Genomic DNA, 46711 nt, shown 5'->3' on the forward strand with positions numbered 1-46711 from the left:
GACCAGCGTTTCCGCTGGTCAGGGCCCTGATTTTCGGTGCCCCCGGCAGGATTCGAACCTGCGCACACGGCTCCGGAGGCCGTTGCTCTATCCCCTGAGCTACGGGGGCGTGTCAGGCGCCTTGTTCGGCGGCGACGGGTAGAACCCTACCAGCTCTCCTAGGGAGATCATGAACGGGTTTTTGCGGGGCGGAGGGCGGGGTTGAGCTGGGGGAGGCCGCCCGCAGAGGGCGGAAGTGGGGAAAACCCGGACGCGGCGGTGGGCGCGGACCTACTCTCGAGTTGTGCCAGGCGCGTCCGGCCGGGTGCTTGTTGTGGACGACAACAAGGTCATCCGGCAGCTGATCAGGGTCAACCTCGAGCTGGAGGGCTTCGAGGTGGTGACCGCGGCCGATGGTGCCGAGTGCCTGGACATCGTCCATCAGGTGCGGCCCGACCTCATCACCCTCGACGTGGCCATGCCCCGACTGGACGGGCTCCGTACGGCCGCCCGGCTCCGCGGTGATCCCCGGACGCGACGCCTTCCGCTCGCCATCGTCAGTGCCTGTACGCAGTACGAGGCCGAGGCCGGGCTTGATGTCGGCGTCGACGCGTTCCTCGCCAAGCCCTTCGAGCCGACCGAACTCGTCGCCCTCGTACGGCAGTTGGTGGAGCGAGGGAATGCCGGCGGCAGCGAGGCCGTGCCGTACGGGATCGGAGCCGATGGCCCCACCCCCACCTCCACCCCCACCCCCACCCCCGCCGGCGCTCCGGCCGGCGGGACCGGCAGCGGGAGCGAGCACACCGAGCGCGCGGAGCGCGCCGGCCGAACCGGAAGCTGACCTCGGGCCCCGCACTCCGACGCTGTCTCGGCGCGGCGCGCGGGCGGGCCCCGCGCGCCGACGCTGCTTCGCCGTGCCTTCGGCCGCGGTCGTGCGGCGCGCGGATCCCCGCCGACCGGCCGTCCAGCCCGACGCCCGTCGACCCCCGCTCCGTCCACATCCCGGACCTCGAGGTAAACCGGCTCGCATACCCACCCCCCTCCTCCCATACGCTTGTCCCCGTGACCCCTGTCGAGCTCTCCCGCACCGTGCTGCGCGCGGTGCGTCGCGCTGTGGACGAGGGGGAGCTGAGCGTGGCGGTGCCCGCACGGGCCGTGGTCACTCCGCCGGGGCCCGGGGGGAGCGGGGACTACGCGACGAACATCGCGTTGCAGCTGGCCCGGTCCGCCGGCCGACCGCCGCTACAGGTCGCCGAGATACTGCGGCCCCACCTCAGCCGCACCGAGGGCGTTGCCGCCGTCGAGATCACTGGCCCCGGATTCCTCAACATCCACCTCGACCGGGCCGCCGTCACCGCCCTCGTACGCCGGATCGAAGGAGTCAAGGGCACCCGAGACGGGCAAGGCCCCGATCTCCTTCCGCTCCCGTACGGCCACAGCGACACCCTCGCCGGGCAGGTCGTCCGGCTGCGGATCCCGTACGACATCCGCGCCGAAGTCCTCGCCGACGCGCTCGTACGGATCGTCGCCAGCCAGGGCGGTCGCGTCGAGGTCGATCACATCCGGTCCCAGGCCGGAGGCGGGGCGAGCGCCGACAAGACCAACGACCCCGACAACCCTGGCGACCCCGGCCTGCCCCTTGGGCCCGGTGAGCCCGGCGACCCCGGTCGGCCCGGCGAGGTCACCGACCCCGGTCGGCCCGGTGGCCCGGACATGGCCGCCGACCCCGACGCGCCCATCGACCTCCGCCCCGTCCCCGCCCCGGAAGACCCCACCCCCCTCGGCCAGGACGCGCTCCGCTGGGCCCTTCTGCACCCGGCCGCCCACGACCGCCCCCGGATCACCGCGGACCTTCTCGTGCAGCGCGCCGGCAACCCCCTCTTCCGGGTCCGTTACGCCCACGCCCGAGCCCGCGCGCTCACCCGCAACGCTGCGGCCCTCGGCTTCACCGGCACCCCGGGCGACCTGGACACCCCTTTCGCCTCGAGCGACCTCGACAGCCCCGACACCCCCAGCACCCTGGGCACCCCCGGCACCCCCGGCACCCCCGGCACCCCCGGCACCCTGGGCACCCCCGGCACCCTGCACCCGACGGACAGCCTGGCCACCCCGGTCACCCCGAACCCGCCCCCCACACCCCCCACCACCCCCGACGTGACCACCCCCCTAGTCACCGCCCTCACCGAACATCCCTCCACCCTCGCCCGAGCGGCCACGCTCCGCGCTCCCGACCGTCTCGCCCGCCACCTGATCGTCCTCGCCGACGCCCTGCTCGCTTTTCAGCACACGGTGCTGCCGCGTGGCGACGAGAAACCCTCGGCCGCCCACCGGGCCCGGCTGGCGCTTGCCGAAGCCGCCGGGACGGTGCTGGCCGGCGGCCTGTCCCTGCTAGGCATCGACGCACCCGAATACCTCTGAGCGAGCCCGCGGAGCCCGAAGAGCAGACAGCGAAGAGCGGAAGCCGACAGCCGACAGTCGTCCAGCGGAAGCCCCGCAGCCCCGCAGTCCCGCAGCCCGGAAGCCCGAAGTCCCGCCCAAGCCCCAGCGCGCAGAGCCCAGAGAGATCAGAGAGAGCCGTACAGACATGAGCCGTTCCGCACACCCCGCCGGGCCCCGTCACGCCGACGTTCTTCCCGAGGGGCACTACGCCGCCCCGCCCGCAGACCTGAACACGCTGGACCCGAAGGTGTGGGCACAGACCGTCACCCGTACGGACGACGGAGTCGTCAGCGTCGGCGGGATCGATGTGAAGGCGCTCGCTGAGGAGTTCGGCACGCCGGCGTACTTCGTCGACGAGGCCGACTTCCGGGCCCGGGCGCGGGCCTGGCGTACGGCGTTCGGGCAGGACGCCGACGTGTTCTACGCGGGGAAGGCGTTCCTGTCCCGGGCCATCGTGCGCTGGCTGCACGAGGAGGGGCTCAACCTCGACGTCTGCTCCGGCGGCGAGCTCGCGACCGCCCTCTCCGTCGGTATGCCCGCCGACCGCATCGCCTTCCACGGCAACAACAAGTCCACCGACGAGATCCACCGCGCCGTCGAGGCCGGCGTCGGCCGTATCGTGCTCGACTCCTTCCAGGAGATCGTGCGGGTCGCCCACATCGCCCAGTCGCTCGGCAAGCGGCAGAAGGTGCAGATCCGCGTCACCGTCGGGGTCGAGGCGCATACGCACGAGTTCATCGCCACTGCTCATGAAGACCAGAAGTTCGGGATTCCGCTTGCCGGCGGGCAGGCCGCGGAGGCCGTGCGGCGGGCGCTCAAGCTCGACGGGCTCGAACTCATCGGGATTCACTCGCACATCGGGTCGCAGATCTTCGACACGTCCGGGTTCGAGGTCGCCGCCCACCGTGTCGTCGGGCTGCTCAAGGACATCCGTGACGAGCACGGAGTCGAGCTGCCCGAGATCGATCTCGGTGGCGGTCTCGGTATCGCCTACACCAGCGACGACGACCCCCGCGAGCCGCACGAGATCGCCAAGGCGCTGACCGAGATCGTCAACCGTGAGTGTGACGCCGCCAAGCTGCGCACCCCTCGTATCTCCGTCGAGCCGGGCCGTGCCATCGTCGGGCCCACCGCCTTCACGCTGTACGAGGTCGGCACCATCAAGCCGCTGGACGGGCTGCGGACGTACGTCTCCGTGGACGGGGGCATGTCCGACAACATCCGGACCGCGTTGTACGACGCCGAGTACAGCGTCGCGCTGGTGTCCCGGACCTCCGACGCCGAGCCGATGCTCGCGCGGGTGGTCGGCAAGCACTGCGAGAGCGGTGACATCGTGGTGAAGGACGCGTTCCTGCCGGCGGACCTGGCACCGGGTGACCTGATCGCCGTACCGGCCACCGGCGCGTACTGCCGTTCGATGGCGAGCAATTACAACCACGTACTGCGACCGCCGGTCGTCGCCGTCAATGATGGAGAGGCCCGTGTCATCGTCCGCCGGGAGACGGAGGAGGATCTTCTCCGGCTCGATGTCGGATGATCTGACGGTGCTCTGCGGGGCGATCCGTCGAGTCATCCGTCGAGTCATCCGTCGGGTGAGTCGTCGGGCGAGTCGTCGGGCGATCTGACGGGTGATCCACGCACAAAAGAAACACGGGCCGAAAGATCTCCGTCTTCCGGCCCTGAGGAAATGAAATTGATGTCTCACGATCCGGACGAGGGATAGAAACTCCCGTCCGGTGAGTGAGACTGGTTCCACCGTATTCGGTATGTCGGTATGTGAGGAAACGAGGTCGGATGATGCGTACGCGTCCGCTGAAGGTGGCGCTGCTGGGCTGTGGGGTCGTCGGCTCAGAGGTGGCGCGCATCATGACGACGCACGCCGACGACCTCGCCGCACGCATCGGTGCCCCGGTCGAGCTCGCGGGTGTGGCGGTCCGGCGGCCCTCCCGAGTGCGTGAGGGCATCGACCCCGCGCTCGTCACCACCGACGCGACCGCCCTGGTCAAACGGGGGGACATCGACGTCGTCGTCGAGGTCATCGGCGGCATCGAGCCCGCTCGCTCCCTCATCACCACCGCGTTCGAGCACGGCGCCTCCGTCGTCTCCGCCAACAAGGCCCTCCTCGCCCAGGACGGCGCCGCCCTGCACGCCGCGGCGAACGAGGCCGGCAAGGACCTCTACTACGAGGCCGCCGTCGCCGGTGCCATCCCGCTGATCCGGCCACTGCGCGAGTCCCTCGCCGGCGACAAGATCAACCGGGTGATGGGCATCGTCAACGGCACCACCAATTTCATCCTCGACAAGATGGACTCCACGGGCGCGGGTTATCAGGAGGCCCTCGACGAGGCCACCGCCCTGGGATATGCGGAAGCCGATCCGACCGCCGACGTCGAAGGGTTCGACGCCGCCGCCAAGGCCGCGATCCTCGCCGGCATCGCCTTCCACTCGCGCGTACGGCTCGACGACGTGTACCGCGAGGGCATGACCGAGGTGACTGCGGCCGACTTCGCCTCCGCCAGGAACATGGGCTGCACCATCAAGCTGCTCGCCATCTGCGAGCGGGCCGCGGACGGCGGTTCCGTCACCGCGCGCGTGCACCCCGCGATGATCCCGCTGACCCACCCACTCGCCTCCGTGCGCGGCGCCTACAACGCCGTGTTCGTGGAGTCGGACGCCGCCGGGCAGTTGATGTTCTACGGTCCTGGCGCGGGCGGTGCCCCCACCGCCTCCGCCGTGCTCGGCGACCTCGTGGCCGTGTGCCGCAACCGGCTCGCGGGCGCCACCGGGCCCGGCGAGTCCGCCTATGCCGCCCTGCCGGTCTCGCCCATGGGTGAGGTCGTCACGCGCTACCACATCAGCCTCGACGTCGCCGACAAACCGGGAGTTCTCGCCCAGGTGGCGACCGTGTTCGCGGAGCACGGTGTGTCGATCGATACGGTTCGCCAGCAGGGCAAGGACGGCGAGGCCTCTCTCGTCGTCGTCACCCATCGCGCCTCCGACGCCTCCCTCAGCGGGACCGTCGAGGCGCTGCGCAACCTCGACACCGTGCGGGGTGTCGCCAGCATCATGCGGGTTGAAGGAGAGTAACCAGCAATGACCCACCAGTGGCGCGGAATCATCGAGGAGTACCGGGACCGGCTGCCCGTCTCCGACAGCACACCGGTCGTGACGCTCCGCGAGGGCGGCACGCCTCTCGTACCCGCGCAGGTGCTCTCCGAGCGCACGGGCTGCGAGGTCCACCTCAAGGTGGAGGGCGCCAACCCGACCGGGTCCTTCAAGGACCGCGGTATGACCATGGCCATCACGCGGGCGAAGGAAGAGGGCGCGAAGGCCGTCATCTGTGCCTCCACGGGCAACACGTCTGCCTCCGCGGCCGCCTACGCCGTCCGCGCGGGCATGGTTTCGGCGGTGCTCGTCCCGCGCGGGAAGATCGCGCTGGGCAAGATGGGTCAGGCCCTGGTGCACGGCGCGAAGATCCTCCAGGTCGACGGCAACTTCGACGACTGCCTCACCCTCGCGCGTGAACTCAGTGACAACTATCCGGTGGCGCTGGTCAATTCGGTGAACCCGGTGCGCATCGAGGGCCAGAAGACCGCCGCGTTCGAGATCGTGGACATGCTCGGCGACGCGCCCGACGTCCACGTCCTGCCGGTGGGCAACGCGGGCAACATCACGGCGTACTGGAAGGGCTACAAGGAGTACGCCGCCGACGGCATCGCCGCCAAGACGCCCCGTATGTGGGGCTTCCAGGCCTCCGGCTCCGCGCCGATCGTGCGCGGCGAGGTCGTCAAGGACCCGTCGACGATCGCCACCGCGATCCGCATCGGCAACCCCGCGTCCTGGCAGTACGCGCTGGCGGCGAGGGACGAGTCGGGCGGCTTCATCGACGAGGTGACGGACCGTGAGATCCTGCGCGCCTACCGCCTGTTGGCCGCGCAGGAGGGCGTTTTCGTGGAGCCCGCCTCCGCCGCCTCCGTGGCCGGTCTGCTGAAGGCCGCGGAGAACGGCAAGGTCGACCCGGGCCAGATCATCGTCTGCACGGTCACCGGCAACGGCCTCAAGGACCCGGACTGGGCCGTCGCGGGCGCCCCGCAGCCCGTCACGGTCCCGGTGGACGCGGCGACGGCGGCCGAGCGCCTCGGCCTCGCGTAGCCTCTCGCCCAGCCGCTCGAAAAGGCCTGGGAGTCGCGCGTAGAGGCCGATTCCCGGGGGATAACCCTGACAGGACCCGACAGGGGGTGCACAGGGGGCTTACGACACGCATCGTGCGCCTCCTGTGCGCCCTATGTCGCCACAGAACCTTCCTTCGATAGGCTGTAGTGAACCCGCCCGCCGCATATGCCCCGCAGGGGTGTGGCGCCGCGCCGTCTCGAGCGGCCGCAGGGTCCTCACGTACGCATCGAACGTCATTCGACAATCGTCAATCTCGCAGCTCAAGGAGAGTCATCGAGCGATGGCCGGTCCAGCGTTCCGCGCCGCCGCCGTACGGGTGCGCGTCCCCGCCACCAGCGCCAATCTCGGTCCGGGCTTCGACGCCCTGGGCCTGTCGCTGGGGCTCTACGACGACGTGGTCGTCCGGGTGGCCGACTCCGGCCTGCACGTCGACATCGCCGGGGAGGGCAGCGAGACGCTCCCGCGTGACGAGCGGCATCTGCTCGTCCGCTCCCTGCGCACCGCCTTCGATCTGCTGGGCGGGCAGCCCCGGGGCCTCGAGATCGTGTGCGCCAACCGCATCCCGCACGGCCGCGGCCTCGGCTCCTCCTCCGCCGCCATCTGCGCCGGCATCGTCGCCGCTCGCGCCGTGACCATAGGCGGCGACAACCGGCTCGACGACGCCGCGCTGCTCGAACTGGCCACGGAGATCGAGGGCCACCCCGACAACGTCGCGGCCTGTCTCCTAGGCGGTTTCACGCTCTCCTGGATGGAGGGCGGCGCCGCACGGGCGATCAGGATGGATCCCGCGGATTCCATCGTTCCGGTGGTTTTCGTGCCCGGAAAGCCTGTTCTGACGGAGACGGCGCGCGGACTGCTCCCGCGCTCCGTCCCGCACGTCGACGCTGCGACCAACGCGGGCCGGGCGGCCCTCCTCGTGGAAGCCCTGACCAGGCGCCCCGAACTGCTACTGCCCGCCACCGAGGACCGGCTGCACCAGGAGTACCGGGCGCCCGCCATGCCGGAGAGCACGGCCCTGGTCGAGCGACTGCGGGCCGACGGCGTCCCGGCGGTCATCTCCGGCGCCGGACCCACGGTCCTGGCTCTGGCCGACCACGCCAGCGCCGACAAGGTGGCCGATCTCGCAGGTGCGGGCTGGGCCGCCAACCGGCTGGACCTCGACGCCCGAGGGGCGTGCGTCCTGCCGCTCACCACCACCGTCGCCGAACCCGGCGCCGGCACCGGCGACCAGTAGAGGCGTTCGGTTGCCGGATTTCGAGAGGGGGAATGTTTGTTGGATCCGGTAGTGTTAATCTCAAGTCTGCACCTGCCTCAGCCATGGCGAGGTGCTTATCGTCCCCGTCAGGGACAACCATTCTTCCGGGAGTCTCCCAAGCCGCACTGTGCTTCGTACGTCAAGCTGTACGCCGTACGCAGGCACTGAGCGGTCTGCCGAGCAGGCTCCGGAACCGGCGTGGCCGAGCCGCGTGACACAGACACTCAGTGCCACGGTTTGGAAAGCGCCGAATCACCAGAAATTTTCCTCCGCCGCCTTTGGCGGACCACCGCCCCGGCACGGTCCACCCGAACAGGGCCGAAGCCGGACAGCACAAACGGTCGCCGAGCCAGAAGGCCGACGTCCGCTCCAGGGAAGGACCCTTCGTGAGCGACACCACCGATCTGATGGGCGCACGTGTCGAGGACACCGCTGCCGCGCCCGCCACGGACGCCGCGCCTGCCGGCGGTGCCGGCTCCCGGCGGCGCCGCGGCACCGGCCTCGAGGGCATGGTGCTGGCCGAGTTGCAGCAGGTCGCATCCGGCCTCGGCATCAGGGGCACCGCGCGTATGCGCAAGAGCCAGCTGATCGAGGTCATCAAGGACGCGCAGGCGGGAGGGGGTGCCCCGGCGAAGGCCGAGGCAGCCACCGAGACCAAGCCGAAGCGCCGCGCCACCTCGAAGGCACGCACGGGCGACGACGCCGCCCCGGCCGAGAAGGCCGCCGCCAAGAAGGCCGAGGCGTCCGCCGAGAAGGCCGAGAAGGCCGTGGCCCAGCAGCAGATCGAGATCCCCGGCCAGCCGGCCGGTGGCGACGAGGCGCCCACCGAGCGCCGCCGCCGCCGTGCCACCGCCGACGCGGGCAGCCCCGAGACGGTGACCGCCGAGGCCAAGAGCGAGCCCCAGGCCGAGACGCCTGCCCAGGCCCAGGCCGCCCCCCAGGCCGACGCCGGTGACCAGGGCGGCGAGGGCCGTCAGGGCCGCCGTGACCGCGGCCGCGACCGCGGTGAGCGCACCGACCGTACCGACCGTACCGACCGCACCGACCGCACCGACCGTGGTGAGCGCGGTGAGCGCGGCCGTCGGGGCAAGGGCGACGAGCAGCAGGGCGGCGGTGGCCAGCAGCAGCGTGACCGCGGCCAGCAGCAGAGCCAGCAGCAGGGCGGCCGTCAGGACCGCCAGGACCGTCTGCGTGACAACGGCCCGCAGGACGACGACGACTTCGACGGCGGACGCCGTGGCCGTCGCGGCCGCTACCGCGACCGTCGTGGCCGTCGCGGCCGTGACGAGATCGGCACCCCGGAGCCGCAGCTCGCCGACGACGACGTCCTGATCCCCGTCGCGGGCATCCTGGACATCCTCGACAACTACGCGTTCATCCGTACGTCGGGCTACCTGCCGGGCCCGAACGACGTGTACGTGTCGCTCGCCCAGGTCCGCAAGAACGGCCTGCGCAAGGGCGACCACGTCACCGGCGCGGTCCGTCAGCCCAAGGACGGCGAGCGCCGCGAGAAGTTCAACGCGCTGGTCCGCCTCGACTCCGCCAACGGCATGGCCGCCGAATCAGGCCGTGGCCGCCCGGAGTTCAACAAGCTGACGCCGCTGTACCCGCAGGACCGGCTCCGTCTGGAGACCGACCCGGGCGTGCTGACCACCCGCATCATCGACCTCGTCGCGCCGATCGGTAAGGGCCAGCGCGGTCTGATCGTGGCCCCGCCGAAGACCGGCAAGACCATGATCATGCAGGCGATCGCCAACGCGATCACGCACAACAACCCCGAGTGCCACCTGATGGTCGTCCTTGTCGACGAGCGTCCGGAAGAGGTCACCGACATGCAGCGGTCGGTGAAGGGCGAGGTCATCTCCTCGACCTTCGACCGCCCGGCCGAGGACCACACGACGGTCGCCGAGCTCGCCATCGAGCGTGCCAAGCGTCTCGTCGAGCTGGGCCACGACGTGGTCGTGCTGCTCGACTCGATCACGCGTCTGGGCCGTGCGTACAACCTGGCGGCGCCGGCCTCCGGCCGCATCCTGTCCGGTGGTGTCGACTCGACCGCCCTGTACCCGCCGAAGCGCTTCTTCGGTGCGGCCCGCAACATCGAGGACGGCGGCTCGCTCACCATCCTCGCCACCGCACTGGTGGACACCGGGTCCCGCATGGACGAGGTCATCTTCGAGGAGTTCAAGGGCACGGGCAACGCCGAGCTGAAGCTCGACCGGAAGCTCGCGGACAAGCGGATCTTCCCCGCGGTGGACGTGGACGCGTCCGGTACGCGTAAGGAAGAGATCCTGCTCGCCCCCGACGAACTCGCCGTCGTCTGGAAGCTGCGCCGGGTGCTGCACGCCCTCGACCAGCAGCAGGCGGTCGAGCTGCTTCTCGACAAGATGAAGCAGACGAAGTCGAACGCCGAGTTCCTGATGCAGATCCAGAAGACGACGCCGGGCAACGGCGGCGACTAGTCGGCCAGTCCGCACAGCGGAGCGCTGGGGTCACCCTCTTTGTGAGGGTGGCCCCAGTTTTCTGTAGGGAACACGTGTACGATCACGGTCTTCATGCTCTGATCAACCATTGCACTCCCAGGGGGGAATTGAGTGGCTAGACCCTTGTCCGGAGCCATAGCCGCCGCGATAGCGGGGACGCTGTTGATGTCGTCCGCGAGCGGGGCCCACGCCGACACCACCTCGACACCTGACGAGCTGGATGTGCGGATCGCCAAGGCGATGGCGGCGGACGACACCGCCGGAGTGGCGACGAGGGAACCGTCGCCGAGCGAGAGTTCGGACGGTGGCCTGGAGCAGTCCGCCCAGATCATCGGCGGCTCGAAGACCACGATCGCCTCGGCGCCGTGGATGGCCCAGCTCTGGTATTACGACGACACCCAGGACCTCGGGTTCTTCTGCGGCGGCACGGTCGTCTCGCCGACGAAGATCCTCACCGCCGCGCACTGCGTCGACGAGGACTACTACGACTGGGCCAAGTACGGCGCCATCGTGACCGGCACCGACCAGTTGCCCACGGCCGTCCTCGACGACGAGGGCAACCAGGTGGGCCTGGACCTCCACGGCGGAACCCGCACCGAGGTCTCGCGCCAGTGGAACCACTCCTCGTGGAACGAGGACACGATCGACAACGACGTCGCCGTCCTGACGCTGGCGTCGCCGGTCAAGGCGACGCCGATCAAGATGACGACGTCGGGCGACACCACCTCGTACAAGACCGGCACCCAGGCCAAGGTCTACGGGTGGGGCCGTACCAGTTCCAAGACCGAGGACATCTCGCAGACACTGAAGACGGCCACGCTGCCGGTCGTCAGCGACACGACCTGCGGGAACACCTGGGGTAAATACTTCGTCAAGGGGCACATGGTCTGCGCGGGCAAGCCCGCCGGCGGCACCGACGCCACCACCACCGCCAGCTGCAACGGCGACTCGGGCGGACCGCTCGTCGTGAACAACAAGGTCGTCGGCGTCGTCTCGTGGGGCGTCGTGGACTGCGTGGAGAAGGGCGCCTACCCGGTCTTCGCCAAGGTCAGCAAGTACGTCGGCGCGACCTACCCGCGGATCGACGACAGCGACATCAGCCGGGACGGCAAGGCCGACGTCTTCCTGCGCAACAAGGAGACCGGCACGGGCTACGTCCGCGCCTCCACGGGGTCCAAGCTCGGCGACCGCCAGGCCCTGCCGTCCGAGGCGGGCAGCTGGACGGGGTACAACCTCGTCCAGCAGACCGACCTGAACCGGGACGGCCACCAGGACTACGTGCTGCGCCGCTCCTCCGACGGTGACGTCTTCTGGCGGCGGCGCGGGCCCTCGTCCAACACCTGGACGACCACGCAGCTCTTCGACAACTGGACGACCCGCACCCGGATCCTCACCCCCGGTGACGTCACCGGCGACGCCCTGCCCGACCTGCTCTCGGTCGACTCGGCGGGCGCCCTGTGGATCTACCCGGGCAAGGGCAACGGCACCTTCGGCACCCGCGTCAAGGTCGGCACGGGCTGGAACACGTACAACGCGGTGCTCGGTCACGGCGACTTCACCGGCGACGGCAAGGCCGACCTGATCGCGCGCACCAAGACCGGGTCGGACGTCTACCTCTACAAGGGCGCCGGCAAGTCCGGCACGGGCGCCTTCGCCACCCGGATCAAGGTCCGCTCGGACTGGAGCGCCTACAACACGCTCATCACGCCCGGTGACGTGAGCGGCGACGGCAGGGCGGACCTCCTGGCCCGTACGCCGGCCGGCACGCTGTACCTCTACAAGGGCACCGGCAAGGCAACGAGCGAGATCTTCAACACACGGGTCTCGGTCGGCACCAGCTACGCCCAGTACGACCTGCTCGGCTGAAACACCAGGTGAGCCCGGTCCCACCGGGCTCATCCGTCACACACGGTGCCCATCGCGCTTCACGCGATGGGCACCGTTCGTCGTGCAACCCTTTCCCGGATTATCCCGTCTGACCGGACGGAGTGACCATGGAGCGTCATGGCCGCATACCCGACAGGCCTGGGCCTGAGCGCAGGGGGTAACCGACCGGAGAGAGAACGAGGAGCAGATGCCCGCCGAGAGCAGGCCGGACCCCGGCATACCGGGGAAGACCGGCACCACCGGCCCGCGCCACCGCGCGGCCAAGACCCGCCGCCGCATGCCACGCGACGGGCACAGCAGGGCGGCGCTCGCCGTCGTCTGGACCGCCGCAGGCGTCCTGGTGTTCGGCGGCACCGGAATCGGCTACCTGTACTTCAAGCTCAACGGCAACATCAAGAGCGTCGACATCAACCAGGTCCTCGGCACCGACCGGCCCCTCGACGTCGACAACGGCTCGCAGGACATCCTCGTCCTCGGCTCCGACACCCGCTCGGGCAGCAACAAGAAGCTCGGCGGCGGCACGGACGACGGCAGCGCCCGCTCGGACACGGCGATGGTCGTCCACGTCTACGAGGGCCACCAGCGGGCCAGCGTGGTCTCCATACCCCGGGACACCCTGGTCGAGCGGCCCGAGTGCACCGACGCCAACGGCAAGACGCACCAGGCGGCCTCGTACGCGATGTTCAACTCCGCGTACTCCACGGGGGGCGCCGCATGTGCGGTGAAGACCGTCGAGTCCATGACCGGGATCCGCATGGACCACTACGTCGAGGTCGACTTCGCGGGCTTCGAGAAGCTGATCAACGTCCTCGGCGGCGTCGACATCACCACGACGAAGGACATCAAGGACCCCGACAGCCATCTGAACCTGCAGGCCGGGGAGCACACGCTCTCGGGCAAGCAGGCGCTCGGGCTCGTCCGCACCCGGCACGGGGTCGGCGACGGGTCCGACCTCGGGCGCATCCAGCTCCAGCAGGCGTTCATCAAGGCCCTCATCGAGCAGGTCAGGTCCGTCGGGATCCTCAGCAGCCCCAAGAAGCTCTACGACCTCGCCGACACCGCCACCGACGCCGTCACCACCGACTCCGAACTCGACTCCGTCAAGGACCTCGCGTCCTTCGCCAACGGACTCAAGGGCATCAGCTCCAAGAACATGACGATGGTCACGATGCCGGTCCAGTACGACCCCGCCGACCTCAACCGGGTGCTGGTGGACGAGGCGAAGTCCAAGCAGGTCTGGGCCGCCCTGAAGGCCGACAGGACCATCCCGAAGTCAGCGACGAAGGGCACGGCGACGGGCACGGCCGACGGGGTCGTGGCTTCTTCCTGAGGGTGCCCGCGGCTGCGGCTTCCAGGGGCGCGGGGAACTGCGTGACCAGCCACATACGGCCTGCAGCCGCGTACGGCGATCACGAGGCACCCCGTGGCGCGTGCCGGCCGGGGGCAGTGGCGCGGCCCGGCGCTCACGGGTTGCCGCTGCGCCCACCCGTGCCGCCCCCAGCGGCGCGACCGCCCGCAGCCAGGACGGGGGAGAGGCACGCCCTCGGTAGCTGGCACAGACAGCGGGAAGAGGCACGCACCCGGCGGCCGGGGCGGCGGTCGGGCCTCAGGGAATACCTGAGCGCACCCCCTGGTTTGGGGAGATGGCACCAGTGCTGGCAGACTGGTACGTCGGCTCCGGTTCACGCTCTCGCAGCCCGCGGCAGCGACCCGGCGCCCTCCCGAAACTAGGAGACACCTTGAAGCGCGACATTCACCCCGAGTACGTCGAGACGCAGGTCAGCTGCACCTGTGGCGCGTCGTTCACCACCCGTAGCACGATCGAGAGCGGCACCATCCGTGCCGAGGTCTGCTCCGAGTGCCACCCGTTCTACACGGGCAAGCAGAAGATCCTCGACACCGGTGGCCGCGTGGCCCGCTTCGAGGCCCGCTTCGGCAAGGCTGCCGCTGCCGCGAAGTAGCGAGCCCCCAGCGCCGGTCCGCGGTGCCCCTCCGGGGGCATCGGGACCGGCGCTTTGCGGTGCAGCGCACAGGCGCAGCCCATGGGCGCGGCCCACGGGTGCAGCCCACTCACAACGTCGTACAGGGAGCCGGAGAGATGTTCGAGGCGGTCGAGGAACTGGTCGGGGAACACGCCGACCTGGAGAAGAAGCTCGCCGACCCGTCGGTCCACGCGGACCAGGCCAACGCGCGCAAGCTGAACAAGCGCTACGCGGAGCTGACCCCGATCGTCGGCACGTACCGCTCCTGGAAGCAGACCGGCGACGACATCGACACGGCTCGCGAATTCGCCGCGGACGACCCGGACTTCATCGCCGAGGTCAAGGAGCTGGAGAAGCAGCGCGAGGAACTGACGGAGAAGCTGCGGCTGCTCCTCGTCCCGCGCGACCCCAGCGACGACAAGGACGTCATCCTGGAGATCAAGGCCGGTGCGGGCGGCGACGAGTCCGCGCTCTTCGCCGGTGACCTCCTGCGCATGTACCTCCGGTACGCCGAGCGCGTCGGCTGGAAGACCGAGATCATCGACTCCACCGAGTCCGAGCTGGGCGGCTACAAGGACGTCCAGGTCGCCGTGAAGACCAAGGGCGGCCAGGGCGCCACCGAGCCCGGCCAGGGCGTCTGGGCCCGGCTGAAGTACGAGGGCGGCGTGCACCGCGTGCAGCGTGTGCCGTCGACCGAGTCGCAGGGCCGTATCCACACCTCCGCGGCCGGTGTGCTCGTCACCCCCGAGGCCGAGGAGGTCGACGTCGAGATCCACGCGAACGACCTGCGGATCGACGTCTACCGCTCCTCCGGACCCGGCGGGCAGTCCGTCAACACCACCGACTCCGCGGTGCGCATCACGCACCTTCCCACCGGAGTCGTCGCCTCCTGCCAGAACGAGAAGAGCCAGCTGCAGAACAAGGAGCAGGCGATGCGTATCCTGCGCTCCAGGCTGCTCGCCGCGGCGCAGGAGGAGGCGGAGAAGGAAGCCGCCGACGCCCGCCGCAGCCAGGTCCGTACCGTCGACCGCTCCGAGAAGATCCGCACGTACAACTTCCCGGAGAACCGCATCTCGGACCACCGCGTCGGCTTCAAGTCCTACAACCTGGACCAGGTCCTGGACGGTGAACTCGACGCGGTGATCCAGGCCTGCGTCGACGCGGACTCGGCCGCGAAGCTGGCAGCCGCGTAAGGCACGTACGAGTACGACCAGTACGACGGAGGACTTGCGTGAACCTGCTGCTCGCGGAAGTGGCCCAGGCCACCCAGCGCCTGGCCGACGCCGGCGTGCCCTCGCCGCGCAACGACGCGGAGGAGCTCGCCGCGTTCGTGCACGGCGTCAAGCGGGGCGAGCTGCACACCGTCAAGGACTCCGACTTCGACGCCCGGTACTGGGAGGTCATCGCCCGGCGCGAGCAGCGTGAGCCGCTCCAGCACATCACCGGGCGCGCCTACTTCCGGTACCTCGAACTGCAGGTCGGGCCAGGGGTGTTCGTGCCCCGGCCGGAGACCGAGTCGGTGGTCGGCTGGGCCATAGACGCCGTGCGCGCGATGGACGTCGTCGAGCCGCTCATCGTCGATCTGTGCACCGGATCCGGCGCCATCGCCCTCGCCCTCGCCCAGGAGGTGCCGCGCTCGCGCGTGCACGCCGTGGAGCTGTCCGAGGACGCCCTGACGTGGACCCGCAAGAACATGGCGGGCTCCAGGGTCGACCTGCGCCAGGGCAACGCCCTGGACGCCTTCCGCGACCTCGACGGTCAGGTCGACCTGGTCGTCTCCAACCCGCCGTACATCCCGCTCACGGAGTGGGAGTACGTGGCACCCGAGGCCCGCGACTACGACCCCGAACTCGCCCTGTTCTCGGGGGAGGACGGGCTCGAACTGATCCGCGGCCTGGAACGCACCGCACACCGGCTCCTGCGCCCGGGCGGTGTCGTCGTCATCGAGCACGCCGACACCCAGGGCGGCCAGGTGCCCTGGATCTTCACCGAGGAGCGGGGCTGGGCCGACGCGGCCGACCACCCGGACCTCAACAACCGGCCGCGGTTCGCGACCGCCCGCAAGGCGTTGCCCTGATGAGCACGCGCCCGACGACAACCCCCCAGCAGCAGTACGTGTACGAGGAGGCCCGCTAGATGGCACGGCGATACGACACCAATGACGCGACCGACCGCGCCACCGGTCTGCGCGAGGCCGCGTCCGCCGTCCGCCGGGGCGAGCTCGTGGTGCTGCCGACGGACACCGTGTACGGCATCGGCGCGGACGCGTTCACCTCCGAGGCCGTGGCCGACCTCCTGGAGGCCAAGGGCCGGGGCCGCAACATGCCCACGCCCGTGCTCATCGGCTCGCCGAACACCCTGCACGGCCTCGTCACGGACTTCTCCGAGATGGCCTGGGAACTGGTCGACGCCTTCTGGCCGGGCGCGCTGACCCTCGTCGCCAAGCACCAGCCGTCGCTGCAGTGGGACCTCGGCGACACCCGCGGCACGGTCGCCGTGCGTATGCCGCTGCACCCGGTCGCCATCGAGCTGCTGACCGAGGTCGGCCCCATGGCGGTCTCCTCGGCCAACCTGACCGGGCACCCGGCGCCGGAGAACTGCGACGCCGCCGAGGCGATGCTCGGCGACTCCGTCTCCGTCTACCTGGACGGCGGCCAGACGCCCGGCAACGAGCCGTCCTCGATCGTCGACGTCACGGGCAAGGTGCCGGTCCTGCTGCGCGCGGGCGCCCTGTCGGCGGAGGAGCTGCGCAAGGTCGTACCCGACCTCGAGGTGGCGAATTGACGGCCCCTGACGCGGGGCGTGGCATATGGGACGGGGAAGAGACGCGGACCTTCACGGGGCTGCCGCGGGACAGCTTCCGCATCCTCCACGTCAGCACCGGCAACGTGTGCCGCTCGCCGATCACCGAGCGGCTGACCCGGCATGCCCTGGCGGACCGGCTCGGGGACCCGCTGTGGGGCGGTCTGGTCGTCGAGAGCGCCGGGACCTGGGGGCACGAGGGGGCGCCCATGGAGGCCAACGCGGAGGCCGTCCTCGCGGACTTCGGCGCGGACGCCTCCGGCTTCACGGGGCGTGAGCTGCTGGACGAGCACGTCATCCGCGCCGACCTCGTGCTGACGGCCACCCGCGACCACCGGGCCCAGGTCATCTCCATGGGGCACTCCGCCGGTCTGCGCACCTTCACCCTGAAGGAGTTCACCCGCCTGGTCCGCGCCATCGACCCCACCACCCTCCCTCCCCTGGAGGAGGGCATGGTCGTCCGCGCACGCGCCCTGGTCCGTGCCGCCGCCGCTCTACGCGGGTGGCTCCTGGCCCCCACGGCCGAGGCCGACGAGGTCTACGACCCGTACGGGGCCCCTTTGCCGTTCTTCCAGTCGGTGGGTGACGAGATACACCAGGCGTTGGATCCGGTGGTGACGGCGCTGACGGGGGTGCCTGCGCGCGCTTGACGTCGGGCGGATGGGTGGGTGGGCGGACGGAGTCCGGCGCAGCGTCTCGAAGCCGGGAGGCCCGCCAGGGCCGAGCGCCGCGAGAGGCGCGTCCGGGACTGGGTCCCGTACGGGGCCCCTTTGCCGTTCTTCCAGTCGGTGGGTGACGAGATACACCAGGCGTTGGATCCGGTGGTGACGGCCCTCACCGGGGTGCCCGCTCGGGCGTAACAGCGTCGGCAACGCCGGGCGCCCCGGGACCCGCGGGCCTACATTGGTCCTACGTCACCGTCGACGCCCCGGAGTCCATCATGTCGGTCACCCCTGTCCTAGAGGCCGATGTCCTGCGGCAGCAGGACCCCGAGCTGGCCGACATCCTGCTCGGTGAGCTCGATCGGCAGGCGACGACGCTGCAGCTCGTCGCCGCGGAGAACTTCACCTCGCCGGCCGTGCTGGCCGCCCTGGGGTCGCCGCTCGCGAACAAGTACGCGGAGGGCTATCCGGGAGCCAGGTACCACGGCGGCTGCGAGATGGTGGACGTCGCCGAGCGGCTGGCCGTGGAGCGGGCGAAGGCACTGTTCGGGTCCGACCACGCCAACGTCCAGTCGCATTCCGGGTCTTCGGCCGTGCTGGCCGCGTACGCCGCCCTGCTGCGCCCAGGGGACACCGTGCTGGCGATGGGCCTGCACTTCGGTGGGCACCTCACGCACGGGTCGCCCGCGAACTTCTCTGGCCGCTGGTTCGACTTCGTCGGGTACGGGGTCGAGGCGGAGTCCGGGCTCATCGACCACGAGCAGGTGCGGACCCTGGCCCGTACCCGCCGCCCCAAGGCCATCGTGTGCGGGTCGATCTCGTATCCCCGGCACATCGACTACGCGTTCTTCCGCGACGTCGCCGACGAGGTGGGTGCGTATCTCATCGCCGACGCGGCCCATCCGATCGGGCTGGTCGCCGGGGGAGCGGCGCCCAGTCCGGTGCCGTACGCCGACATCGTGTGCGCCACCACCCACAAGGTGCTGCGAGGGCCGCGCGGCGGGATGCTGCTGTGCGGGAGGGAGCTGGCCGAGCGCGTGGACCGGGCGGTGTTCCCGTTCACGCAGGGCGGCGCACAGATGCACACCATCGCCGCGAAGGCCGTCGCGTTCGGGGAGGCGGCAACCCCGGCGTTCACCGCGTACGCCCATCAGGTGGTCGCGAACGCCCGCGTCCTGGCCCAGGGGCTGGCCGAGGAGGGCCTCGCGGTCGTCACCGGCGGCACCGACACCCACCTCCTCACCGTCGATCCCGCGCCACTCGGCGTCGACGGTCGCACCGCCCGCGGACGGCTCGCGGCGGCCGGGATCGTCCTCGACTGCTGCGCGCTGCCGCATGGCGGAGCCATTAATGTCACGGTCGGCGACGCCCGCGGCCTGCGGCTCGGCACGGCCGCGCTGACCACGCAGGGCATGGGCGAGGCGGAGATGGCGCGGCTCGCCGTGCTGTTCGCGGGGATGCTGCGGGACGGCGGAGACGCCAAGCGGACGCGTGAAGAAGTGCGGGACCTGGCCGGAAGATTTCCGCCGTATCCGCGCTGAGGCGGGGTAGACGCACCACCAGGCACAGCATCACGTGCAACCATCGTCGCTACCCGGAAGTCCCCAACCATATGCGCGCATCGCTAGGGTGTGGGGCTGAGATGGCCGGCGAGACCTGTGGGGAAGCCCGTGCGTGAATACCTCCTGACGCTCTGCATCACGGCCGCGGTGACGTACCTGCTGACAGGGCCGGTGCGGAAATTCGCGATCGTGGCCGGAGCCATGCCGGAGATCCGTGCGCGCGACGTCCACCGAGAGCCGACGCCCCGCCTCGGCGGTATCGCGATGTTCTTCGGACTGTGCGCCGGTCTGCTGGTCGCCGACCACCTGACCAACCTCAGCGAGGTCTTCGCCGAGTCCAACGAGCCGCGCGCGCTGCTCTCGGGGGCCGCGCTGATCTGGCTCATCGGCGTCCTGGACGACAAGTTCGAGATCGACGCCCTGATCAAGCTCGGCGGCCAGATGATCGCCGCGGGCGTGATGGTCATGCAGGGTCTGACGATCCTGTGGCTGCCCATTCCGGGTGTCGGCATCGTCGCCCTTACCCAGTGGCAGGGCACCCTGCTCACGGTCGCCCTGGTCGTCATCACCATCAACGCGGTCAACTTCGTCGACGGCCTCGACGGTCTCGCGGCCGGCATGGTGTGCATCGCCTCCGCCGCGTTCTTCATGTACGCCTACCGCCTCTGGTACAGCTACGGCATCGAGGCCGCGGCCCCCGCCACACTGTTCGCGGCCGTGCTGATGGGCATGTGCCTGGGCTTTCTGCCGCACAACATGCATCCCGCGCGGATCTTCATGGGCGACTCCGGCTCGATGATGATCGGCCTGGTGCTGGCGGCCGGCGCGATCTCCATCACGGGGCAGGTCGACCCGGACGTGATGAACCTGTACGGCTCGGAGCGCAGCACGGTCTACTCGATGGTCCCGGTCTACATCCCGCTGCTGATGCCGCTGACCATCATCGCGATCCCGGCGGCCGACCTGATCCTCGCGATCGTGCGGCGCACCTGGCGCGGTCAGTCGCCGTTCGCCGCGGACAGGGGGCATCTGCACCACCGGCTCCTGGAGGTCGGACACTCGCACAGCCGGGCCGTGATGATCATGTACTTCTGGTCGGCGGTCATCGCCTTCGGTGCCCTCGCGTACACCGTGAACGCGGCGTCCATGTGGATCGTCCTCGCCATCGCCATGCTCAGCGGAGTCGGCCTCTTCCTCCTCCTGCTGCCCCGCTTCACCCCCCGTGCCCCGCGCTGGGCACAGCGCTTCGTCCCGCCCCGCTACCGTCGCCGCGCGGTGCCGGCCGTCGCCGTGGAGCCCGTCGCCGACTGGACGCCGTCCCTCAACGGCGCGACGGCGATCGGCGACCGTGGCCACGAAGCGGAACGCAGCCCGGCGGGCGCGCGCCGCTGAACGAGGCCGTCCGCCAGGGCCCTCGTCACCTTGCTTCAGGAACCGGCCGGAGGCCGTGTGCGGTGCGCCGCACACGGCCTCCGGCCGTCCGTCGTGCGGACGCAGGGACGGGCGTCGCGCTGACGGCAAGGTAAGAATCTGACTAACACTTTGCCGATGCCATGCAAGAGCCTGACCGTGCAAACCCGCCTTATACCAGACAAGTCGGCGCTGATTCTGCACAGACGGGCGGCTTCACTCTCATGTGTGACGCCTGGCACAGCATTCAGGTAAAGACCTCATCAAATAGTTTGTGATACGGTTCACGAGAACCCGGGACAGAGCCCAAGGACCGCAGTGCGACGGTCCATTGGCGCGAGGTTTCCGCTCGCCCCCGGGGTCTACGCTCGTCCATGACGACACCCTGCCCCCTTAGCAAGCGGAGTTGCCGCCATGCCGTCCAATGACGTCCGGACCCTCCTTCAGGCCGCCGTACCCACGGCAGCCGTCGGCGCGATCGCCGCTGTCATCAGCGGTGTGGTCGTCGGAGGCAAGGGGGCTGTCGGCGCCTTGGTCGCGGCGGTGATCACGATCCTCTTCATGGGAATCGGGCTCTACGTTCTGCAGCGCACTGCCAAATCGCTTCCTCATCTGTTCCAGATGATGGGGCTGATGCTTTACGCGGCACAGATTCTGCTGTTGTTCATCTTTCTGTCCGCGTTCAAGAACACCACTCTGTTCCACCCCAGGGCCTTCGCGTTCACGCTCGTCGCCACCACACTCGTGTGGATCGCCGCACAGACGCGCGCGCACATGAAGGCCAAGATCCTCTACGTCGAACCCGATGCGTCGACGGGCGGCAAGCCCGAAAAATCGGGGCACTCGTCGTGAGGAGTAGGGCCGGGATAAGGGCGTGTGCGAACTCCTGCTATCGTCCGGTGCCAACTGCGGCATCGCGGGCGCGGGCATCTGAGCTGACGCCTGCTCAATCGCGAGGCTTGATGCCCCCCAGCCGCCCCCACATCCGTAACACCAGTCCAGTGCCGACCCGCGGCTGCGCGCCGCGCCGACACAACGAGGTTGCCGTACCCATGCGTCACGCCGAAGGAGCCCGTGGTGAGTGCTGACCGGACCCAGCTCGCCTTTGACTGGAGCTGTCGGATCATGTCCGACAACGGCTGTGGCTTCCCGGCTCCGGGCCTGCACTCGTTCCTCTTCAAGCCGATCGCCACGGTCGGCGGGTTCGAGTTCAACAAGGTGATGCTGCTCGCGCTGATCACCACCCTCCTGGTGATCACCTTCTTCACCCTCGCCTTCGGCAAGGCGAAGGTGGTCCCGGGCAAGCTGCAGATGATCGGCGAGGCGGGGTACGACTTCGTACGCCGCGGAATCGTCTACGAGACCATCGGCAAGAAGGACGGGGAGAAGTTCGTCCCCTTCATGGTCTCGCTGTTCTTCTTCATCTGGATCATGAACATCTGGTCCGTGATCCCGCTGGCACAGTTCCCGGTGTCCTCGGTCATCGCCTACCCGATGGTGCTGGCCGCCATCGTCTACGTGGTGTGGGTCTCGCTGACCTTCAAGAAGCACGGTTTCGTCGGCTTCTTCAAGAACGTCACAGGCTACGACAAGTCGCTCGGCCCGGTCCTGCCGCTGGTCATGGTCATCGAGTTCTTCTCGAACCTGCTTGTCCGTCCCTTCACGCACGCGGTGCGACTGTTCGCCAACATGTTCGCCGGTCACCTGATGCTGGTCATGTTCACGGTCGCCTCCTGGTACCTGCTCAACAGCTGGATGGTTCCGGCCGCCGGTGTGTCCTTCGTGATGGCCGTGGCCATGGTCGGCTTCGAGCTCTTCGTCCAGGCCGTCCAGGCATACGTGTTCGTGCTGCTGGCCTGCACCTACGTTCAGGGCGCTCTCGCAGAGCACCACTGAGCCGTAACCACCTCCAGCCCCAGAACGTCCGGTGGCCAACCCCCACCGGTCCTGAAAGAGAAGGAAGAATCAGCATGGCTGCCCTTGAGACCCTCGCCGCTGTCGAAGGCAACATCGGTTCCATCGGCTACGGCCTCGCCGCCATCGGCCCCGGCGTCGGCGTCGGCATCATCTTCGGCAACGGCACCCAGGCGCTGGCCCGCCAGCCCGAAGCGGCCGGCCTGATCCGTGCCAACCAGATCCTCGGTTTCGCGTTCTGTGAGGCGCTCGCCCTCATCGGCATCGTCATGCCGTTCGTCTACTAGACCGACGCATCGACGATCGAAACCTTTCAAGGAAAGGCACTGATGTGATCGCCAACCTGGTACAGCTGGCGGCCGAGGAAGAGCAGAACCCGCTCATCCCGCCGGGCCCCGAGCTGCTCGTGGGCGCCATCGCCTTCGCCATCGTGTTCTTCTTCTTCTGGAAGAAGCTTCTCCCGAACATCAACAAGGTTCTGGAAGAGCGCCGTGACGCGATCGAGGGCGGTATCGAAGAGGCCGAGGCCATGAAGGTCGAAGCCCAGAGCGTGCTCGAGCAGTACAAGGCTCAGCTCGCCGAGGCCCGGCACGAGGCCGCGCGTCTGCGCCAGGAGGCGCAGGAGCAGGGCGCCACGCTCATCGCCGAGATGCGCGCAGAGGGCCAGCGGCAGCGCGAGGAGATCATCGCCGCCGGTCACTCGCAGCTCGTGGTCGACCGCAAGGCCGCCGCTTCGGCGCTGCGTCAGGACGTGGGCAAGCTTGCCACCGACCTGGCCGGCAAGCTCGTCGGTGAGTCCCTGGAGGACCACGCCCGGCAGAGCCGTGTGATCGACCGCTTCCTCGACGACCTCGAGGAGAAGGCCGAGGCCACGCGATGAACGGAGCGAGCCGCGAGGCCCTGGCAGCCGCACGGACGCGTCTCGACGCGCTGACGGACTCCACGTCCGTGGACGCGGCGGGCCTCGCCGACGAGCTGGCCGCCGTCACCGCGCTGCTCGACCGCGAGGTGTCGCTGCGTCGGGTCCTCACCGACCCGGCGCAGTCCGGCGAGGCCAAGGCCGAACTGGCCGGCCGCATCCTCGGCGGTCAGGTCGGCACGACCACCGCCGACCTGGTGTCCGGTCTGGTGCGTTCCCGCTGGTCGCAGCCCCGCGACCTGGTGGACGCGCTGGAGCAGCTGGCCGCCGTCGCCGACCTCACCGCCGCGCAGCGGTCGGGCACGCTCGACGACGTCGAGGACGAGCTGTTCCGGTTCGGCCGGATCGTCGCCTCGAACACCGAGCTGCGGTCCGCCCTGACCGACCGTGCCGCCGGTGCCTCGGCCAAGGGCGAGCTGCTGCGCAGCCTGCTCGGCGGCCGCGCCAAGGCCACCACCGAGCGTCTGGTGACGCGCCTCGTGACCGCGCCGCGTGGACGTAGCCTGGAAGCGGGACTCGAGTCCCTGTCCAAGCTCGCCGCCCAGCGCCGGGACCGCGTGGTCGCCGTCGTCACGTCGGCGGTCCCGCTGAGCGACCCGCAGAAGCGACGCCTCGGCGCCGCCCTCGCGAAGCTCTACGGCCGTGCCATGCACCTCAACCTCGACGTGGACCCCGAGGTTCTCGGCGGAATCCGGGTCCAGGTCGGCGACGAGATCATCAACGGCTCGATCGCGGACCGACTCGAGGACGCCGGCCGCCGCCTGGCGAGCTAGCACAAACTTCATAGCAGTACGTACGTATGTCTGCGGCCCGGTTGGGCCGTGCAGAGGATTCACCTCGTTCAGGGGGGAGTCCCCATCCCCCCAAGTGAAACTTCGGGCCCAACAAGGAGAGCAGGGAACCCAGATGGCGGAGCTCACGATCCGGCCGGAGGAGATCCGGGACGCGCTGGAGAACTTCGTCCAGTCGTACAAGCCGGACGCGGCCTCGCGCGAGGAGGTCGGTACGGTCACCCTTGCCGGCGACGGTATCGCGAAGGTCGAGGGTCTTCCCTCGGCCATGGCCAACGAACTGCTGAAGTTCGAGGACGGCACCCTCGGCCTCGCGCTCAACCTGGAAGAGCGCGAGATCGGCGCCATCGTCCTCGGTGAGTTCAGCGGCATCGAGGAGGGCCAGCCGGTCACCCGTACCGGCGAGGTCCTGTCGGTCGCCGTGGGCGAGGGCTACCTCGGCCGCGTCGTCGACCCGCTCGGCAACCCGATCGACGGCCTCGGCGAGATCGAGACGTCCGGCCGCCGTGCCCTGGAGCTGCAGGCTCCCGGCGTCATGGCCCGTAAGTCGGTGCACGAGCCGATGGAGACCGGCTACAAGGCCGTCGACGCGATGACCCCGGTCGGCCGCGGCCAGCGTCAGCTGATCATCGGTGACCGCCAGACCGGCAAGACCGCCCTGGCGGTCGACACGATCATCAACCAGCGCGACAACTGGCGCTCCGGTGACGTGAACAAGCAGGTCCGCTGCGTCTACGTCGCCATCGGTCAGAAGGGCTCGACCATCGCCTCCGTGCGTGGCGCCCTCGAAGAGGCCGGCGCGCTGGAGTACACGACCATCGTCGCCGCCCCGGCGTCCGACCCGGCCGGCTTCAAGTACCTTGCGCCGTACACCGGTTCGGCCATCGGTCAGCAGTGGATGTACGAGGGCAAGCACGTCCTCATCATCTTCGACGACCTCTCGAAGCAGGCCGACGCCTACCGCGCCGTGTCCCTGCTGCTGCGACGCCCGCCGGGCCGCGAGGCCTACCCGGGTGACGTCTTCTACCTGCACTCCCGTCTGCTGGAGCGCTGCGCGAAGCTGTCCGACGAACTGGGCGCGGGCTCGATGACCGGTCTGCCGATCGTCGAGACGAAGGCCAACGACGTCTCGGCGTTCATCCCGACCAACGTCATCTCCATCACCGACGGCCAGTGCTTCCTGGAGTCGGACCTCTTCAACGCCGGTCAGCGCCCCGCGCTGAACGTCGGTATCTCCGTCTCCCGAGTCGGTGGTTCCGCGCAGCACAAGGCGATGAAGCAGGTCTCCGGCCGCCTCCGCCTCGACCTCGCCCAGTACCGTGAGCTGGAGGCGTTCGCCGCCTTCGGTTCCGACCTGGACGCCGCGTCGAAGTCGCAGCTGGAGCGCGGTCAGCGGCTGGTCGAGCTGCTCAAGCAGCCGCAGTACCAGCCGATGCCGACCGAGGACCAGGTCGTCTCCGTGTGGGCCGGTACCACCGGCAAGATGGACGACGTACCGGTCTCCGACGTCCGCCGCTTCGAGAAGGAGCTGCTGGAGTACCTGCACCGCAAGGAGCAGGGCCTCATGACCTCCATCAAGGAGGGCGGCAAGATGTCGGACGACACCCTCACCGCTGTTGCCGACGCGATCGCCGAGTTCAAGAAGCAGTTCGAGACCTCGGACGGCAAGCTTCTCGGCGAGGACGCCCCGGCCGCGGCCAAGTGACGTAAGGAAGGGACCTGACTCATGGGAGCCCAGCTCCGGGTCTACAAGCGTCGCATCCGATCCGTCACCGCGACCAAGAAGATCACCAAGGCGATGGAGATGATCGCCGCCTCGCGCGTCGTCAAGGCGCAGCGCAAGGTGGCGGCCTCCACGCCGTACGCGACCGAGCTCACCCGCGCGGTCACGGCGGTCGGTACCGGTTCGAACACCAAGCACCCGCTGACCACGGAGGCGGAGACGGCGACCCGTTCCGCGGTGCTGCTCCTCACGAGCGACCGCGGACTGGCCGGCGCCTTCAACTCCAACGCCATCAAGGTCGCCGAGCAGCTGACGGCGCGCCTTGAGGCGGAGGGCAAGGAGGTCGACACGTACATCGTCGGCCGCCGCGGTCTGGCCCACTACAACTTCCGCGACCGCAAGGTCGTGGAGTCGTGGTCGGGCTTCACCGACGAGCCCAGCTACGCGGACGCGAAGAAGGTCGCGGGTCCGCTGATCGAGGCCATCGAGAAGGAGACGGCGGACGGCGGCGTGGACGAACTCCACATCGTCTTCACCGAGTTCGTCTCGATGATGACGCAGACGGCGCTCGACGACCGTCTGCTGCCGCTCAGCCTCGACGAGGTGGCCAAGGAGTCGGCGCCGAAGGGCGAGATCCTTCCGCTGTACGACTTCGAGCCGTCGGCGGAGGACGTCCTCGACGCCCTGCTGCCGCGCTACGTCGAGAGCCGTATCTACAACGCGCTGCTCCAGTCGGCTGCCTCCAAGCACGCCGCCACGCGCCGCGCGATGAAGTCGGCGACCGACAACGCGGGAGACTTGATCAACACGCTCTCCCGCCTTGCCAACGCGGCCCGCCAGGCCGAAATCACCCAGGAAATCAGCGAGATCGTCGGTGGCTCCGCAGCCCTGGCCGACGCGACCGCGGGGAGTGACAGGTAATGACGACGACAGTTGAGACGGCCGTTGCCACGGGCCGCGTCGCCCGGGTCATCGGCCCGGTCGTCGACGTGGAATTCCCCGTCGACGCCATGCCGGAGATCTACAACGCCCTTCACGTCGAGATCTCCGACCCGGCCGAGGCCGGCAAGAAGAAGACGCTGACCCTGGAGGTCGCCCAGCACCTGGGTGACGGCCTGGTCCGCACGATCTCGATGCAGCCCACCGACGGTCTGGTCCGCCAGGCCGCCGTCACCGACACCGGCACGGGCATCTCCGTCCCGGTCGGCGACTTCACCAAGGGCAAGGTGTTCAACACCCTCGGTGAGGTGCTGAACGTCGACGAGCAGTACGAGGGCGAGCGCTGGACCATCCACCGCAAGGCCCCCAACTTCGACGAGCTCGAGTCGAAGACCGAGATGTTCGAGACCGGCGTCAAGGTCATCGACCTTCTCACCCCGTACGTCAAGGGTGGAAAGATCGGCCTGTTCGGCGGTGCCGGCGTCGGCAAGACGGTGCTCATCCAGGAGATGATCTACCGCGTCGCCAACAACCACGACGGTGTCTCCGTGTTCGCCGGTGTCGGTGAGCGCACCCGTGAGGGCAACGACCTCATCGAGGAGATGGCGGAGTCGGGCGTCATCGACAAGACCGCCCTGGTCTTCGGCCAGATGGACGAGCCCCCGGGCACCCGTCTGCGCGTGGCCCTGGCCGGTCTGACCATGGCGGAGTACTTCCGCGATGTGCAGAAGCAGGACGTGCTGTTCTTCATCGACAACATCTTCCGCTTCACCCAGGCCGGTTCCGAGGTCTCGACCCTGCTCGGCCGTATGCCCTCCGCGGTGGGTTACCAGCCGAACCTGGCCGACGAGATGGGTCTCCTCCAGGAGCGCATCACCTCGACCCGTGGTCACTCGATCACCTCGATGCAGGCGATCTACGTCCCCGCGGACGACCTGACCGACCCGGCCCCGGCCACCACCTTCGCCCACCTCGACGCGACGACGGTTCTCTCCCGTCCGATCTCCGAGAAGGGCATCTACCCGGCCGTGGACCCGCTGGACTCCACGTCCCGCATCCTGGACCCGCGCTACATCGCGGCGGACCACTACAACACCGCCATGCGCGTCAAGACGGTGCTGCAGAAGTACAAGGACCTCCAGGACATCATCGCGATCCTCGGTATCGACGAGCTGGGCGAGGAGGACAAGCTCACCGTCCACCGTGCCCGTCGCGTGGAGCGCTTCCTGTCCCAGAACACCCACGTCGCCAAGCAGTTCACCGGCGTCGACGGGTCGGACGTCCCGCTGGAGGAGTCGATCACCGCGTTCAACGCGATCATCGACGGCGAGTACGACCACTTCCCCGAGCAGGCGTTCTTCCTGTGCGGTGGTATCGAGGACCTGAAGAAGAACGCGAAGGAGCTCGGCGTCTCCTGACGCCCGGCGACTCGTGAACAGTGGGGGGCGAGGCCACACCTCATGGGGTGCGTCCCGCCCCTCTCTGCACTCCCTCTAGAATTGAACCCAACACCCGGCCGAGGCGCCGGGTGGTGACCCGAGGAGCCACCTTGGCTGCTGAGCTGCACGTCGCGCTGGTCGCGGCCGACCGAGAGGTCTGGTCGGGCCAGGCCACCCTGGTCGTCGCCCGTACCACGTCCGGCGACATCGGCGTCATGCCCGGTCACCAGCCGCTGCTCGGTGTGCTGGAGTCGGGCCCGGTGACCATCCGTACGAGTGACGGCGGCACGGTCGTCGTCGCTGTGCACGGCGGTTTCATCTCGTTCGCGGACGACAAGCTGTCCCTGCTGGCCGAGGTCGCCGAGCTGGCCGACGAGATCGACGTCCAGGGCGCGGAGCGGGAGCTGGAGCGCGCGAAGGCGGAGGGTGACGCCGCCGCCGAGCGCCGCGCGGATGTACGACTGCGTACGGCGGGTGCGCGCTGAGCGCGGACGCCGTGTGATGCTGTACCTCAGCCGCGGCTGGGTCTGGATGTCTTCATCCTGATCCGGCCGCGGCTGAGGCGAATGTGGGTGTTTTTTACGTTCCATTACCTAGCAGTTGCATTACCTAGGAGACGAGGAGGTCGGTGTCGATGGTCCTCGCTCTGACTGTGTGCGGGTCGGTGATCGCGCTCGTGGTGGTGGGGCTCTTCGTCTTCGGACTGCGCCGGCGCCTGATCCAGCGTTCCGGCGGCACCTTCGACTGCAGCCTCCGCTGGGAGGCTCCGGAGAAACCCGGCAGCGACGAGAACGGCAAGGGCTGGGGCTACGGAGTCGCCCGCTACAACGGCGACCGCATCGAGTGGTACCGCGTCTTCTCGTACTCCATCCGCCCCCGCCGTGTCCTGGAGCGCTCGGCGATCGAGGTGGCCGGGCGCCGCACCCCCGAGGGCGAGGAGGAGCTGGCCCTCCTCTCCGACGCGGTGATCCTCGCGTGTCTGCACCGCGGGACCCGTCTCGAACTGGCGATGAGCGAGGACGCGCTCACCGGTTTCCTCGCGTGGCTGGAGGCAGCCCCGCCCGGGCAGCGAGTGAACGTCGCCTGATTGCTGATTCGCGTCAGTGCGAATTGCTCGGCGTGTCGGGGTGTGAGGCGAGGGGTAGGCGGTTGGGTCCCGGCTGCCGATCAGCCGGCGCCGCGAACGGCACCGGCTGATCGGGATCCAATTTCTCCGCCGGGGGTGCCCATCGCGGTATGCCGGCGCAATCACCCATGCCTCTGCAGAAAGGCGCAGGTAGTCCGACTCCCGCTCCCCCCGGTGAGAATGGGCGGCCCACCGGTCGGATCCATTCCAGTAACCCACGCTCGCCCCGGCGGTCGCGAGTGTTCTTGCATATGTCACTCGAATGGTCCACCACTGGCCCGCTTCCCGTTGCTGAGGCGTACCGGTTCCCTCAGCGCGAGCCGTGCGACTGTGTGCCGATGCAAAGTGCCAAGTGATCGCCGCAGTAGACGAGTTGAAGTCGGGGACGTGGCCGCCGACGGCCCACCGCAACGCTGGGCCACATCGCGTACTCCTTCACCCGTCCGGATCGCACTGGGTGCCGAGGGGCGAAGCTCCCGATCAGGTTGAACCACAACGACCGAAGGGAGAGCCAGTGCTGACCTTGGAGAACGCTCGGACCTTGGCCGTGGCCGCGCTGCTGGGCGCAGCCGTGTCGGGTATCGCCGCACCGGCCACCGCCGCGTCCTCGCCCGCACTCCAGGCGGGAGCGGTGCCGTGCGGGGACGTCGCCGAGTTGATCAAGCAGATCAATGAGGCGAACACAAGGGGGCGGGGAAGCATAGTGCTGTCGTCGGGATGCACATACGCGCTCACTGCTCCGGCCGTGCCGGGTGGCGCCAACGGGCCTGCCGACCATCACCGGCCACCTCACCATCACTGGTGATCGAGCGACCATCACCCGTCAGTCACCCACGCCGTTCCGGATAGCCGAAGTCGCTCCGCAGGGATACCTCACCCTCCAAAGGATCACCATGTCGGGCGGCAGCGCGACCGCGAATCCCGCCACGGCCGGCGGCGGCATCCTCACCGAAGGGACGCTCCTCCTGGTCGCGAGCCGGATCAGCGGCAACACCGCTGCCGTCCGCGGCGGCGGGATCGCGGTCGCGTCCGGTGCGACGGCGCGTCTCGCCGGCAGCACCGTGACGGACAACAGTGCCGGTGACGGTGGAGGCGTTCATGCGGATGCTTCCGCCCGGCTGAATGTGACCGGAGGCTCCATCCAGAGCAACGAGGCGACGTTCCTCGGTGGAGGGCCGGCCACCTTCGGCACCACGGTCCTCGACGGCGCAGCAGTCACGGACAACAGAACCGAGAACTTCGAAGGCGGCGGCATCTACACGGCGCTCGGTCCGCTCACCCTGAACGGCGGCTTCGTGACGGAGAACGAGGCCGCCTCGTACGGCGGAGGCATCGCCAACCTCGGAAGCACCCTGCGACTGCTGAGCACCACCGTGAACGACAACGTCAGCGGCCTCGACGGCGGCGGCCTGTACCACCAGGCAGGCACGTCCGTCCTGCTCGGCGGCAGGGCCTCCAGCAATGTCGCAGGCGGCCAGGGCGGTGGGATCTTCCGCGTCGGCGGCTCGGTCGCCCTGACCGGAACGCCCGTCGTCAACAACACGCCGGACAACTGCGCACCGCCCGGAGCCGTCCCCGGCTGCACCTCGTAACGGCCGGCCGGCCGGGCCCAGGATGCCTGGAGCTTGGCCGGCCAGGTTCGGCAGAAGAAGGGATGAGGAGAAGGGATGAGCAGACAGGCAAGGATGGAATTACTCCTTTCGGGTGATATGGCGGACGGTGTCTTGTCACTCGATTGGATGCGTGGGTCACTAAGAGTGTGAACCGGCGGGCTGCCCATCCCCGAGCCGGGGGAACGTTCGAACAGGCAGCGCTTGCCGGTTTTTCCTTGCCCAGGGGAGACGGCGGAGATTGCCGTCCGCCCGGCCGGGCGGGCGGGGGTGCCTGTGCCGGTTCGTTCACCCGGGCGCGGACGCACTGTTGATCAGTGCTCGCCGCATCGGAAGGAGTCGGGCAGAGGTCGACGTGCGTCCTGTCGGCGGCGGACCCACTCCTGATGACGTGTCAGTCGATGGCTGGCCATTCCTGCCGGTTCCTCGCATGTCCCCATCAACCAGCGAGGAGCTTCCTCATGCCGATCTCTCCGAATCAGGGTTCCACCGGGGGCGGGACCCTGGTGACCATCACCGGCACCAACCTGTCCAACACCAGCGCGGTGAAGTTCGGTGGCAAGCCCGCCACGAGCGTCACCAACGTCTCCCCGACGCAGGTCACCGCCGTCTCCCCCTCGGGGACCGGCACGGTCGGCGTCACGGTGACCACCCCGGGCGGGACCAGCAACCCGCTGTCGTACTTCTACGTCGGCGCCCCGTTCAAGTCGTCCCTGAGCGCCGGCTCCGGGCCGCTGGCCGGCGGCAACACCGTCACCGTCAACGGCACCGGCCTGTCGACGGCCACCAGTGTGTCCTTCGGCGCGAACAGCGCCACCCCGACCGTGCTCAGTGACAGCTCTCTCAGTGTCACCGTGCCCGCGGGCGCGGCGGCCGGTTCGGTGTCGGTGAGCGTCACCACCGCGGGCGGCACCAACAACGGCATCAGCTACACCTACGTCGACGCCCCCACGATCGGGACCATCGTCCCGGACGAGGGTTCGACCTCCGGTGGGACGGCCGTGACCATCACCGGAACCAACCTGAGCAGCACGGACTCGGTCACCTTCGACGGCGTCACGGCGCCGTTCGCGGTGATCAACGCGACCACGCTGTCCGCGGTCACTCCGCCCGGGACCGCGGGAGCGGTCGACGTGGTCGTGACCAACCCCGCGGGATCGGCCACCGAGGTCGGCGGCTTCACCTACGTCGCCGGCCCCGGTATCTGACCGGTCCTCGCGCCTCCGCAACAGGGAGGCGATGAACCCCCGTCCGGGCGGCAGTCCCCCCTCCGCCCGGACGGGCTCGACCACGCGGCCACGCCGCGACGTGGCCGCGTCTTCAACCCCAGTCCTGCGCGAAGGAGTACAGCCATGCCTCCCCCTGTGGTCTCTTCGGTCAGTCCCAACCAGGGATCGACCTCGGGTGGTACGACGGTCACCGTGACCGGATCCAATTTCACGGGAGCGACAATCGTCCGGTTCGGAGCCAAACCGGCCACGTCGTACACCGTCGACAGCCCTACCCAGATCACGGCGGTGACTCCCTCGGGCATCGGCACCGTGAACGTCACCGTCAGTACGACCCAGGGCACGAGCGTCCAGGTGGTGCTGTTCACCTATGTCACGGCTCCCTCCCTCTCGGGTCTGTCGCCGAATCAGGGCCCGGTGTCCGGGGGGACGACGGTGACGCTGACCGGCGCGAATCTCTCCGGTGCGACGGCGGTGCAGTTCGGCGGGGTGGCCGCGGCGTCGTTCACCGTCAACAGCAGTACGCAGATCACCGCGGTGGCTCCCACCCGTGCGGCCGGCGCCGCGGCGGTCACGGTGACCACCCCCGGCGGCACCAGCAACGCCCTCACCTTCACCTACATCGCCGCTCCCTCGGTCACCGGCGTGTCGCCGAATCAGGGCCCGGTGTCCGGGGGGACGACGGTGACGCTCACGGGCGCGAACTTCTCCGGTGCGACGGCGGTGCAGTTCGGCGGCGTGGCGGCGTCGTCGTTCACCGTCGACAGCAGTACGCAGATCACCGCGGTGGCTCCCGCCCATGCGGTCGGCGCCGTGGCGGTCACGGTGACCACACCCGGCGGCACAAGCAACCCCGCCGGCTACGTCTATCTCGACGCCCCCGTGCTGGTCTCCCTTGTGCCTGACCTGGGGCCGACGGACGGCGGTACGGTCGTCACGCTGACCGGCAGTGATCTCGCGGCCACCACCACCGTCCAGTTCGGCGCCGTCTCCGCGTCGTTCACCGTGGCCTCCCCGACACAGATCACCACCGTCGTTCCGACAGGTCCCGCCGGGCCGGTTACCGTCACGGTGACCACACCCGCCGGAACCAGCAACGGCTTGACGTACACGCGGATCGCCGCGCCCGGCATCTGATGCACCGGGAGTGCGAGATGACGTCCTTCCACGCCGCGGTCGTCCACGCCGATCAGTCCGTCACCTACTACGGCACCGTGGACACGCGCCACCTGCGGGCCGTGCGCGCCATGGCCGCTCTGCCCTCCACGCCCCACCGCGTCGTCGAGCATCCGCGCCGTCCCGGCTCGGTGTTCGTCCTTCGCGCGGACGGCGACCTGGACTGGTACCAGCCCGTCGACACCGCCTCACCCTCGGTACGCCCCCGGGCCACGGCATCGCCTGCGGGCACGGTGTGGATCGATGCCGCGATCCGGTTCGGTGACGGAGTGATCGGCGGCCCGATGGACACACCCCGCAATCCGCCCCGGGTGGTGCACCACACCACCGAGTCCCCGGCCGGAGGGAAGTACCTGGAGGCGGTGGCCTCGTACCTGATCGAAGTCGCCGCTGAACCGCACCTCGTCTACTGCCCGGTCACCGACCGCGTCGGGCAGTTCGGCCCCTTGCACCACTCGGCCCGCGCCCTGCGCAACGACGGTTCTCGCCGCACGAACCGCGAGGGCCGGGTCTGTGTACAGATCGAGGTCCTGGGTCGCGCCTCCAGGCCGTGGACCGACGGCTGGGACCCTCGGGAGAAGCCGGGATGGCAGGGGATCCTCGCCGCCATCCGCTCCTGGGGAGTGCCGGACGACTGGCCGATGGGCTCTCCCGTGCCGCACCCCGGAGGCTCGGCGCCCCGGACCCGTTCCGTGTGGCAGTCCGAGGGCGGACACTTCGGCCACTGTCACGTACCCGGCAACGACCACGGTGATCCGGGAGCGATCGACACCGCGAAGGTTCTGTCCGTACCGCGGACCGGCCCTCAGGGCGGGGCCCGGCCGGGAGTGAGCCTCGCTCGGGTCCTGGCGGCCGCCAGGAAGGACCCCCCGGCGCCCGACGGTCACCGCACGTACCCGGGGGACGTCCGCCTGGTGGAGGAGGCGCTCGCCGCAGAAGGGCTGCTGGATCGTGGGTATGTGGACGGCTCGTTCGGGACCAGGACCCTCGTGGCCTACGCCGCCTGGCAACGCAGCGAAGCAGGCGGCTCCTATCGTGGCGGTGACGCCGACGGGGTACCGGGCCGGGACTCCCTGACCCGGCTCGGCGACAGACACGGCTTCACCGTTACCGGATGACCGGGAAACGACCGAATCGATGGCGCGTAGTGACCGAGTGATGACCTCGCACGACCGGCGCTCATGGCTGAGCCGGCGATGAGCGAGGACGCGCCGACCGGTTTCCCCGCGGGGCTGCAGGCAGCCCCGCCCGGTCAGCGCGTCAACGTCGCCCGATCTCGCTGTTCCCGGTTACTTCAGCCCGTTGCTGATCGCGGTCACCAGCTCTCCGCTGCTCGTGTCGCCGCTGAACTCCCAGAAGAACGCGCCGCCGAGGCCCTGGTTCTTGGCCCAGGTCATCTTCGTGCCGATCGTGGCTGGGGTGTCGTAGCTCCACCAGTTGGTGCCGCAGTGGGCGTACGCCGTGCCCGCGACGGTGCCGGTGGCCGGGCAGGAGTTCTTGAGCACCTTGTAGTCCTCGATGCCCGCCTCGTACGTGCCGGTGGCCGCGCCGGTCGCCGTGCCGCCGGGGGCGGACTGGGTGACGCCGGTCCAGCCGCGGCCGTAGAAGCCGATGCCGAGCAGGAGCTTCGAGGACGGGACGCCCTTCGACTTCAGCTTGGCGATCGCGTCGGCCGAGTTGAAGCCTGCCGTCGGGATGCCGGAGTACGAGGTCAGCGGGGAGTGCGGGGCGGTCGGGCCGGTGTTCGCCCAGGCGCCGAAGTAGTCGTACGTCATCACGTTGTACCAGTTGAGCGAGGCCGCGGCGCCGCCGTAGTCGGCCGCGTCGATCTTGCCGCCGGAGGAGCCGTCAGCGGTGATGGCGGCGGTGACCAGGTAGTTCGAACCGAACTCGGTGCGCAGCGCCGACATCAGGTTCTTGAAGGCGGCGGGGCCCGAGGTGTCGCAGGTCAGACCGCAGGCGTTCGGGTACTCCCAGTCGATGTCGATGCCGTCGAAGACGTCGGCCCAGCGCGGGTCCTCCACGACGGCCTTGCAGGACTTGGCGAAGGCGGCCGGGTTCTGCGCGGCCTGGCCGAAGCCGCCGGAGTAGGTCCAGCCGCCGAAGGAGTACAGCACCTTGATGTGCGGGTACTTGGCCTTGAGCTGGCGGAGCTGGTTGAAGTTGCCGCGCAGCGGCTGGTCCCAGGTGTCGGCGACGCCGCTGACGGACTGGTCGGCGGTGTACGCCTTGTCGGTCGCCGCGTAGGCGTCGTCCAGCACGCACTGGCCGTTCTTGACGTTGCCGAAGGCGTAGTTGATGTGCGTGATCTTCGCGGCGGAGCCCGAGGACACCAGGTTCTTCACGTGGTAGTTGCGGCCGTAGACGCCCCACTCGGTGAAGTAGCCGAGGTTGACCTTCGAGCCGGGGTTCGGGTTCGTACCGCCCGTGGTCCGTATGGCGGCCGCGCCGCTCACCGGTCCGGTCTGGTCGGCGGTGTCGCGGGCCTGGACGGTGTACGAGTAGTCGGTGCCGGCGGTCAGGCCGGTATCCGTGTAGGTCGTGCCGGTGACGGTGGCGACCTTGGTGCCGCCGCGCAGGACGTCGTAGTCCTTGATCCCCTTGTCGTCGGTGGCGGCGCTCCAGCTCAGCTTCACCGAGGTGCTGGTGACGTCCGAGGTGGTCGGGGTGCCGGGGGCGGAGGGTGCCGCGTCACCGGGGACGCTGGGGCCGCCGTCACAACTTCCGCCGTTGAGCCTGCAGTTGGCCGGGGAGCCTGAGCCGCTCCCGTTGAAACCGAAGGAGACGGAGGCGCCCGGTGCGAGGGTGCCGTTCCAGGACTTGTTCTTGGCGGTCCAGTGCGTGCCGGACGAGGTGACGTCCGCGTCCCAGGCGGAGGTGACGGACGTGCCGGACGGGAAGTCCCACTCGACGGTCCAGGAACTGATCGTGGTCGTCCCGGTGTTCTTGACGGTCCACTTGCCTTCGAAGCCGGAGCCCCAGTCCTGGGGCTTGGCGTAGGTGGCGGTCGCTTCCGTGGCCGCTTGCGCGGGGGTGGCGAGCCCGACCAGCCCGGCGAGGGGGAGGAGAAGGGTGGCGAGACCCGCTATGGCTCTGTGCCTGAAGCGCATGTGCGCCTCCTTGTGGGGTGTCGTGAGCATGAGCATGACGTGGCGCAGTGCGGCCGAGAATAGAAAGGTCTGGACCATAGGTCAATGGGTCTGGACCAGTGAGCTCATGCGGGGCACCCCCCGGCGATCAGAACAGGATCAGACTCCCAACTCCTGGGCCAGCACGGCCGCTTGGACCCGGCTGCGCAGATCGAGCTTCCCCAGCAGGCGGCTGACGTGCGTCTTCACCGTCGCCTCGGCCATGTCCAGCCGCCCGGCGATCTCCGCGTTCGACAGGCCTTCGCCCAGGCAGGAGAGGACCTCCCGTTCACGCCGGGTCAGGGAGTCGAGGACCGCCGGATCGGCCGTGGGCTCGTGTACGGGCCTGGCGGCGAACTCGGCGATCAGGCGCCGGGTGACGGCCGGGGCGATCAGACCCTCGCCGCGCCCCACCGCCCGCACCGCTTCGATGAGGTCCTTCGCCTCCGTGTTCTTCAGCAGGAACCCGGCGGCGCCGGCCCGCAGCGCCCCGAAGACGTACTCGTCGAGGTCGAAGGTGGTGAGCACGAGGACATCGGCCAGCCCCTCGGCGACGACCTGGCGGGTCGCCGACACCCCGTCCAGGCGCGGCATCTGCACGTCCATCAGTACCAGGTCCGGCCGCAGTTCCCGCGCGAGCGCCACCGCCCGTTCGCCGTCCGCCGCCTCACCGACCACCTCGATGTCCGGCGCGCTGCGCAGGATGAGCACGAGCCCGGCCCGTACGGCGGACTGGTCCTCGGCGACGAGCACACGGATCATGCGAATTCTCCTTCGGTCACGGGGAGGGTGGCGTTGACGCTCCAGATCTTGCCGCGTCCCGAGCTCTCGGGGCCCGCCTCGAAGGTGCCGCCCAGCAGGGCGACCCGCTCCCGCATCCCGACCAGACCGGCGCCGGAACCGGGCGCGCTCGGCTGGCCGCGATCGCCGTACGGGCTGGTCACGGCGATGCCGAGGGAGCCGTCCGCCTGTCGCAGCGCGACGGTGACCCGGCCGGGGCAGGCGTGTTTGAGGGCGTTGGTCAACGACTCCTGGACGATGCGATACGCCGCCAGTTCGACGGGGGCGGGGAGAGTGTCGCCGTGGTCGGCGTCGAGGGTGACGTCGAGCCCGTTGGTGCGGGCTCCGTCGACGAGCGCGCCGAGCCCGTCGAGGGTGGGAGCGGCGGACGGCTCGGTGTCGTCGCTCGAGTCCCGCAGGATGCCGATCAGGCGGCGCATCTCGGCGAGCCCCTCGACGCTGTTCTCCCGGATGACCCCGAGAGCCTGCTTGGAGGTGTCCGGGTCGTCGAGGGAGAGCGCGGCCGTGGAGTGGATCGCGATCGCCGAGAGGTGGTTGGCGACCATGTCGTGCAACTCCCTCGCCATGCGCGCCCGTTCGGACACGACAGCCTGGGCACGGTCCATCTCCGCCAGCAGGGCCGTCTGTTCGGCGCGCAGCCGGGCGGCTTCGGCGGCGTCGCGGTGGTTGCGGACGATCCAGCCGGTGGCGGCGGGCATGAAGGCGACCAGCCCGATGACCACACCGATGAGCAGGGCCTCCGGCCGCCGCCACACCGCGACCGGGACGACCGTGCCGGCCACGGTCATCAGCCCGGCGATCCAGGGGACCCGGCGGGCCGTGGCGGGCGGGCCGTACAGCACGGCCGCGTACACCAGATCGGTGAACATCAGCACCGTGAGCAGGTTGCCCTGGGTGATGGTGTCCACGGTCAGCGCGGCCCACCCGACCAGCAGGGCCGTACGCGGCATGGCGCGGCGCAGCGTCTCGCAGCCGGCGGTCACGACGAGCGGCAGCAGGATCCACCACTCGCCGTCGAGCAGCACGATCTCCTCGTCGGCCGGACGGGCGGCGAGGCCAAGACCCCACAGCAGCAGACCCCCGAGCAGTCCGGCGAGGGCGACGTACAGGTCGAAGCGGTGCGGGCGGGGCAGTCGTACGGCCATGACTCCATCCAACACGGGACGGGTGCCCGGCGCGTGATGCCCCCGAACGGTCCTGGACTGCATCCTTCGATGTACCGCGACTTCGTCACCGCCGACGACGAACCGGGGGCCGGCCGCCGGGAGCCTGGAAGGGTGACCGAGAGGAGCGAGTCGTGATCGTCGCGTTGATCATCGCCTGCGAGGTCGGCTTCTGGGTGCTGCTGGCGCTGGCCCTGGCCGTCCGTTATCTGCTGAAGTGGCGCCGGACGAGTGTGGTGCTGCTGCTGTGCGAGCCCGTGCTGGAACTGGTGCTCTTCGTCGTGACCGCGATCGACCTGAAGAATGGCGCCGAGCCGAGCTGGGAGCACGGCGTGGCGGCGCTCTACATCGGCTTCACCGTGGGTTACGGCCACTACACGATCCGCTGGCTGGACGGCCACGCGGCGCATCGTCTGGGGGGCGGGCCCAAGCCGGTGCCGCCGCCGAAGTACGGGCTGGCGCGGGCCCGGCACGAGGGTCGCCTCTGGCTGCGTACCGTGGTGGCCGCCGGTGTTGCGCTGGCGCTGCTCCAGGCGGCCGTCTGGTACGTCGGCGGTGATGGGAAGGTCGATTCGCTGAGGTCGTTCCAGTGGGCGGCGCTGCGGGCCGCGGGCATTCACGGGCTGGTCGCGCTTGCCTACCTCGTCTGGCCGAAGAGGGAGCCGGAGAGCGGGAAGGGCTCGGAGCGGGGGCGTGCCGGAGTGCGATAGCGCCGGTTGCAGCCGCGGGTCGTATGTGGTTGCTCGCGCAGTTCCCCGCGCCCCTAAAAGATCAGGGGCGCGGCCCGCGGCTACAGGGTGCTCAGCGTTCCCCTCCCGGCACCCACAGAACGTCCCCGACCTCCTTGTTCGCCGTCCTCGCCAGGATGAACAGGAGGTCGGAGAGGCGGTTGAGGTAGGTCGCCGTGAGGGGGTTCATTTCGTCGCCGTGGGCCTCCAGGGCCGCCCACGTCGAGCGCTCGCCCCGGCGTACGACCGTGCAGGCCTGGTGGAGGAGGGCCGCGCCGGGGGTGCCGCCGGGCAGGATGAAGGAGCGGAGCTTCTCCAGCTGTTCGTTGAAGTGGTCGCAGTCCGCCTCCAGCTTGTCGATGTAGAACTGCTCCACGCGCAGGGGCGGGAACTCGGGACTCTCGACGACGGGGGTGGAGAGGTCGGCCCCGACGTCGAACAGGTCGTTCTGCACGCGGGTGAGGACCTTGACGACGTCCTCGGCCAGCCCGCCCAGAGCGATCGCCGTGCCGATCGCCGCGTTGGCCTCGTTGGCGTCCGCGTACGCCGAGATCCGCAGGTCGGTCTTGGGCACCCGGCTCATGTCGCCGAGGTTGGTGGTGCCCTTGTCGCCGGTCCTGGTGTAGATGCGCGTCAGATTGACCATGTGACCAGCGTAGTTACGCCCCGGCCGTCCGGAAGACCCGTGTGCCCACCGTCACGGCGAGCGCCGCGAGGCCGACGGCCACCAGTACGCCGTACAGCATGGCCGAGGTGGCGTACGCGCCGACGTACGCGTCCCGCATCGCGTCCACCAAATAGCGGAACGGGACGAAGTGGGAGAGGACGTCGAGCCAGCCGGGGGCCAGTGACATCGGCAGCATCAGGCCTGACAGGAGCATCGACGGCATGGTGAGGGCGTTCACCGCCGGGCCGAACTCGTGCTGCGAGCGGGCCTTCATGGCGAGCGCGTACGACAGCGAGGCGAGCGAGACCGTCAGCAGGGCCACGAAGGCGAAGCCGATCAGGATGCCGGCGAGCGGTGCGCGCAGCCCCATGGGCAGGGCCACGAGGACCAGCAGTACCGCCTGGAAGACGAAGACCGCCGCGTCGCGCAGCACCCGTCCCAGCAGCAGGGCGAGGCGGCTCACGGGGGTGACGCGCATCCGTTCGATCACCCCCGTCTGTTTTTCGAGGATGACCATGAAGCCCGCGAACGAGGCTCCGAACAGGCCCAGTTGGAGCAGCAGCCCCGGCACCAGCACCTGCCAGGAACTGCCCCGCGAGCCGAGCGGGACGCCGGTGAGCAGCGGGCCGAAGAAGAGCAGATACAGCAGCGGCATCAGTACGCCGAACAGCATCGCGAAGCGGGAGCGCAGGGTCTGGCGGGCGTAACGCCCGAAGATCAGCGCGGTGTCGTGAAGAAGCATCGAAGTCCTCGGCCGGTCCTAGACGGCTACGGGTGTGGTGTCGGCGGGGGAGGGGCCCCGCCCGGTGATGGCGAGGAAGGTGTCCTGGAGCGTGGCGTCGATCGAGCCGCCGTACCGCGACTTGAGTGCGCTCGGGGTGTCGTCCGCCACGACCAGGCCCTTGTCGACGACGACGATCCGGTCGGAGAGTGCGTCCGCCTCGTCGAGGTAATGCGTCGTCAGGAAGACCGTGGTGCCGTGCTCGTCGCGCAGCCGGCGGACCAGCTTCCACAGATCGGCGCGGCTGCCGGGGTCGAGTCCCGTCGTCGGCTCGTCGAGGAAGAGCACCCGGGGGCGGTGGGTGAGGGCCATCGCGATGTCGAGGCGGCGCCGTTGGCCGCCGGAGAGTGCGGCGCACTTGCGGTTCAGCAGCTCGGTGAGGTCCAGGTCACGCGCCAACTCTTCGCCCCGCTCGTCGGCCTGGCTTTTCGTCAGGCGGTAGAGCCGTCCTTGGGTGACCAGTTCCTCCCGCACGGTGATCTGGGGGTCCACCCCGCCCGACTGCGCCACATAGCCGCAGGCCCGGCGGACCCCGGCGGGGTCGGTCGCCAGGTCGTGACCCGCGACCGTGGCAGCGCCGCCGGTCGGGGGCAGCAGGGTCGTGAGCATCCGCAGGGTCGTCGTCTTCCCGGCGCCGTTCGGGCCGAGGAACCCGAGGATCTCGCCGGGGCGGACGGTGAGGTCGATTCCGCGCACGGCCTCCACGGGGCCGTGCTTCGTCTGGAAGGTACGGGCCAGACCGGCCGTACTGATGATGGGCATGACCCCAGAAAAACAGAGTCACTGAAATTTTGCAATGACTCTAAGTTTTCAAAGGCCCCAACGAATCCAGGCGGTCGGCGGGGCGACCTACGATGTGGCCATGGCAGAGGGGCTCAGGGAGCGCAAGAAGCGTGAGACGCGACAGCGGATCTCGGACATCGCCACCGGGCTGTTCCTGGAGCACGGCTTCGTGACCGTCACCATCGCGGAGGTGGCCGAGGCGGCCGACGTCTCCGTGAACACGGTCTACAACTACTTCCCCGCCAAGGAGGACCTCTTCTTCGACCGCAGTCAGGGCATCGTCGAACGACTCGCCCGCTGGGTGCGCGCCCGCGACCGGGGCGAGTCGGCCGTCGCCGCAGTCCTGCGCGAACTGCGCGCCGAGGTCGAGGCGGTCTCGCCGCGCGTCGGTCTGATGGAGGGGTACGACCGCTTCATGAAGGCCATCCATGAGGCGCCCGCCCTGCGTTCCCGGCTGTGGAGCATTCAGCAGGAGGTCCAGGACAACCTGGAGGCGGCCCTCCGCGAGGAGACCGGTGCCGCCGTCGGCGACTCCCTGCCCACCCTGATCGCCGGTCAGATCAACTGGGTCCACCAGACGGTGATGGCCGTCATCGGGCGTGAGATGCTTGCCGGGCGCAATCCGGACGAAGTGTCACGAGAGGTGCTTCTTCTCCTGGGTGACATGGAAGGCCTGTTGAGCGAGAAGGTGCTCAACTACGCCGTACGACCCTCCGAGTGAGCACTGCCGGTGTGATGTCCGCCCATTGAGACGTGACTCGCGTTACTAAGCCGTCCCACAGCCCCTCACGAGCGCTAGTGTCCGCCCGAGAGGTAACCCATCAACAGCGCGTACCAGGGGAGTCGCACAGTGGCACGGAAGCTCGCCGTCATCGGAGCCGGACTCATGGGGTCCGGTATCGCCCAGGTGTCCGCGCAGGCGGGCTGGGACGTCGTCCTGCGCGACGTCACCGACGAGGCGTTGAACCGTGGCATCGGCGGCATCACGGCGTCGTACGACAAGTTCGTGAGCAAGGGGAAGTTGGCGGCCGAGGACGCCGAGGCGGCGCTGGGGCGGATCACCGCCACCACGGACCTCGACGCGGCGGCCGACGCGGACATCGTCGTCGAGGCCGTCTTCGAGAAGCTCGAAGTGAAGCACGAGATCTTCCGGGCGCTCGACAAGGTCGTCCGCGAGGACACCGTGCTCGCCTCGAACACCTCCGCCATCCCGATCACCAAGATCGCGGCGGCCACCGAGCGGCCCGAACGGGTCGTCGGCGTCCACTTCTTCTCGCCCGTGCCGATGATGCAGCTGTGCGAACTGGTGCGCGGCTACAAGACGAGCGACGAGACGCTCGCCACCGCACGGGAGTTCGCCGAGTCGGTCGGCAAGACCTGCATCGTCGTCAACCGGGACGTCGCCGGCTTCGTGACCACCCGTCTCATCTCCGCCCTCGTCGTCGAGGCCGCGAAGCTGTACGAGTCGGGCGTCGCCACCGCCGAGGACATCGACCTCGCCTGCAAGCTGGGCTTCGGCCACGCGATGGGACCGCTGGCCACGGCCGACCTGACGGGCGTCGACATCCTGCTGCACGCCACGAGCAACATCTACACCGAGTCCCAGGACGAGAAGTTCGCCCCTCCGGAGCTGATGCGCCGGATGGTTGACGCCGGTGACATCGGACGCAAGAGCGGGCAGGGCTTCTACACGTACTGACGCCGCCCCGCGCGTCACGGGCGGCACCTCCCACGCATGTGAACGCATGAGCCTCTCCGGCCTCACCCCTTGAGGTGAATTCGGTATCGGTTCGCTCACAGACGGCAACCTGACGGTGTGAAACGCCGTCAGACGTTGCATCACCCACATCACGGAGTACGAGACGCACCAACGGGGAGCGCTTATGTACATCAGGGGCGACCACGCCGAGCTGGTCGTCGGGGGCCGCCTCGACGTACGCAGCGCGGCGGACGCCCGTACGGTCCTGCACTCGGCCGTCGACGACGGAGCCGGCGACCTGGTGCTCGACCTGTCAGAGCTGGACTCCTGGGACGCCACCGGACTCGGGGTGATCATGGGAGCCCACCGGCGGGCGGGACGGTGCGGACGGCGGTTGGTGCTGCGCGATGTGCCACCGCAGATGCAGAGGCTGCTCGTGGCCACCCGGCTGCACCGCATCCTGGCGATCGAGGGCGGTATCGGCCTGGAGTCATTGCCCAGAGTGTGAACGCGTGTACGGGACCGTACGTATGGCTCGGTGTGTGCGGGACACCCGGTCTGCATGACCCTTCCGGTCGGCATGACCCCTCCGGTCGTCATGGGGGGCCATGAGGACCATGGGGATTATGGGGGCGAAACGCACCACGCGCGCAATCCTCACGAGACTGTGACGTCTCGGACGGCGCGGGACCCCGGACTGTCGGAGATACTGTGCGAAGGTTTAGGGTTCGGCTGCCCGCTGCCAGCTACCCTCGAGCGGGTTCCGGACCAGAAGCGACAGCGCGGTGTGCGGCAAGGCCGGGAGGGGCTCCAGCACACGAGACGCTTTTGGGGGGCTAGAACCGATGGACCCGAACAACCGGGGACCCGAAGAGTACGGCCATGACGACGGACAGGCGCAGAGCAAGCGTTCACCACGTGACGCGCTGACGCAGGACTTCGACCGGCACGCACCGGCACTCGCCCGCACCGTCCAGCTCGTCTCGGGCGACTTCCTGCTCACCGTCAACCCCGTCGACGGCAGCGAGATAGAGAACTGCCCACCGGGCGAACTGCCTGGTCGGCCCGCGAAGCACCCGCCCGCCGAGCGTGCCGCGATCGACCGCGCCGCCCGGCCGCCGGTGCCCCCGGGCCCCTCGCTGCCCCGGCTGCCCCTGCTCCAGCGCGACGAGGAGAGAGGCCGGCTCGTACGGCTCCTCGCGCGCGGCCGCTCCGTCCGCCTCACCGGCGCCCCCGGCTCCGGCCGCACCACCCTCCTCGACGCGGTCGCCGAGGACTGCGCGGACCTGGCACCCGACGGCGTCGTACGGCTGAGCGGTTTCCGGCGCACGGTCGACGACCTGCTGTACGAACTGTTCGCAGCCGTGTACAGCACACCGCTGTTCCGGCCCGCGCGGCAACAGATCCTCGACATCGTGCGGGACATCGGCGCGGTCGTCGTCCTGGACGACCTGGAGTTCGGCGGAATCGCGCTCGACGAGCTGCTCGACGCGACCCCCGAGTGCGCCTTCCTGATCGGCGCCACCCCCGACATCCCCCTGCCGTCCGACGACGCGCCCCTCGAGGAGATCGTGCTCGGCGGCTTCGACCGGGCCGGCAGCGAGCAGCTGTTGGAGCGTGCCGTCGGGCGGGTGCTCACCGAGGACGAGTCGAACTGGGCCGGTGACCTCTGGTTCGAGTCCGAGGGGCTGCCGCTGCGCTTCACCCAGGCCGGGGCGCTGCTCAGGCAGCGGGACCGGCAGCGGGCCGGCGCGGACGCCGTCGACGAGTTCGGGGTCTTCCAGGAGGCGCCGCCCGTCGACGCAACCTTCGGCGCCGCCGCGGACGAGAACGACATCCCCCTGCCGTCGCTCGCCGAGGGAGCCGCGCCCGTCGCGCTGCTCGCGTCCCGGCTGAGCGCCTCGGCCCGCGAGACCCTCAGGTTCGCGGTCGCGCTCGGCGGCGAGGTCCCGCACCAGGCGCACCTGCCCGCCCTCGTGGGCGACACCCACGCCGACGCGGCCCTCGGTGAGCTGGTCGGCTGCGCCCTGGTGACACCTGTCGGTGCCCGCTACCGGCTCGCCGCCGGAGCACGGACCCAGCTGGAGGCCGCCGGGTACGCCGACGACGCCGAGACGCGCGCCGGCACCGCCGCCCAGCACTACGCCTGGTGGGCCGGGCACCCCTCGGTCACCCCCGAGCGGGTCTCGGCCGAGGCGGACGCCGTACTGGCCGCCCTCACCGCCCTCGTGCCCGCGACGACCCCGGTCGGCGAGGGCGAGGAGAGCGCCGCCGTGGTGCTGGCCCGGCAGGCGGCGCCCGCGTTCGCGGCGGGGCTGCGCTGGAGCGCCTGGGAGCGGGCGCTCAGGGCCGGCGCGGAGGCGGCCGGCCTCGCCGCCGAGACCGGCGAACAGGCCTACTTCCACCATGAGCAGGGCGTTCTCGCGCTCTGCTGCGGGCAGCTGGAGCGGGCCCGGGCCGAGCTGGAGGCGTCCATCGGGCTGCGCAACGTCCTCGCCGACAAGCGCGGCACGGTCGCCGGCCGCAGGGCCCTCGCCCTGGTCGCCGACCGCTCCGGGGCGACACCGCCCGGCGGGCGCACGGCGGCGGGGGAGGAGGTGCCGGACGCCCGGCACGAGGAGTCGGCCTCACCGCCCGGGGGAGTGCCGTCCGCGTACACGCCGACGGGCTTCGGCGCGGTCGGTTTCGGTGCGACGGGCTCGGGCTCTGTCGGGACCGGCGGTCCCGCCTCGGCCTCCCCGCCCAACGACACGACGCTCGTCACGCACCGCCCGGGTGGCGGCTCGCCCGCGCACAAGCTCAGCGGCCTCAAGAGCCTCGTCGGCGGCGCCCGGCGCAACCTGGTCGCCGCGGGCGCGGGGGCGCTGCTTGCCGCCGTCCTGGGCACCGTCGTGACCCTGGGCGCGACCTCCGACCGCAACGACGGCACCCCGGCCGAGAAGGTCGGCGTCAACCCCTCCGCCAGCGAGGGCGTCGACGACGGCGGGCTCAGCGCGGACCGCCCCAAGGCCGGCGAGGACGACGACGCCCCGGGCGCCGTGCCCGAGCCGACCGACCCGGGCCCCGACGGCACGTACGGCACGTCGGACGACCCGACGCCTACGGACAGCGCGGGGCCGACGGACGACCCGACCGGCACGGAGGAGCCGACGAAGTCGCCGTCCCCGTCGCCTTCGAAGTCGACCAAGCCGACTCCGTCGGAGTCCGAGTCGGAGTCGTCGTCCCCGACGCCCTCCGAGTCGGAGTCGGAGTCGGCAAGCCCAACCCCGTCCGACCAGCCGTCGCAGGAGCCGACTCCGCCGGACGACACCAACACGATGAGCGCCCCTGCTACCAGCCAGCCCGCCGAGTCCATCAGTTCCGCCGGCGCCCCGGAGACCACCGCCGACGCACCGAGCGGGACGGTGGCCTGAGGTTCCGTTCAGCCCGTTCGATGCGAAAGGGCCGGGTCCGTTCCTCGGACC

At 69.7% G+C, this 46711-nt stretch carries 42 protein-coding genes, 1 tRNA gene and 2 pseudogenes; 38 read left to right on the top strand and 7 right to left on the bottom strand.

Annotation, left to right across the window (positions count from 1 at the left end):
* Positions 1–37: 37 nt before the first annotated feature.
* Positions 38–109: transfer RNA gene (locus tag ACFU53_RS17310), tRNA-Arg, on the bottom strand.
* Between the two features lie 174 nt (positions 110–283).
* On the opposite strand from ACFU53_RS17310, the gene ACFU53_RS17315 reads away from it, so the two are divergent.
* The 33 genes and pseudogenes from ACFU53_RS17315 to ACFU53_RS17475 form a co-directional block, all read left to right on the top strand.
* Complete coding sequence (locus ACFU53_RS17315) at positions 284–820, top strand: response regulator (RefSeq protein WP_383992362.1); 537 nt, start codon at positions 284–286, stop codon at positions 818–820.
* 221 nt (positions 821–1041) lie between these two features.
* Positions 1042–2397 carry an ArgS-related anticodon-binding protein NrtL gene (nrtL, locus tag ACFU53_RS17320; protein ID WP_383992365.1) on the top strand — a complete coding sequence of 452 codons (1356 nt, stop codon included), beginning with the start codon at positions 1042–1044 and terminating at the stop codon, positions 2395–2397.
* Positions 2398–2563: 166 nt separating this feature from the next.
* The gene (gene lysA / locus ACFU53_RS17325; RefSeq protein ID WP_383992368.1) at positions 2564–3955 is read left to right on the top strand and encodes a diaminopimelate decarboxylase; all 1392 of its coding nucleotides are present in this window, start codon (positions 2564–2566) and stop codon (positions 3953–3955) included.
* A 257-nt stretch (positions 3956–4212) separates the two neighbouring features.
* Complete coding sequence (locus ACFU53_RS17330; RefSeq protein ID WP_383992371.1) at positions 4213–5505, top strand: homoserine dehydrogenase; 1293 nt, start codon at positions 4213–4215, stop codon at positions 5503–5505.
* Positions 5506–5511: 6 nt separating this feature from the next.
* Positions 5512–6570 carry a threonine synthase gene (thrC, locus tag ACFU53_RS17335; protein ID WP_383992374.1) on the top strand — a complete coding sequence of 353 codons (1059 nt, stop codon included), beginning with the start codon at positions 5512–5514 and terminating at the stop codon, positions 6568–6570.
* 301 nt (positions 6571–6871) lie between these two features.
* Positions 6872–7825: a homoserine kinase gene (thrB, locus tag ACFU53_RS17340; protein ID WP_383992377.1), complete on the top strand. Its 954-nt coding sequence runs from the start codon at positions 6872–6874 to the stop codon at positions 7823–7825.
* A gap of 407 nt (positions 7826–8232) precedes the next feature.
* Positions 8233–10305 carry a transcription termination factor Rho gene (rho, locus tag ACFU53_RS17345; protein ID WP_383992380.1) on the top strand — a complete coding sequence of 691 codons (2073 nt, stop codon included), beginning with the start codon at positions 8233–8235 and terminating at the stop codon, positions 10303–10305.
* Between the two features lie 186 nt (positions 10306–10491).
* Positions 10492–12192 (top strand): trypsin-like serine protease, encoded by a 1701-nt coding sequence (locus ACFU53_RS17350; protein ID WP_383992472.1) that lies wholly within the window; start codon positions 10492–10494, stop codon positions 12190–12192.
* Positions 12193–12400: 208 nt separating this feature from the next.
* Entirely contained in the window at positions 12401–13543 is a 1143-nt protein-coding gene (locus ACFU53_RS17355) for an LCP family protein (RefSeq protein WP_383992383.1), read from the top strand.
* A 409-nt stretch (positions 13544–13952) separates the two neighbouring features.
* On the top strand, positions 13953–14174 hold the full coding sequence (gene rpmE / locus ACFU53_RS17360; RefSeq protein WP_383992386.1) for a 50S ribosomal protein L31: 222 nt from the start codon (positions 13953–13955) through the stop codon (positions 14172–14174).
* 137 nt (positions 14175–14311) lie between these two features.
* Positions 14312–15388 (top strand): peptide chain release factor 1, encoded by a 1077-nt coding sequence (gene prfA, locus ACFU53_RS17365; protein WP_383992389.1) that lies wholly within the window; start codon positions 14312–14314, stop codon positions 15386–15388.
* 38 nt (positions 15389–15426) lie between these two features.
* On the top strand, positions 15427–16272 hold the full coding sequence (prmC, locus tag ACFU53_RS17370) for a peptide chain release factor N(5)-glutamine methyltransferase (protein WP_059083616.1): 846 nt from the start codon (positions 15427–15429) through the stop codon (positions 16270–16272).
* 59 nt (positions 16273–16331) lie between these two features.
* Positions 16332–16979 (top strand): L-threonylcarbamoyladenylate synthase, encoded by a 648-nt coding sequence (locus tag ACFU53_RS17375; RefSeq protein WP_383992393.1) that lies wholly within the window; start codon positions 16332–16334, stop codon positions 16977–16979.
* Positions 16976–17647 carry a protein-tyrosine-phosphatase gene (locus tag ACFU53_RS17380; protein WP_371576886.1) on the top strand — a complete coding sequence of 224 codons (672 nt, stop codon included), beginning with the start codon at positions 16976–16978 and terminating at the stop codon, positions 17645–17647. Before ACFU53_RS17375 ends, ACFU53_RS17380 begins: the two co-directional genes overlap by 4 nt.
* A 105-nt stretch (positions 17648–17752) precedes the next feature.
* Positions 17753–17857, top strand: a pseudogene (locus ACFU53_RS17385) (protein-tyrosine-phosphatase); the annotation flags it as partial.
* Positions 17858–17937: 80 nt separating this feature from the next.
* Positions 17938–19200: a serine hydroxymethyltransferase gene (gene glyA / locus ACFU53_RS17390; RefSeq protein WP_383992398.1), complete on the top strand. Its 1263-nt coding sequence runs from the start codon at positions 17938–17940 to the stop codon at positions 19198–19200.
* A gap of 129 nt (positions 19201–19329) precedes the next feature.
* Positions 19330–20613 carry an MraY family glycosyltransferase gene (locus ACFU53_RS17395; RefSeq protein WP_383992401.1) on the top strand — a complete coding sequence of 428 codons (1284 nt, stop codon included), beginning with the start codon at positions 19330–19332 and terminating at the stop codon, positions 20611–20613.
* Positions 20614–21045: 432 nt separating this feature from the next.
* On the top strand, positions 21046–21483 hold the full coding sequence (locus ACFU53_RS17400; RefSeq protein WP_383992404.1) for a hypothetical protein: 438 nt from the start codon (positions 21046–21048) through the stop codon (positions 21481–21483).
* Positions 21484–21756: 273 nt separating this feature from the next.
* Positions 21757–22527 (top strand): F0F1 ATP synthase subunit A, encoded by a 771-nt coding sequence (gene atpB, locus ACFU53_RS17405; protein WP_383992474.1) that lies wholly within the window; start codon positions 21757–21759, stop codon positions 22525–22527.
* Between the two features lie 74 nt (positions 22528–22601).
* On the top strand, positions 22602–22832 hold the full coding sequence (gene atpE / locus ACFU53_RS17410; RefSeq protein ID WP_105970730.1) for an ATP synthase F0 subunit C: 231 nt from the start codon (positions 22602–22604) through the stop codon (positions 22830–22832).
* A gap of 44 nt (positions 22833–22876) precedes the next feature.
* Positions 22877–23425, top strand: coding sequence for a F0F1 ATP synthase subunit B (locus ACFU53_RS17415; RefSeq protein WP_383992408.1), 549 nt, complete (start codon positions 22877–22879; stop codon positions 23423–23425).
* Positions 23422–24237, top strand: coding sequence for a F0F1 ATP synthase subunit delta (locus ACFU53_RS17420; protein WP_383992411.1), 816 nt, complete (start codon positions 23422–23424; stop codon positions 24235–24237). Before ACFU53_RS17415 ends, ACFU53_RS17420 begins: the two co-directional genes overlap by 4 nt.
* Before the next feature lie 133 nt (positions 24238–24370).
* Complete coding sequence (gene atpA / locus ACFU53_RS17425) at positions 24371–25960, top strand: F0F1 ATP synthase subunit alpha (RefSeq protein ID WP_383992414.1); 1590 nt, start codon at positions 24371–24373, stop codon at positions 25958–25960.
* Between the two features lie 21 nt (positions 25961–25981).
* Complete coding sequence (locus tag ACFU53_RS17430) at positions 25982–26899, top strand: F0F1 ATP synthase subunit gamma (RefSeq protein ID WP_383992417.1); 918 nt, start codon at positions 25982–25984, stop codon at positions 26897–26899.
* A complete protein-coding gene (gene atpD, locus ACFU53_RS17435) occupies positions 26899–28335 on the top strand; it encodes a F0F1 ATP synthase subunit beta (protein ID WP_383992420.1) in 1437 nt (478 codons plus the stop codon). Before ACFU53_RS17430 ends, atpD begins: the two co-directional genes overlap by 1 nt.
* A 131-nt stretch (positions 28336–28466) precedes the next feature.
* On the top strand, positions 28467–28841 hold the full coding sequence (locus ACFU53_RS17440; protein WP_383992423.1) for a F0F1 ATP synthase subunit epsilon: 375 nt from the start codon (positions 28467–28469) through the stop codon (positions 28839–28841).
* Between the two features lie 149 nt (positions 28842–28990).
* Positions 28991–29443 (top strand): DUF2550 domain-containing protein, encoded by a 453-nt coding sequence (locus ACFU53_RS17445; RefSeq protein WP_383992426.1) that lies wholly within the window; start codon positions 28991–28993, stop codon positions 29441–29443.
* 553 nt (positions 29444–29996) lie between these two features.
* Positions 29997–30287, top strand: a complete 291-nt coding sequence (locus ACFU53_RS17450; protein WP_383992429.1) for a hypothetical protein — start codon at positions 29997–29999, stop codon at positions 30285–30287.
* Between the two features lie 88 nt (positions 30288–30375).
* Positions 30376–31074, top strand: a complete 699-nt coding sequence (locus ACFU53_RS17455; RefSeq protein ID WP_383992432.1) for a right-handed parallel beta-helix repeat-containing protein — start codon at positions 30376–30378, stop codon at positions 31072–31074.
* A gap of 479 nt (positions 31075–31553) precedes the next feature.
* The gene (locus ACFU53_RS17460) at positions 31554–32300 is read left to right on the top strand and encodes an IPT/TIG domain-containing protein (RefSeq protein ID WP_383992435.1); all 747 of its coding nucleotides are present in this window, start codon (positions 31554–31556) and stop codon (positions 32298–32300) included.
* 144 nt (positions 32301–32444) lie between these two features.
* Positions 32445–33458 carry an IPT/TIG domain-containing protein gene (locus tag ACFU53_RS17465; protein ID WP_383992438.1) on the top strand — a complete coding sequence of 338 codons (1014 nt, stop codon included), beginning with the start codon at positions 32445–32447 and terminating at the stop codon, positions 33456–33458.
* Positions 33459–33475: 17 nt separating this feature from the next.
* Positions 33476–34615 carry a peptidoglycan-binding protein gene (locus tag ACFU53_RS17470; protein ID WP_383992441.1) on the top strand — a complete coding sequence of 380 codons (1140 nt, stop codon included), beginning with the start codon at positions 33476–33478 and terminating at the stop codon, positions 34613–34615.
* A 69-nt stretch (positions 34616–34684) separates the two neighbouring features.
* A pseudogene (locus ACFU53_RS17475) lies at positions 34685–34768 on the top strand (DUF2550 domain-containing protein); the annotation flags it as partial.
* Between the two features lie 18 nt (positions 34769–34786).
* Here ACFU53_RS17475 and ACFU53_RS17480 read toward each other — a convergent pair.
* From ACFU53_RS17480 to ACFU53_RS17490, 3 genes are all read right to left on the bottom strand, one after another.
* Complete coding sequence (locus tag ACFU53_RS17480) at positions 34787–36607, bottom strand: glycosyl hydrolase family 18 protein (RefSeq protein WP_383992444.1); 1821 nt, start codon at positions 36605–36607, stop codon at positions 34787–34789.
* Between the two features lie 138 nt (positions 36608–36745).
* Complete coding sequence (locus ACFU53_RS17485) at positions 36746–37387, bottom strand: response regulator (RefSeq protein ID WP_383992447.1); 642 nt, start codon at positions 37385–37387, stop codon at positions 36746–36748.
* A complete protein-coding gene (locus ACFU53_RS17490; RefSeq protein WP_383992451.1) occupies positions 37384–38571 on the bottom strand; it encodes a sensor histidine kinase in 1188 nt (395 codons plus the stop codon). Before ACFU53_RS17490 ends, ACFU53_RS17485 begins: the two co-directional genes overlap by 4 nt.
* Before the next feature lie 152 nt (positions 38572–38723).
* On the opposite strand from ACFU53_RS17490, the gene ACFU53_RS17495 reads away from it, so the two are divergent.
* Positions 38724–39299: a hypothetical protein gene (locus ACFU53_RS17495; RefSeq protein WP_383992454.1), complete on the top strand. Its 576-nt coding sequence runs from the start codon at positions 38724–38726 to the stop codon at positions 39297–39299.
* Positions 39300–39390: 91 nt separating this feature from the next.
* Here the strand turns inward: ACFU53_RS17495 and ACFU53_RS17500 are convergent, their stop codons facing one another.
* From ACFU53_RS17500 to ACFU53_RS17510, 3 genes are read right to left on the bottom strand one after another with little or no spacing between them, the layout of a single operon-like run.
* Positions 39391–39963, bottom strand: a complete 573-nt coding sequence (locus ACFU53_RS17500) for a cob(I)yrinic acid a,c-diamide adenosyltransferase (protein ID WP_383992457.1) — start codon at positions 39961–39963, stop codon at positions 39391–39393.
* Between the two features lie 13 nt (positions 39964–39976).
* Positions 39977–40726: an ABC transporter permease gene (locus ACFU53_RS17505; RefSeq protein WP_383992460.1), complete on the bottom strand. Its 750-nt coding sequence runs from the start codon at positions 40724–40726 to the stop codon at positions 39977–39979.
* An 18-nt stretch (positions 40727–40744) separates the two neighbouring features.
* Positions 40745–41527, bottom strand: a complete 783-nt coding sequence (locus tag ACFU53_RS17510) for an ABC transporter ATP-binding protein (RefSeq protein ID WP_383992463.1) — start codon at positions 41525–41527, stop codon at positions 40745–40747.
* A gap of 100 nt (positions 41528–41627) precedes the next feature.
* Here ACFU53_RS17510 and ACFU53_RS17515 point away from each other — a divergent pair, with 100 nt between their 5' ends.
* From ACFU53_RS17515 to ACFU53_RS17530, 4 genes are all read left to right on the top strand, one after another.
* Positions 41628–42269: a TetR/AcrR family transcriptional regulator gene (locus ACFU53_RS17515; RefSeq protein WP_383992465.1), complete on the top strand. Its 642-nt coding sequence runs from the start codon at positions 41628–41630 to the stop codon at positions 42267–42269.
* A 129-nt stretch (positions 42270–42398) separates the two neighbouring features.
* Positions 42399–43247, top strand: a complete 849-nt coding sequence (locus tag ACFU53_RS17520; protein ID WP_046917269.1) for a 3-hydroxyacyl-CoA dehydrogenase family protein — start codon at positions 42399–42401, stop codon at positions 43245–43247.
* A 184-nt stretch (positions 43248–43431) separates the two neighbouring features.
* Positions 43432–43755: an STAS domain-containing protein gene (locus ACFU53_RS17525; RefSeq protein ID WP_033526497.1), complete on the top strand. Its 324-nt coding sequence runs from the start codon at positions 43432–43434 to the stop codon at positions 43753–43755.
* A 337-nt stretch (positions 43756–44092) separates the two neighbouring features.
* Positions 44093–46660 (top strand): ATP-binding protein, encoded by a 2568-nt coding sequence (locus ACFU53_RS17530; RefSeq protein WP_383992469.1) that lies wholly within the window; start codon positions 44093–44095, stop codon positions 46658–46660.
* The last annotated feature ends 51 nt before the right edge of the window (positions 46661–46711 follow it).

It is taken from the genome of Streptomyces sp. NPDC057474 (genome assembly GCF_042802555.1).
Taxonomy (GTDB): domain Bacteria; phylum Actinomycetota; class Actinomycetes; order Streptomycetales; family Streptomycetaceae; genus Streptomyces.

What these genes read in the sequence shown, in the direction of transcription:
- lysA (WP_383992368.1), top strand. Translation starts at nt 2,564, where the DNA reads ATGAGCCGTTCCGCACACCCCGCCGGGCCCCGTCACGCCGACGTTCTT.
- ACFU53_RS17330 (WP_383992371.1), top strand. Translation starts at nt 4,213, where the DNA reads ATGATGCGTACGCGTCCGCTGAAGGTGGCGCTGCTGGGCTGTGGGGTC.
- thrC (WP_383992374.1), top strand. Translation starts at nt 5,512, where the DNA reads ATGACCCACCAGTGGCGCGGAATCATCGAGGAGTACCGGGACCGGCTG.
- thrB (WP_383992377.1), top strand. Translation starts at nt 6,872, where the DNA reads ATGGCCGGTCCAGCGTTCCGCGCCGCCGCCGTACGGGTGCGCGTCCCC.
- ACFU53_RS17350 (WP_383992472.1), top strand. Translation starts at nt 10,492, where the DNA reads ATGTCGTCCGCGAGCGGGGCCCACGCCGACACCACCTCGACACCTGAC.
- ACFU53_RS17355 (WP_383992383.1), top strand. Translation starts at nt 12,401, where the DNA reads ATGCCCGCCGAGAGCAGGCCGGACCCCGGCATACCGGGGAAGACCGGC.
- prfA (WP_383992389.1), top strand. Translation starts at nt 14,312, where the DNA reads ATGTTCGAGGCGGTCGAGGAACTGGTCGGGGAACACGCCGACCTGGAG.
- ACFU53_RS17375 (WP_383992393.1), top strand. Translation starts at nt 16,332, where the DNA reads ATGGCACGGCGATACGACACCAATGACGCGACCGACCGCGCCACCGGT.
- glyA (WP_383992398.1), top strand. Translation starts at nt 17,938, where the DNA reads ATGTCGGTCACCCCTGTCCTAGAGGCCGATGTCCTGCGGCAGCAGGAC.
- ACFU53_RS17400 (WP_383992404.1), top strand. Translation starts at nt 21,046, where the DNA reads ATGCCGTCCAATGACGTCCGGACCCTCCTTCAGGCCGCCGTACCCACG.
- atpB (WP_383992474.1), top strand. Translation starts at nt 21,757, where the DNA reads ATGTCCGACAACGGCTGTGGCTTCCCGGCTCCGGGCCTGCACTCGTTC.
- atpE (WP_105970730.1), top strand. Translation starts at nt 22,602, where the DNA reads ATGGCTGCCCTTGAGACCCTCGCCGCTGTCGAAGGCAACATCGGTTCC.
- ACFU53_RS17420 (WP_383992411.1), top strand. Translation starts at nt 23,422, where the DNA reads ATGAACGGAGCGAGCCGCGAGGCCCTGGCAGCCGCACGGACGCGTCTC.
- atpA (WP_383992414.1), top strand. Translation starts at nt 24,371, where the DNA reads ATGGCGGAGCTCACGATCCGGCCGGAGGAGATCCGGGACGCGCTGGAG.
- ACFU53_RS17430 (WP_383992417.1), top strand. Translation starts at nt 25,982, where the DNA reads ATGGGAGCCCAGCTCCGGGTCTACAAGCGTCGCATCCGATCCGTCACC.
- atpD (WP_383992420.1), top strand. Translation starts at nt 26,899, where the DNA reads ATGACGACGACAGTTGAGACGGCCGTTGCCACGGGCCGCGTCGCCCGG.
- ACFU53_RS17445 (WP_383992426.1), top strand. Translation starts at nt 28,991, where the DNA reads ATGGTCCTCGCTCTGACTGTGTGCGGGTCGGTGATCGCGCTCGTGGTG.
- ACFU53_RS17455 (WP_383992432.1), top strand. Translation starts at nt 30,376, where the DNA reads ATGTCGGGCGGCAGCGCGACCGCGAATCCCGCCACGGCCGGCGGCGGC.
- ACFU53_RS17460 (WP_383992435.1), top strand. Translation starts at nt 31,554, where the DNA reads ATGCCGATCTCTCCGAATCAGGGTTCCACCGGGGGCGGGACCCTGGTG.
- ACFU53_RS17465 (WP_383992438.1), top strand. Translation starts at nt 32,445, where the DNA reads ATGCCTCCCCCTGTGGTCTCTTCGGTCAGTCCCAACCAGGGATCGACC.
- ACFU53_RS17470 (WP_383992441.1), top strand. Translation starts at nt 33,476, where the DNA reads ATGACGTCCTTCCACGCCGCGGTCGTCCACGCCGATCAGTCCGTCACC.
- ACFU53_RS17480 (WP_383992444.1), bottom strand. Translation starts at nt 36,607, where the DNA reads ATGCGCTTCAGGCACAGAGCCATAGCGGGTCTCGCCACCCTTCTCCTC.
- ACFU53_RS17485 (WP_383992447.1), bottom strand. Translation starts at nt 37,387, where the DNA reads ATGATCCGTGTGCTCGTCGCCGAGGACCAGTCCGCCGTACGGGCCGGG.
- ACFU53_RS17490 (WP_383992451.1), bottom strand. Translation starts at nt 38,571, where the DNA reads ATGGCCGTACGACTGCCCCGCCCGCACCGCTTCGACCTGTACGTCGCC.
- ACFU53_RS17500 (WP_383992457.1), bottom strand. Translation starts at nt 39,963, where the DNA reads ATGGTCAATCTGACGCGCATCTACACCAGGACCGGCGACAAGGGCACC.
- ACFU53_RS17505 (WP_383992460.1), bottom strand. Translation starts at nt 40,726, where the DNA reads ATGCTTCTTCACGACACCGCGCTGATCTTCGGGCGTTACGCCCGCCAG.
- ACFU53_RS17510 (WP_383992463.1), bottom strand. Translation starts at nt 41,527, where the DNA reads ATGCCCATCATCAGTACGGCCGGTCTGGCCCGTACCTTCCAGACGAAG.
- ACFU53_RS17515 (WP_383992465.1), top strand. Translation starts at nt 41,628, where the DNA reads ATGGCAGAGGGGCTCAGGGAGCGCAAGAAGCGTGAGACGCGACAGCGG.
- ACFU53_RS17525 (WP_033526497.1), top strand. Translation starts at nt 43,432, where the DNA reads ATGTACATCAGGGGCGACCACGCCGAGCTGGTCGTCGGGGGCCGCCTC.
- ACFU53_RS17530 (WP_383992469.1), top strand. Translation starts at nt 44,093, where the DNA reads ATGGACCCGAACAACCGGGGACCCGAAGAGTACGGCCATGACGACGGA.